Source organism: Rossellomorea sp. ABR4_012, from assembly GCF_056159545.1.
The window spans coordinates 900,335-958,005 of record NZ_JBSWVK010000001.1; the positions used below are offsets into that span (position 1 = coordinate 900,335).

Consider the following 57,671-nt stretch of genomic DNA (forward strand, 5'->3'; position numbering starts at 1 on the left):
GAACTGTTATTTACACGTTTCGACACCCGTGCTATACTCTCAAAGGTTATAACAGAGCATGCCGGGAGCACTTCCTAAGCGCCCCGGCTGCACATCTCATGAACAACAAATCAACTAAAACTAAACAGTATGAGCCAAAGGCCCGTCCCTCGCTCGATTAACGTGATAAAGCACACCACGCAGGCACACTCATTTACGAATGAGGGATGATTTACCTTGCTTGTACTCATACTATCAATACATATGCAGAAGGAGTCGTACGGAATGGGTTTGAAGCAAAGACGTCGAGAGCAGTCATTTAATCCGCGGAAAGAGAAGTTATTGGAATATTTGTTTGTGGTTATTGGGTCATCATTCGTGGCCATTGCGTTCAATGTGTTTTTACTTCCTAACGAGGTAGCATCGGGAGGAGTCAGCGGGATTTCTACTATATTAAAGGGGCTGTTTGATTGGAAGCCGGCATTTGTTCAGTGGGCATTCAATATTCCGCTCTTCATCGCAGGCCTCATCTTCCTTGGTCTTCAATTTGGTGTGAAAACAGCGATCGGGACTGTATTTTTACCTTTAGTCGTTTATCTGACAGAGGACTGGCAGCCTTGGACGGAAGATCCGCTGCTTGGGGCCCTGTTCGGAGGGATCGGAGTCGGAATGGGACTGGGAATTGTCTTCCGTGGTAAAGCCTCGACAGGAGGGACGGACCTTGCAGCCCAGATCGTGAACAAATTCACCGGACTTTCTCTAGGGACGTGTGTTGCGTTGATCGATGGGATGATCGTGCTCTCAGCTGCAATTGTTTTTGATATTGAACGAGGGCTTTACGCGTTGATCGGACTATATGTAACAAGTAAAACCATCGACCTTGTACAGGTCGGGGTCAGCCGTTCCAAGATGGCGCTCATCATCACTAACCGTCAGGAAGAAATTCGTGAAGGAATCCTGAATAAAATCGACCGCGGTGTGACAAAACTATCTGCATACGGTGGGTATACGGATGATGAACGTCCGATCCTGATGGTCGTGGTCGATCAGACAGAATTCACAAAACTGAAACAACTGGTCAAAAGCATTGATGCCTCTGCATTCGTGGTTACTATGGACGCTTCTGAGGTGTTGGGAGAAGGTTTCAAACGGGTGTAAGCTTGGTATAATTATCTATAGGAGAAAGATTTCACCACGGTCGATTTCTTACTCTAAATTTTTTTCCTAGGAGGAGAAAACATGAAGAAAAAGCTTTTAGGCATTCTTTTAGGAACTTCATTAGTCCTTGCAGCCTGCGGCGGGGACGACGGCGGAGACAGTACGGAAACGAGCTCTGGCGCTGTTGAAGCAGAGAAAATCGTTAATAACAAATGTACCAGCTGTCACGGCGGCAACTTGGAAGGCGGCATGGGGCCAGCCCTTAAAGATGTCGGCTCTCGCTTAGACGAAGCACAAATATTAGAAATTATTGAAGATGGAAAAGGCCAAATGCCTGCTGATCTTGTAAAAGGTGAAGAAGCAGAAGCAGTCGCTGAATGGCTGGCAGATAAAAAGTAAGATAGAAGAGGGGGAATCCTGTGAGAGGGTTCTTCTTTTTTATTGTGTTTTAAGTGTTTCCACTAGTAGTCTTCCAGAAATTAATATCTGATACCGGTTGTTATTCTGAAAGAATCCCACATATTACCTTCTAATTTCATCTATTGATGTAGAAATACGTACTAATCCACACTATTAATTTCTCCTTCATTAAATCTACATGACAAACAAATAAAATCGTCCAAACCTCAATAAATCCTTGCTGACTTCCTTTAAACAAAGCAGTTGAATTTATTTGCCGTCTATCTTTTTTACTTGTTGTTAGTACCTGTTACTAGTCTTAAATTACTATAATAAAATCGAATTTTAGGTACAATTGTCAATAAAAAAGGTAAAAATTTCACAAAATATGGGGTTTTGAAATGAAACTGTAATAATTTTTTTCCTTAACTTCGTAAAAAGTGATGTTATAATATTTTCGTGAGCGAAATTCGAGCAATTTCACCATTTTATGTCTAATTTGGTAGAGACGACAGAATTTTAATCACGCACATAGGATTGTACACAGCCAAGAGGGGAACTACATACTACAAATTAGGTGATTTTAAAATGATAGAAATGAAAGACGTCTATAAGCAGTATAACAACGGCGTTATGGCTGCGAATGGGTTTAACGTCCACATCAAGCAAGGCGAGTTTGTTTATGTCGTGGGTCCAAGTGGCGCAGGAAAGTCAACGTTCATCAAGATGATGTACCGTGAAGTGAAGCCTTCAAAAGGTGATATCATCGTGAATGGTATAAATTTAGCAAAAATAAGAAGCAGCAGAGTACCTCATTTACGCAGGAATATAGGAGTGGTTTTCCAAGATTTCAAACTGCTTCCTTCCTTGACGATATACGAAAACATCGCGTTTGCCCTTGAAGTAATTGAAGAGCATCCGAAACAAATCAAGAAACGTGTGATGGATGTACTTGATCTCGTAGGTCTCAAGCACAAAGCCAGAATGCTTCCCAATGAGTTATCAGGCGGAGAGCAGCAGCGTGTATCGATTGCACGATCGATCGTCAATACGCCGAAGCTGGTGATTGCGGACGAGCCTACAGGGAACCTGGATCCTGAAACGTCCTGGGATATCATGAATATCCTTGAGGAAATCGCAAACCGCGGTACAACCGTGATCATGGCTACACATAACCGGGAAATCGTAAATACTATCAAGCATCGGGTAATCGCCATCGAGAATGGCCGCATTGTCCGGGACGAACAGCGAGGTGATTACGGTTATGAAGGCTAGAACGTATGCCCGACACGTAAGGGAAAGTTTTAAGAGCATCGGCCGTAACGGCTGGATGACCTTCGCATCCGTCAGTGCAGTAACCGTCACATTATTACTTGTTGGTGTTTTCATCGTCCTGATGTTAAACATGAACAAGGTGGCAACCGATATAGAGAAAGATGTTGAAATTCGCGTGCTTCTCGAAGTTGGCACGAAAGAAGAAGAAGCTAAAGTCATTGAAGAAAAGATAAATAAAATAAGTGAAGTCGAATCCGTCGATTATTCTTCCAAAGAAGAAGAACTTCAGAATCTGGTAAAAGATCTCGGTGACGACTTTAGATTATTCGAGCAAGATAACCCGCTATATGATGTATTTATTGTAAAAGCGAAAGATCCTCGCGACACCGGGAAAATTGCCGCTCAGATTAACAAGTATGAAAATGTTAACGAAGCGTTGTACGGGGAAGCGAAGATCGAGAAGTTATTCAATATCCTTGAAATGAGTCGAAACGTCGGATTGGTACTGATCATCGGACTATTGTTTACAGCGATGTTCCTCATATCAAATACAATTAAGATAACGATTGTCGCTAGAAGAAGGGAAATCGAGATAATGAAACTCGTGGGTGCAACCAACTGGTTCGTCCGCTGGCCATTCGTGTTAGAAGGGCTATGGCTTGGTGTTTTAGGTTCTATTATCCCGATCGCTCTTGTTACAACAGGTTATTACTATGCTTACGACTTTATAAAACCAAAACTTCAAAATCATTTTATACAGATATTGGACTTTACCCCATTCATCTACCAAGTAAACGGCTTGATCCTATTAATGGGATGCTTGATCGGCGCTTGGGGAAGCTTCATGTCTGTACGTAAATTCTTGAGAGTCTAAAATTGATAGGTTGATAGAAGCTGAAAGGAGCATGCCGCTTGAACAAGAAGTATTTTATGTCATTAGCTATTGCAGCAGCATTAACAATCGGGAGTTTTCCAGCAGTGGGAACACCGGCTAACGCTACCTCTGTAGAGGATCTAAAAAAGAAACAAGATGAGGTTTCCTCTAAAAAAGATAAAATCAACGGTGAAATCGATAAGAAAGAATCAGAAATCAATGCAAACATCAGTAGACAGCAAGAAATTAAAGCGAAAATTGCAGAATTTGACGCAAAAATAAAAGATACCGAAAACAAAATCGCAGAAAAAGCGAAAGAAATTGATGAGACAAATGCAGAAATCAATAAGCTTAAAGAAGAAATCAAAGCATTGGAAGAAAAAATCAAAGAGCGTAATGAACTTTTAAAAGAACGTGCACGTGCGATTCAGGAAAAAGGCGGCTCTGCAAATTATCTTGATGTCCTTCTTGGTGCGGACAGCTTCAGCGACTTCATCAACCGGGTCACTGCAGTAAACACAATTGTGAGTGCAGATAAAAAGATCATGGACGAGCAAAAGAGAGACCAGGAAGAACTAGAGAAAAAGAAACAAGAAGTTGAAGGTAAACTAGCTCAATTAGAAAATGATAAAGCAAGTCTGGAAACATTAAAGCAAGACTTAAACAGCGAAAAAGCACAAAAAGCAGAACTATTCAAGCAGCTTGAAAAACAGCAGGCTTCCCTTAAAGTTGAGAAAGCGGACCTGGAAAAAGAATCTAATGAACTGGCTAAAATGGAACAGCAAATCGGCGGAGAAATCCAGGCAGAGCAGGCACGTTTAGCAGAACTTGCCCGCCAGCGTGAACTTGAGAAGAAGAGACAAGCTGAAGCAGAGGCTGCGAAACGCGCAGCAGCACAATCTGCAAGCAGTGGCGGAGGTTCTTCTGCACCGGCACCAAGCACACCTGTAAGCTCAGGGACTTGGACAAGTCCTGCATCAGGTACGATTACAACTGAGTATGGATGGGATACTCTTAACGGGAAAGCTCGTTACCACTATGGTATCGATGTCGCTGCCCGCGGAAGTGTGCCGATCGTTGCAGCAGCTGACGGATATGTCATCAAGAGCCAATACAGCTCCAGCTACGGTAACGTTGTGTACATCACTCACTCAATCAACGGAAAAACCTTCACTACAGTGTATGCGCATATGGCTTCTTCATCAGTAAGCAGCGGCCAGCCTGTAGATAAAGGACAGCAAATCGGTTACATGGGTAACACAGGTTATTCCTTCGGACAGCATTTACACTTTGAACTTCATGCAGGTTCTTGGAATGCATCGAAATCCAACTCTGTAAACCCACGCCAATATATTAATTTCTAATAGAATAGTATTCTATAAAAAATCCTGCCATATGTTTATGGCAGGATTTTTTTGGATAAAAGTGTAGAAAATTTTTCTTTTTCTATTCTTTAATATTCATAAAAGAATACTTCCTGACCCTTACAAATCATACGTTATAATGTATAATGAAATTAATGTCGAAAAAGAAAATATTTACACCAAAACTCTTTTAAATCCTGATAATTATTGGTACTATAGTATTATTAAGGAAATATAATATGTATCATTTGAACTATAAATCAACCTTCGATAACGGCAAACTAATTCGAAAGATTAGGACGCAAAGCCACGGATCTAACGTTTTCATAAAACTATGACCGCCGGGTTACCGAAAAGGATTGGAAGATAAATGAACGCTGTCGCCGTTTGTCAGCTTCATTTATTGCCCGCCATTCTTTTTGGCGGGCATTTTTATTGGTTTGATCCCAGCGTCACTGCAGGCAGGCAAGGTAGTTCTGAATTAAGAAAGGAGATAAGAGGATGGAACAAGTATATATTTCTGACGTCAGAAGACAATTGAGAAGTTTTTGCAGGAGAAATCGTTCCTCTTTAAAGAATTTCAGCTCCTACACAGCGGAAGAGATCAGCGATATGGTGTTAAGCAGGCTGGGCTTTGAAGAGGTTAAGAAAATCGTAGACGATATCCAGCTGATTGACCGCAGAGGCGGAAACACGGGATTTTACTTGGTGCTTATTTTAGAAGCACTAAAGGGTTCACAACAAGCCAGTTCAGATGAGAGAGCGATTATATAATAAAAACCGGATGTCTTCTTCTTTTGACTGCCGGTTTTTTGTTATTTATATAGATTCTTCGGTAAGATCAATCCTCAATTATGCAGACATTGACAGCCACTGTTCCAGGTTCTTTTCAGCTGTACGGATATCCATTGTTATGTTTGTAAGGAACTCAAAATGAGGGTCCCTTTGACCCTGGTGCTTCAATAATTGGAAGATAGTAGGCTTTTGATATTTGATCACCGTCATCACTTCCATCATTGGCAAGTAAGCTTCTTTAGGCTGAATTCGTAAAAAAGAGCGTATGAGCTGGATATACTCTCCTGCATGCTTTTGTTCATCGCTTCGTAATTCAATCAATGCATTTAACCTGCATATATGACGTTTAATCGTTTGCAGTTCTTCAAAAGTCATTATGATTTCCCCTTTATCCTTTGTTGGCGGCCCGGCTATCCTAGCGGCAGTCCATTGTCCCCCTTAGACCCGAAGCTTTGCGTCCTTCCTTTTCAGGAAGTTTGCCTTTTTCAACAGAACCCTGTCAAAAAGAAATCCACCTTACTTTCATTTCCACTACTTGTTCTATACTGTTAATCGTAAATGAAGATAAAGTAATAGTTCTAAAATACCAAATCTGATACTGCGTCAAAGTCATTCTACTTGATAGGTGGCAAGAAAAGCATCATACTTACATACATAAGAGGGTATCTTAGTACAGATACATGTAGCGACTATTGTTTAAATGGTCTATATATCAGTAAAAGTGAAGAGAATAGTTTAAAAACAATCATTCGTCGATAGTCTGCCTCAACAGACGTCGTTACTTAAAAAAACTAACCAATAAAACGGAGGGACCAACCATGCAAGGACACGGCCACCTTTTTGAACACCACAAAGCATCAAAACTGCTCGACCCAAAGCGGAAGAAAATGGTGCCGGTGGACAAAGTACTCGAGCTTCTTCAACTGAATAAAGATGACCTCGTCGCCGATCTCGGATGCGGAAACGGCTACCTGACACTTCCAATTGCAAAGTCGGTAGATACCAAGGTACATGCTGTCGACCTTCAGCAAGAGATGCTCGAATATCTGCAGCACCGTGCAAAAGAAGCGAATGTAACCAATATTGAGTATGAAAAATCCTCATTGGAATACTTAAGTTTTAACAAGAACACCCTGGACAAGATTGTATCTGCATTCGTCCTGCATGAAGTGCCGAATCTGACCAAAGTATTTCAAGATTTAAATGACATGCTGAAAGACGACGGCCTATGGCTCATCCTTGACTGGGAAGCGGTGGAATCGGAAATGGGACCTCCGCTTGAAGAACGGATTCCTTCAGAAGAGCTGGCACATCAGCTGGGGACAGCCGGTTACGAGACGACAGTAGGACATCTGCATCCGGCTGTTTATTATATTGTTGTGCGTAAGGGATGAGAGGGTTGAATTGTTGGTGCCAGGTGTTTGTGCCTGGCTCAAATCGTCCGAATTATGCCAGGCACCGTTCATGGTAGTAAAACTGTACCAGGTTCACACCACCAGAAAAAGTAAGATCAACTGTAACAGGTGCAAAAATCTGAGCCAGGCTCAATTCGGCAAAAATGAGCCTGGCTCAAAATACCGAATCGTACCAGGCACCCCAAAATCCAAAACTATCCCCATCAATACCACCCCCCAAACAAAAAATCCCCACCCCTTAACAAAAAATTAACATTCCCCCGCCATACTATTGGTATAAAGGAGTGAACAATGTATGGCAGAGGTATCAATATGGTTTGCCCTGGCTGCGGGGGCGCTGTCGTTTTTCTCGCCGTGTGTGTTTCCGCTGCTGCCGGCGTATGTAAGTCATTTGACCGGCGGGCAGGCTGAAGGCGGCCGGATCCAAGTAGATAGACGAATCGTGCTTACCCTTTCGTTTGGCTTCATTGCAGGGTTTTCGTTTATCTTTATTTTAATGGGGGCATCGGCGAGCTTTCTCGGCGGGTTGTTCTCCGAGTATCGCATGTACATAGAGCAAATCGCAGGGATTCTGATCATCGTGTTTGGTTTGCAGATGATGGGCTGGATTTCGTTTTCGTTTCTGATGAAGGGCGGAAAGCAGTTTGAAACGAAGAAGAAAGGAACAGCATTTGGGTCGGTCCTGCTTGGAATGGCCTTTGCGAGCGGGTGGTCGCCTTGTGTAGGGCTGACGCTGTCTTCGATCCTTTTACTTGCAGGTGCAAGCTCTACGCTGTCTCAGGGAATCACGCTTCTGGTGGTCTATTCCATCGGGCTTGCCATTCCGTTTCTCATCATCTCACTCATGATCACGAAAACATTCACGGTCATGAAGAGGGTAAACAGGATCCTGCCGAAGCTGGCAAAAATCAATGGAGCCGTGATGGTCGCATTGGGGCTTCTCGTTTTCAGCGGAAAAATGCAGCAAATCTCCGCTTATCTTTCCGTATTCAGTCTTTTTTCAACCTAGGAGGAAATGGCCGTGAACGTTCAGAATAAAAGCATCCTCGTCGTGGAAGACGATGCAAAGATCCGGAAACTGATCAAGATATTTCTTGAAAAAGAGGGCTATGAAGTATTTGAAGCTGCTGATGGTAAAGAAGGGAAGCGTATGTTCAGAGAGCAAGATCCCTGCTTTGCCATCCTCGATTTGATGCTGCCTGAAATTCAAGGCGAAGAGCTGTGCAGATGGATTCGAGAGGATGAAAAGAGCGACATCGGCATCATCATGGTGACCGCAAAAGCGAGTGAAAATGAACGGATCCACGGATTGAAAACGGGGGCGGATGACTATGTGACAAAGCCATTCAGTCCAACCGAGCTTGTGACCCGTGTGGAGACGGTCCTGCGAAGGACGTCCAACCGATGCCAAAAGCTCAGCCGCAGCGGACTCACCCTCAAACCTCAAAAAGGGGAGGTCACTTTTAAAGGTCATCCTGTTGAACTGACTGCATTCGAATTCCGGATTCTGCACCTGCTGATGACGCATCCCGGCCAGGTCATTTCGAGGCAGCAGATCCTTGATTCCCTATATGAATTACATGAAAAAGTGGTGTCGGAACGGACGATTGACGTTCATATCCGCCACCTCAGGCAAAAACTACAGGAAGGTACGAGCTTGAATTTCATTGAAACGGTAAGAGGAATGGGGTATAAATTCAATGGTTAACCGCAAAAAGCTCGGGAGTCTCTTGACCCAGCTCACCTTTCTCAACACTTTCATCATTGCGGCCGTGATCCTGATTGCGGGATTTACCGTCAAAAATTACGCCTGTAACTTGGTGAACCAGCAGCAGATCACCGGAGCGAGTCTTGAAAGTCTATTGAACGATTATCTTATAAAAGTCAGTGCGCTCGCGTTTCTTCTGGCTGGAGGCTTTCATTTCTTTTTTATCAAATGGCTGACAACACCGTTGAAGAAGCTGACGGAAGCGACTCAAGCATTGAAAAAGGGCGAGCAGCCCGAGAAACTGAAACAACCGCTCATCTATGAGGTGAAGGAGTTAAGTGAAGCGTTCAATGACCTTTCTGAAACGACGGCTCTTGTGAAAACCAAACAAAACCGGCTGCTCCGTGACCTGTCACATGAACTGCGCACGCCGCTCACGAACCTGACTGGCTATCTTGAAGGCCTGGAAAAAGGGATCATTGAAGGGGACAAAGATATTTACCGTTCCCTGCAGGAAGAAACCGGGCGCATCGAGCGGCTCCTGCAGCAGCTTGTACACATCAATCGATGGACGGCGGATGAAAATCTAACAGGAAATCATCAGGAAGAGATACTCATTCACGAGCTCCTGCAAAATCGAATCACTGCATTTCAATTGAAATTCAAGGAGAAAGAAATCGATGTAACGACTGAACTGGCTCCATGTTCCCTAAAGGGGAATAAAGACGGTCTGCATCAGGTTTTCAGCAATCTTCTTCAAAATATAGCAGACTATGACATCGGGAAAAAACTTTCGATAAAAAGCTTTGTGAATGACAGCCAGTATGCAGTACAATTTTCTCATGATGGAAAAGAAATTCCCGAAGCTGAAAAAGACCTCATCTTTGAACGCTTTTACCGGGTCGATTCCTCCCGGTCGTTTGTCACCGAGGGAGCAGGATTGGGCCTTGCGATATCGAAGGAAATTGTGCAGGCACATGGAGGCGCTCTGACGCTAGATACTGACGGACATCATCACACATTTGAGGTGCGGCTGCCGATCGATCAAAATGAAAAAGAGGAGAATCATGATGAATCAACAATGGTATAACATCGGCGCCTTCACATTTCCAGGCACATGGGCAGCGATCGCAGCCGCGTTCATCCTTGCGTTCTTGTTTCTCTTTTTCTGGAATAAGAAAGCGAGCGACTGGTATTCGAATGCGATCTTTTATTTTATTCTCACCTGGAAACTGAGCGTGATCATCGTCGACTTCGGGACGGTCATCAAACATCCGCTCACCATTCTATATTTTCACGGGGGCATAGCCGGATATTGGATGGGAATCGGCGCTGTCTTGGTCTATACTTTTATTAAAAAAGAAAATCCCCACCACGTGATCGCCGCTTGGGTCATGACCGTTCTTGTCTATGAAGGTGTGGTCGACCTTCTTCACGGGACGTACATCATTGGAGGGGGGCAGCTCATGTTAAACAGTGTCCTGCTTCTCTTTTTACTCAAAAAAATCGGCAGGGCTGATCAGAATGTTTGGTCCATGCAGATCTTGATCATCTTTACACTCATTCAATTGCTGATGAATTCATTCGGGGAATTTGAAATGGGGAGCCCCTTACTCACATACATTGTTTTAGCCATCGTTCTGCTTTTTCTTCTAAAAAAAGATGAACAAACGGAAATTTATGAAGCAGGGAGGAAAAACCAGTGAATAAACGTAACTTTGCTTTAGCCATCGTGGCACTCCTGATCGGGATCTTCCTGGTGAACATATTCCAGGATCAGCAGGAGAAAAAAGAAAAAGAGGAAGCTGCAAAGCTTGCTCAGGAGTCCATGGACCTGTCCAATGCAGAACAGGGACTCACTAAGGGTGACAGTGCTCCTGACTTTGAACTGACGACTCTTTCAGGTGAAAACGTAAAGCTTTCTGACTACAGAGGACAAAAAGTCATCCTTAACTTCTGGGCAACTTGGTGTCCTCCTTGTAAAGCCGAGATGCCGCATATGCAAAAATACTACGAAAAAAATGCTGACAAAGAAAATGTCGAAATCCTGGCAGTGAACCTGACCAGCATGGACGAAGGCAAAGACAAGGTCCAGGAATTCGTCGACGGCTATGAACTTACCTTCCCGATCCCGATGGATGTCGACGGGGAAATCGGTGAAGAGTATCGCGCCTTCACCATCCCGACCACCTACATGATTGACACCAAAGGCCAAATCCAGCACAAAATCGTCGGCCCCATGAACGAAGAAATGATGGCCGAAATGGTCTCTGGCATGAACTGACGCGTTAACTCATCGAGGGACGGGCCTTTAGTACGCTAAAGGCCCGTCCCTCACTACACTAAAGCGCAGACGTTTAATTACATACTCCTTAAGGTATATAGTAAGTATGCGATCAAATTTCTTGAAGACACTATAGGTTGAGAGAAGTTGAAGGAGGAGTTAGGATGTTTCATTACACAAAAGAAGTTTCGATGAGTGTGAAAGAAGCAACGGAAAAGGTGGAAGCTTCCCTTAAGGATGAAAGCTTCGGCGTTCTATGGAATCTGGATCTTGCCGGAAAGCTTCAGGAAAAAGGCCTCGATTTCAACGAGGAAGTCGTGATCCTTGAAGTGTGCAATCCTCATGAGGCAAAGAAAGTGCTGGAACAAAGCATGCTTGTCAGCTACTTCCTGCCTTGCAAAATCACCGTTTATACTGAAAACGGCACAACTAAGGTCGGGATGGCGAAGCCGAGCAAGCTGATTGAGCTAGTGGATAATGATGAACTGAAGCGAATTGCGTTGGATATTGAAGATCGATTGATCGCTTGTATGGATCGAGTATAGAACTTGAGTGGAGAAGCACCTGCTGCGTTGGCGGCGGGTGTTTTTATGTGGGGAAGGGTGTAAAATGACATCGAAATACATAAAAATAGCTGTTTTAGTAACCGACTCTGTTAATTTCTTTTGGATTGAATACAAATAACGTAAAAAATACCTTGATATACACTTCAAAAACCTGTCGGTACTGAGATACAATCCACTTTTCATGATTTACGTGCCAATTTTAAAATATATAAACCAAATTTCTGAAATACAATCCACTTTTCAAAAATACAATCCAAATTCCAAAAATACGTGCAACTTGTCGAAAAATCTTTACACCGCTAAAACCTCATCCCAAAATTCCAACCCAACCCTAAATAGCACCAGCCTCTTCATCTATCAAAAAGCCCCAACCGTGCTACAATCCCAGCCAAGCACCCCAATCCAATCCAAGCCACCCCAAACCTGCCTATAACTCAATCCACACCACCAAAACAATCCGACCTCCGAAACATTTCCCTTCCTCGCAATCTTCTGAATATGATACACTCTTCTAAATACAATCGTTAAAAGAGGAAGGATGACATACATGAAATTCACAACGAAAGTCGTACATAGCCAGTTAAAAGGTACCGAGGAGATCCGCAGCAAAACCACGCCAATCTATCAGACTTCAGCTTTTTCATTCACATCTCTGGAAGAGCTTGAAGGTTTCTATGAAGGCAAATCGCCTTACCTCTACACAAGGACGGGAAATCCGAACACGGATGAACTTGGGCAGATGGTGGCGGCCCTTGAAGGTGCTCCTGCAGGGGTGGCGACGTCTTCAGGTTTGTCGGCCATCCTTGCTGCCGTGCTTGCGGTCGTACAAACCGGCGATCATATCGTTGCAGCGGAAGACCTGTACGGAGGCACCTTCCATATGCTGAAAGAGGAACTGAAAGGCTTCGGTATCGAGACAACTTTCGTTGATTTCACCAAACGTGAGGAAATCGAGCAGGCCATCACGCCTCAGACAAAGCTGCTATACAGCGAAACGGTAACCAATCCGTTCATGAGGGTGGAGGATATTCCACTGCTGGTCGAGCTTGCGGAAAAACATAACCTCAAAACGATTATCGATAACACATTCGCTACGCCATATCTGCGCCAGCCTTATCTTGAAGGTGTCGATCTTGTTGCCCACAGCGCCACAAAATACATCGGCGGACATAGCGATATCACCGCAGGCGTCGTAACAGGGAAAGAAGAATTAGTAAGTAAGGCCAAGGAAAAAGTCGTCAACATTGGGTCCAACTTAAGTCCATTCGAGGCCTGGTTAACGGCAAGAGGGGCAAAGACGCTCGCTCTTCGAATGAGCACACAGGCTCATAATTCGAAAGTACTCTCTGAAAACTTACGAACGAACCCGCATGTGAAAAACGTGTACTATCCAAACAATCTTTCTGAAAAAGGCCATGGAGCCATCGTGACAATCGAACTTGACCCGTCCTGTGACATCAGTGCATTTTTCAAATCACTCGGTTGGATCAAGATTGTGCCGACCCTTGCCGGAGTAGAAACGACCGTCTCCTATCCGCTTGGAACCTCACATCGGGCACTGCCGAAAGAAGCTCAGGAAAAGTTGGGCATAAACACATATGTAGTGCGCATATCGTTAGGTATCGAAGACGCAGAAGACATCGTAACCCAGTTCAACGAAGCAATCACAAAATCTATTAACTAATTTTGTCTTTTAAGGAATGTGGCTCACCAACTTCCAGCAAAAAGCGAAGTCTTGCACAGAAACCAATAGCGGTATGAACAGGCTATCCTAAATGAAATTGGAACGGCCAAAAAACAAAATAATTAAAAAAATCTGAAAACACCCTTGACGTTGAGTGAAGTAGCCTTTATAATTCATCTCAACGCACTACTTAAAGACAACTAAATCGCTCTTATCCAGAGAGGCGGAGGGACTAGGCCCGATGAAGCCCGGCAACCTTCATGTTCGCGAAAGACTTGCGATTACATGAAAAGGTGCTAATTCCTGCAGGCAGACTGCCTGAAAGATAAGAGGAGGACCCCTATTAATTAGACCCTCTTCTTAGGAAGGGGGTTTTTGATTTTTCCTCTTCTTTTAAAAATTCCTAGATTGATTGCAGGCGCGGTGAATCGAGATGCATATCCAACATCTCGTATTTCGACCGACAAACCGAGCAGTAAACATCAAACATCCCAAATACTCTTACCCAGAAAGCCAAAGGCAACCAAACAAACAAAAACCAGGAGGAATTCATTATGACAAAATCATTCGATGTTGAAACGTTACTTCTACACGGCGGTCAGGAGCCGGATCCAGCAACAGGTTCACGTGCAGTGCCGATTTACCAGACGACATCTTACGTTTTTGATAACAGTGAGCACGCTGCGAAATTATTCGGCCTAGAAGAAGAGGGGAATATCTACTCCCGTATCATGAACCCGACGGTGGATGTTCTTGAGAAGCGGATCGCCCTGTTGGAAGGCGGTATCGGTGCACTTGGCGTTTCTTCCGGAATGGCTGCGATTTCGCTGTCCATCCTGAATATCGCCGGGGCAGGGGATGAAATCGTCGCAGCAACGAACCTATACGGCGGGACATACAACCTGTTCTCCACGACGCTTCCGAAGTACGGCATTAAAGTTCACTTCGTTGATCCGTCCGATCCGGAAAACTTCCGGAATGCGATCACTCCGAAAACGAAGGCTGTTTTTGCGGAAACGATCGGAAATCCGAGCCTTCACGTTCTCGATATCGAGGCTGTTGCGAAAGTCGCTCATGACAATGAAATTCCACTCATCATCGATAACACATTCGCCACTCCGTATCTTACCAAGCCGATTGAATGGGGAGCGGACATCGTCATCCATTCAGCCACGAAATGGATCGGCGGTCACGGTACAGCGATCGGCGGGCTCGTTGTCGACGGTGGTAAGTTTGATTGGAATAATAAAAAATTCCCCGGCTTTGTAGAAGAAGACCCAAGCTACAATGGAATCCGTTTTGGAATCGATGTCGGCGAAGCAGCCTTTATCACGAAACTCCGGGTGCAGCTGCTGCGTGACTTCGGTGCCTGCCTAAGTCCGCAAAATGCGTTTCTTCTTCTGCAGGGGCTCGAGACACTGCACCTGCGAATCGAAAGACATACAGAAAATGCATTGAAAATCGCCGAGCATCTCGATCAGCACAGCGGCGTTGCGTGGGTATCGTATCCGGGACTCGCCCAGCACCCGTCCCATACACTGGCGCAGAAATACCTGAAAAAAGGTGCCGGCTCGATTGTCGTATTCGGTATCAAAGGTGGAAGGGATGCCGGACGCAAGGTTGTGGATAACATCACCCTTTGGTCACATGTCGCAAACGTCGGGGATGCGAAGTCACTTATCATCCATCCGGCTTCGACGACCCATCAGCAATTGAACGAACAAGAATTGCGCACAACCGGGGTAACCGAGGAATTAGTACGATTATCAGTCGGTTTGGAGTCCAGCAAAGACCTGATTGAAGACCTGGATAGCGCCATCGAAGCGGCATTGGCAGCTTCCCCGGTTTAAACCGATCTTGATTTTGTTAACGGACGCATCAGTGTGACCGTTCACACGATGCCAGTACCACTTCAGGTTCCATCTGAAATAGAGGCTTTGGCGGGTTGAACGTCCCGCCTGCCCTCAAAAACACTTACCAAAAAAGGAGGAGACGGAATGGAGAATCCCCACACCAAAACGACCCGATACGAAGTAAACTCCATTACGATCCCATCCCTGACACTGGAATGCGGCTCCACTCTGGAGCATGTGGAGCTTGTTTATGAAAAAACCGGCAATGAAGGCGGTCCAGTCATCCTGATATGTCATGCTCTCACAGGAAATCACATTGTAAAAGGGACCCTGGCAAGCAAAGGCTGGTGGGACGGACTCATCGGACCGGGATCGTATCTTGATACTGATGAGTACACCATCCTTTCTTTTAACGTTTTAGGCGGTAATGACGGCAGCACGGGTCCGGGGTCCACCAACCTGGCAACCGGGCAGCCGTACGGAAGGGATTTTCCGAAAGTCACCGTAAGAGACATGGTCAAAGCTCAATACCTGGCTCTGAAGGAACTGTCGATTCCTCATCTTCATGGAGTGATCGGCGGTTCTTTGGGCGGGATGCAGGCACTGGAGTGGGGGATGATGTATCCTTCCTACATCGATAAAGTATTTGCACTTGCCGTCACACCGGCCCTGAGCGATTACGGCTTGGCCTTTAACCACATCGGCATCCAGGCGATCGAATCAGATCCCGATTTCCAAAACGGAAAATACGCCAGCGGCACTCTTTTAAAAGGATTGGAGATTGCAAGGATGGCAGGGATGGTCACCTACAGGACCCCCCAGCTTTTTGACGACCGTTTCAAACGTGAAGAAGCACAGTCTTGTTTTCAAGTGGAGAGCTATTTGAATTATCAGGGACAGAAGCTTGCAAAGCGATTCGATCCGAACAGCTATCTGACGCTCCTGAAAGCCATGAATTCACATGACTTAAGCAGGAACCGAGGCTGTACGCTGGATGACATTGCGGAAAATTACCCGACCGAGCTGATCACCATCAGCTACGAAGGAGACCTCATCTACTCCCCTCAATATTTGGAAAGCTTCACAAACCAGGTACGGTCAGGGAGGCATTATTTTGTCGCTACCGCTTTCGGGCACGACGGATTCTTAGTAGAATTCGAGAAATGGGGAAGCATGATCTCTTCCCATCTGAAAAAATATCAACCGAATCGTGTTGTGAACGGCTAAAGAATCATAACCCGTCCTCCTCCGGCATATAGTTAAATAAGCAAAGACACCGCACCGCGAAGAAGCGCGTTTTTGTGTGGTGTCTTTTTTGTTAAAAATGGTCCGAGCTTTTTAAAGTGTCCGGCTGCTGGTTTAAGGTACAGGTCATTCATGTGACAGGACGAGCCGTCCGTATATTACATAAAGGCGGTCAGTTGATGAGTGACTGAAACAAGGACAAACCATCTTGCAGCCACCACTTTTCTTATCAGCCATGACACCAAGTTGGAGGGGGAAATATGGAGTTGAGAGGCAGAAAGCTTATCATCACAATTGTGATCAGCATGCTGATCGGGGCAGGCGGAATGTACGGAGGAGTCACCATGTTTGAAATCACCGACTCAGGGGACGAGCTGATGGAGTACGATGGTAATGGAGAGGTGAACGACAAGCTTCACAAAGTGGAAGTAGCCTATGATTTGATCAGTGAAAAGTTTTTTCAGGACGTGAATAAAGGGGAGCTCGTGGAAGGTGCGATTCAGGGGATGCTGAAGACCTTGAACGATCCTTATTCGGTCTATATGAACGCCGAAACGGCTTCGCAATTCAACGATGCCCTCGATTCTTCATTCGAAGGGATCGGAGCAGAGGTCACGATGATGGACGGGAAATTGATCATCGTTGCTCCTTTTAAAAATTCGCCCGCAGAAGAAGCGGGGCTGAAGCCGAATGACCGCATCGTCAAAATCGATGGCAGCAGCATCGACGGCCTGGATTTATATGAAGCCACTCTTAAGATAAGAGGGAATAAAGGCACGAAAGTAAAGTTGGAATTGCTGAGGGAAGGTGTCTCGGAACCGATTGAAGTATCCGTCAAACGAGATGATATTCCGGTCGAAACCGTTCATTCCGATGTGAAAAAAGTGAATGGCACCTCCACTGGATACATCCAAATCACGACGTTCTCTGAAAATACAGCGGTTGATTTTAAAAAGCAGCTGACGGAACTTGAAAAGAAAAAGGTGGAAGGCCTGGTGATCGATGTACGCGGCAACCCTGGTGGACTATTATCGAGTGTCGAACAGATCCTTCAGGAATTTGTCACAGGGAAAAAGCCTTATATCCAGATCCAGGAACGAAATGGGGAAGTCATGAAGTCCTTCTCCAGCAACAAAGAAAAGAAAGCCTATCCGGTCGTCGTCCTGATCGACGAAGGAAGCGCATCTGCATCCGAAATTCTGGCAGGTGCCCTGAAGGAGACAGAAGGATATCCGCTCATCGGGACGAAGAGCTTCGGGAAAGGCACGGTCCAGCAGGCGGTTCCGATGGGGGACGGCAGCAACATCAAGCTGACCATGTACAAATGGCTTACACCGAACGGCAATTGGATACACAAAAAGGGAATCAGGCCTGACGTTCCAGTCAAACAACCGGCTTACTATTACGCTCACCCTCTTCAAATCGTAAAGCCGCTGAAGCTGGAAATGAATAACGAGCAAGTGAAGAATGCACAGGAAATGCTGAAAGGACTCGGCTTCATGCTCGACCGCACAGACGGCTACTACAGCAAGAAGACAGAAATGGCCGTCAAGGAGTTCCAGATCCAGCAAGGCCTGGACGTGAACGGAATCATCGACAGCAAAACAGCTGAACACCTGCAAGCGCAAATTTATCAGCAAGTGCAAAACGAAAAGAACGATTTACAGCTGCAGGCAGCGATCGAATACGTGAACCGCATTGCCAAGGCCCAGAGTTCAAACGAATAATCAGATCTGGATCGCTTCCCGATACGGGAGGCGGTCTTTTTGTTTTAGTGTGTACTGCTACACCTATCGGGAACGGGTGACCCGCGAAATGTTCCTGGCACAAAAGCAGTGATTCGTGCCAGGAACATTTATACCGTTTTGTGCCAGGAACAAAACCACCCGATTGTGCCAGGCACCGAATCTATTAATCCCAACCGTAACCCCGAGCCTGGTTCAAATAACCCGAATCGAGCCAGGCTCAAAACCATCAATCTGAGCCAGGCTCAAACACCCCGAATTGAACCTGGCTCAAACCCGCCAATCTGAGCCAGGCACCATCCACCAAGCCGCACCCCAACCCCATAAAACCCCAACCAAACCAGAAAATACGACATCATTTCCCGGGAAAATATCAGGGATGCTGTCGAAAAATCATTGATTGTCCACTGCACATGACGGAAATTTCCCCAATGTAATAGAATCAGAAAAAAATTGCAATAGGTTTTAGCCTGGTATTTTGATAAAATATAAGATAACAATCATTCGATAGATTTGAAGGGGGGGACGGATCATTGGTAGAGGTTTGGTTATTGGACGTATTGAAAGCATTGGGTAAGTTCATTCTTCACCCGGTTCTATTTTTATCCGTTTTTTTAGCGGTTCTGACAGGATATTACCGGGTTAAGAGAGAGCGGAAGGATTTTAACACAAGGTTATTGGACGGTTATCACGATACTCGTGTCCTATTATCATATGGAATCACAATAGGGCTTCTATTTTCTTTGGTCATCATCGGAGCGGGTCTCGTTATCCCGGTGATTGCCCTCACTCTGATAGGGGCGTTAAGTGTATTGTTTGCACTTACTAGAAACTTTCATCTTGTGTCTCCAGCCATCACAGTCGGATTTTCGTATTTCCTTCTTGTAACGGTCCGTTATTTCGATTGGGAAATCCCTTATGTACATAGTTATTTGGAAGATTTGAACCTTGGGCTGCTAAGTTCGGTCATGGTCCTTGCAGGGGTGCTCACTTTGATAGAAGGCATACTCATCAAATTGAACGGATGGAAATATACTTCCCCCCGCCTGATCAAAAGCGAGCGGGGATTGAAGGTCGGTGTTCATCAAAGCAAGAAGCTTTGGCTGGTTCCGATGTTTGTGCTGCTTCCAACAGGTAACCTGTCGCTGCCGTTCGACTGGTGGCCGGTGTTCACGCTTGGCACACAGAGTTACTCGCTGTTATGCGTCCCATTCCTGCTCGGATTTCAGCAGCTTGTGAAAAGCACCCTTCCGGAAATCGCAATCAAGCAATCAGGTTCCCGCGTATTCTGGCTTGGAGCTTTTATCCTGACGCTCGCAGTTACTGGCTTTTGGGCACCGATGTTTTCGGTTGCAGCTGGTGTCATCGCCATCCTTGGCCGTGCCTGGATTGTGTATCGCCACCGGTCTTCGGAAGATTCAAAGCCTTATTACTATAAGAGACAGTCCGAAGGCGTCATGATACTCGCCATCCTTCCTCATTCACCTGCTGAAAAATTATCCCTCGGGGTCGGGGAAATCATTTTGAAGGTGAACGGAACAGACGTATATACAGAAAGAGAATTCTATGAAGCTCTCCAGAAAAATGGAGCCTACTGTAAACTCGAGGTTCTCGGGACAAACGGAGAAAATCGCTTCGAACAAGGTGCCCTTTACGAAGGCGATCACCATGAATTAGGCATCCTGTTTGCCGATCAGGCTTCAGGGTGGGACCGTCATCAGGTTTCATAAAACAATATAAATACAAAAAGCTTGCAGATTTTAAATCTGCAAGCTTTTTTTACACCTTAAGAAACGTCGGATTCATTAAAATATAAGACGGAAAAATGAAGCCCGGGGTATCAAAACAGAGCGATCTAAACAGACTCGACCTCATCCTTCTCCGTCTTATCAATGATTGCGGTCCCAACTAAATCTCCTGTCACATTCAGGGCCGTTGCGCCCATTCCTACCAGAGCGTCGATGGCAGTCAATAGCGCCACAGTTTCCATCGGCAAACCGAGTTGTGCAAAAACGGTAGCAATCATGACGATCCCTGCTCCCGGTACGCCGGCAGTCCCGATTGATGCGAGCGTCCCGATTAAAACGACTACGAGCATTTCAGATATCGCCAGTGGTTCGCCGATCACATTAGCTGCGAAAACAGCTGAAACCGCAATACGGATTGCGGCGCCGTCCATGTTGATCGTCGCCCCGAGCGGAAGGCTGAAGCCATAGAGGCTTTTAGACAGTCCTAAGTTTTTCGCTGCATTCAACGTAAGGGGCAGCGTGCCTGAACTGCTTTGAGTAACAAAAGCCGTAATCATCGGGGTGCGGGCTTGTTTGAAAAATCTCCCCGGACTGATTTTAAAGAATATCATAAACAGGATATAGAGACCGATTTGAACGGCGACTGCTGCATAAAGAACCAGCACCATATTGCCAAGCGATACGAGTGTATCCATTCCCTGACTTCCGACGGTATTCGCCATGATCGCGAAAATACCGATCGGCACGTATTGCAATACGGCCTTCATGATGACAAGTGTCGCTTCGTTCAACCCCTCAGCGAGCTTGTACACCTGTTCGCCAGTCTCATGGAATTGGTCACCCGATCGTAAATATGAAATAGCAATGCCAAAGGTAAGAGCGGTAAAAATGATTCCGAGCAGATTGAACTCTGTAAAAGCAGTCACGATGTTTTCAGGAATGATACTTAATAACACACTTGTGATTCCAGGGTTTTCAGGTACTTCGAATGTTTCGTTCGTATCCAGCGTCATCCCGGTGCCCGGGTCGAATAGACTGGCGACAGTAATGCCGACAATGATGGCCATTGCAGAAGTCAGTACGTAATATAAGAACATTTTTCCGCCCATTCGCCCGAGTCTGCTAACTCTTGTTTGGTTGACTCCGACAATCAGCGTGAACAGAATCAGCGGCAGAATAAGAAATTTAAGCAGCCGGATCAAGACGTCACCAAGTGGTGTGAGTACGGAAGCATCCTTGCCTAAAACGAGCCCGGCTATGACACCCAGCACGAGTGCAACAGTGATTTTCAAAATAAGTGAAGCATCAAGATATCCCTTCCATATCGCCTTCATCTAAATTCCTCCTTTATTTGATAGTTTCCCCAATAGGTTCTATAAGAATCTTCCATATCGAAATAATAATCATATTGATTTAGTCGGGATTAATTTACGATACACTACACACTTTTGTCTGTCAAAAGACATGTCTTACATTCCGTTTTTTACGTTTTACTAATACGGAACAGGGTATACAAAAAGTATAATACACACAGCAATAAAATTGGGAGGAGATTCAATGTCACTGCAACCATTGGAAGTAAAAGACTTAGTCAAAAAAATCATTAAGAAAGAAAATGTCTTCATCCTGGATGTCCGCGGTGAAGAAGATTATGAAAGCTGGAAAATCGAAGGAGATTCGGTCGAAAGCATGAATATCCCTCTAAAAGAAATCAAAGAAGATCCGCAGAAGGCAAAGGAGAAGCTGCCGGATGATGGTCCGATTTACGTGGTTTGTGCCAGAGGGATATCATCTCAGGACGGCGTGGAAATTTTGAAAGAAGCAGGCGTCAAGGAAATTACCCATCTGGTAGACGGGATGAACGGATGGAGTGAACATCTGGAACCTGTCAAAGTCAGCAAACTCCCTGGTGATGGCGGGGCACTCTATCAATTCGTCAGACTCGGAAAGGGATGTTTATCCTATGTCATCGAATCCAATGGGGAAGCGGCGATTGTCGATCCGAACCGCATGACGCACTTTTACACGGACTTTATCGAAGAGCAGGGATTGACAATCAAAGCCGTCATGGATACCCATCTGCATGCCGACCATATTTCAGGCGGCCGTGAAATCGCGAAGCAAGAAGGAGCCGCATATTATTTTCCTGATAAAGATGATGAAGGAGTGGAGTTTGAGTATTCTCCTCTTAAGGACGGCGATGAAATCAACGTCGGGGATGTGTCGATCAAGCCATTTTATTCACCTGGTCACACGATCGGGAGCACAAGCCTCATCGTGAATGATGAATTCCTGCTGACGGGCGATATCCTGTTCGTCGAATCGATCGGACGTCCGGATCTTGCCGGCAAAGCGGATGATTGGGTTGGCGACTTGAGGGAAACGCTGTATGAACGCTATAAAAACCTTTCATCGGATTTAACCGTTCTCCCATCCCACTTCGGTGAAATGAGCGAACTGAATGATGATGGAAGTGTATCGGATAAATTGAACAGCCTCTATGAAAAAAATAAAAAGCTGAATGTGGAAAATCCGGAAGAATTCCGGCATATGGTCACCGATAACCTGCCGGACGAACCAAACAGCCACGAAGAAATCCGTGAAACGAATATGGGCAGACAGAATCCTGATGAGGATAAGAAGAAGGAAATGGAGACAGGGCCTAACAACTGTTCAGTGTAAGCAGGAAAAAATATAAAGGATCTTCGGTCAGTCAGTTTGCGAAGATTTTCTCAAATCAGGCAGGCAGCCTCAAATGGCGGCCTGCCTGATCTTTTATTTTTTCTTCCACCCACTCTATTATTTGGTATAATTTTACTTATAGTAGTGTTTTATAGGGGGCAGTCAATGAAAATTCTGCATATCTTAAAAAATTTCATTCTATCAGCGGCCGGAATCGTCTTGATGGGCGGGCTGCCGGTCCTTATATCGGGCCTTGCCAATAAAGAGGTGCAATGGGGGGCTTATTGGACCACCATTAAAGAGATCCTGCATGCGCTCATCCGCCCTTCAGAACTTACGTATAAAGTGATCGGGGGTCAGAAGGAGCGGGACTTGTTTCCATACCTTTGGGAGCCGATCCAATATTCGCTGACTGTCCTGTTTTCTTCCTTCTTCCTCGCCATTCTGATGGCGGTCATCCTCACGATTATCACCATGATGTTTTCACAGCGAATCAGACAATCCATTAAATTCGGTTTCTATCTTTTGGAGACATTACCGGATCTCCTCATCATTTTGCTTCTGCAGCTCGTTATTCTTTATTATTACAAACAATCAGGCGAGGTCCTGGTCGGAATCGCCGCCACTTACGAAGAAAAAGTATATCTCCTACCGATCCTGGTGCTCGCGATCCTTCCAACGATTCAGTTGTACCGTTTGACGATGCTGACATTTGAGAAAGAAGAGAAGAAGGATTATGTGCTGCTGGCAAAATCTATCGGGTTCGGCCGATCTTTCATACTGATTGTACATATTCTTAGAAATGCCGTCATCACGGTGTTTTTTCAGTCTAAGAAAACGACTTGGTTCATGCTGTCCAACTTATTCGTCGTCGAGCTGCTGTTCAATATTCCGGGCATCACCCGGTTTCTCATGTCCACCCCGCAGCTTACTTTATTCACTCTCGCATTATTTAGCATTTTCATTCCGCTATTCCTTTTTTATAATGCCGGAGAATTTATCTTGTCCCGAAAAGCGAATAAGGGGGAGGAATTATAATGAATCGCAGTCTTTGGAAAAACCCCTTTTTTCTGACGGGATTTCTGTATATTGCTTTATTGATTCTGGCCAGTTTCATCTATTCGATTCTGTGGGGGGATGAAATCAGAAGGCTTTATTTCATTTCTGAAAACGGGTTTCCCGTTGAGGCAGCTCCGATTTCACCGAAATGGGCATATCCGTTTGGAACGGACCCTCTAGGGCTGGATATGCTGGGCAAGATTGTGATCGGTGCCAAGTATACGCTGATCACCGCTTTTGTTATTGCGTTTTTGAGGGTGGCGGTTTCCCTGCCGATCGGTTTCGTCCTGGGTATCTATCTCGGGAAATATAGAAGATCCATTAACGGTACGATTGATTCCTTTCATTACCTGCCGTTATCCATCCTGGCATATTTCTTGCTGCAACCCGTTCTCTGGGAGCCGTTTGAAGGATTCTCAACGACGATGACGGAGAGGTTCATCTTTGAAATACTTGTGCTGACGCTTCTCATCGTCCCGATCATTTCCTCTTTGTTGGGGAATGAAATATCAATGATTTATAAGGAAGAATTTATTCTGAGCGCGAAAGTATTGGGGGCAAATAAACTGCGGATCATCCTTAAACACATCATGCCGTCTTTGAAAGAGAAGCTTGTGGTCCTGTTTGGCCAGCAAATCATGCAGACCCTGATCATTTTCATTCACCTCGGTTTGCTGCAGCTTTTTCTGGGAGGAACGGATGTGGATTATTCCGTAGTAAAGGACCCGCCCCAATCGATGACCAATGAATGGTCCGGTCTCATCGGCGACTCGTTTCGTTACCTTCAAGGCGCCCCTTGGGTACCGCTCACTCCGATCCTGTTTTTTGCGAGCGCGATGTTCGCCGTCGCCCTGATGATGGAAGGATATGTGCGTGTGACTTCGGGCCATTCTTATTTTTATAAAAAATTCAAGAAATCTTACAATGTTGAACAGAAGGATGAGAAGGCCAAAGTGAGCCGGAACGATTTTGAACGTGTTGAGTATAGTTCCAACAATCATTAATGACCACCAAAAAACGCCCGGAATCCACCATTCCGGGCGCTAGACATGTTATCTCTGCAGGCGTGCGTAACGGACCGCTGCGTATCCGAGCCCCAATACCGCTGCAGCACTCAACAAGATCCACGTTCCCTTTGAGGCCTCGATCACATTCACCACAATCAACGCTTCAAGCAAGAGAGCCGGGATTTTTCCCACAGTACTCACCACCGCAAAAGCGGCGAGGGGGATGTTGCTGAATGCCGCTGCCGCTGTTACGACCCCTGAAGGGACAAACGGGATGATACGGAAAACAAATAGCAGGAAGATCCACTCATTTCCTTTTGCATGCTTCAATTTCAAAAAATATCGATTGGTTGAAATCGTATCGAGCTTTGCAGCTGATATCCCTTTCCGGTAGAGTACGAAAGTGACGATGGCCCCAAGCGATTCACCGATGATGGATAGGAGCAACCCGGTTTCCAGGCCAAAGTAAGAAATGTTCAAAGCTGTGATGAAAAAGCTCGGAAGGATGCCGGCAATACTGATCAGAATGTTCAACAATACGCTAAAGACTGCCAGTAAGAAAGCACTCCCGCTCAAATAATCCTCTATTATTTCTTTTATCGTGAGTGCGAGCCAGTCCATTCTCTTCATTCCTTCAACGTGTCTTATTCACCCATCGTAAATTCCATCCTGTGCTAAGGAGTTTATTTCAACTGATCGATGGGTTATATTTTAACAGATCGCAAGCAACAGGTGCTATTCGATCATACCCTCATCCATGATTTCTTCCCATTCCTCACCGACATTGGCCGTACGGTAAATATCATTTTTATATGTCACAATCGTAAATTCTGAAGGGTCAGTTGGATTTTGGGTGATATGCATGATGGGATTATCCTCCTTCAAAGCGGGTGCTTGAAGAGGGGTCTCCTTGCCGCTTTCAAGATCAAATTCCACCAATGTGATTTCTCCATTTTCAATGGATGAATACATCCCTGTTTTTTCACTCAGAAAAATGCCTGTCGTTATTTCCCCTTCGGTTACTGCAGTAAAGTTGTCTCCGCCATCTTCAGATAGGAAGAGGCCGTCACGGCTAGCAATTGCCAATGTATTTTTATCTGATGGGTGGACAGCCATTCCGCCTATGCCGGTCGAATCAAATCCTGCCATTTTCTTTTTGCTCCAATTTTCTCCTTCATCCCCGGTTGAATATAGCCCGGTTTCCAAAGTCGAATTAGGCTCTTGATTTAAGACATATACGACACCCGATTCATAACCGGCAGCAAGATAATGGAAATCTGTTTCCCCGTAGAAGGCAAGTTTCTCAAGGCTTTCCCCGTAGTCGGTGCTTTTAATCAGGCCTAAAGGATTTTTTAAGTCAGACCCTTCTTCAGGATGACCGCTTGAATAAAAACCTTCGCTGTAAGGGTAAAACCCCATATAATCATGCTTTTCACTGTTGGCTTCAAGCCATTTGCCATCTTCATATTTGTATAAACCGTTATGCGTCGCAATGACAAACGCCTCTTTATCATTCGGGTAGCCTGCACCGTGAAGATGCTGGATACTGCCGCTTTCTGCTTCTATGAATGAGTATCCTTCGTCTCCGTAAGAAGAGCAGCCGGCCATGACCAACGCTGCCGCAGAAATTAATCCAATCAATTTTTTCATGTGATCTCCTGCTTTCTGTTTCATATTTTCCACTGATAGCCGATTCCCCAAACGGTCGTTAAATGACCTTCGATCGGGAAATTGGCACGTTTGAGTTTGTCCCTGAGATTCCTGATGTGAGAGTCCACCGTCCTTGCTTCGGTTGTGGCATTGGCATCCCAGACCATCACGAGCAGTTGATCACGGGTATAGACACGTTCAGGGTTTTTCATCAGGGATTCAAGCAGCTTGAATTCTTTCATGGTGAGTGAAATCTGCTGCTCTTTAAAATGGAATGTATAGGAGCTGGAATCGAGAGTGAAATCCCCCCTTGTCAATTGGTGGTTTAGTGCTGATGCGAATTCATTATTCTTTCTTCGCAATTGGGCATTAACACGTGCAAGGAGCTCCTCTTCATCAAATGGCTTTGTGATGTAATCATCCGCTCCTGCATTCAGTCCTTTTACGACATCTTCCTTTGTATCCCTGGCCGTCAGCATTATAATCGGAACATTTGAGAATGTCCGGATCCGTTCACAGGTTTCCCAGCCGGACAATTCAGGCATCATAATATCGAGAAGCATCAGGTCGATCGGCTTCTTTTTAACGGATTGAATGGCCTCGTGTCCATTATTCACTTTCATAATCGAGTAGCCGCCAGGGCTTAAATAAAGATCCAGCAGGTTCAACATACGTGCTTCATCATCTACTAGTAAAATGGTGTTCATTCTCCATCCTCCTCATTGGGTATGGTCAGCACAATCGTCGTTCCCGTCCCTTCTGTACTTTTAACGGAGATATGCCCTCCATGGGCTTCTACAAGCATTTTGACGATGGACAGCCCCAATCCTGTGCCTCCCAGCTCACGTGATCTGGATTTTTCAACCCTATAAAGACGTTCGAAAATATGAGGAAGCTCTGACTCTGGAATTCCGATTCCTTCATCTTGTACGGTAAAGACCACGGATTGATCCTCAGATATGACTTGGAGTCTGGTCGCCGAGCCTTCCTTGGAATACTTTCTTGCGTTATCCAGAAGGTTGAGGAGTATTTGTTCAAGCCTGATCGGGTCCGCATAAAGGGTCAGCTCTTCACGGCATTTGACTTCAAGCTGAATCCCTTTGCTGTTAAAAGCGGGTGTCATCTTTGTATGGATTTTACGCAATAAAGGGCTGAGTTCAACATGTTCTTTCAAAATCGTAAACGTATTTTCATCCAGCTTGGCCAATTCGAATAGATTTTCCACGAGTGCCACGATGGTGCCTGTTTCTTCCTGTATGATCCGCAAGTACTCCTGTCGGTCCTGTTCATCAATATTCTCACGCAGTGCTACATTCGTATATCCTTGTACATATGTAAGCGGCGTTCTCAATTCATGTGAGATGCTCCCCAGAAACTCGGCGCGATCTCGTTTCATCGTTTTTAAATCCTTGGATAGTTTGTTTATCGACTCACCCAATTCTCCGATTTCGTCATTTCCGAGACGGGGGAGAGTGACTTCATAATCACCCTCGCTGATTTTTTCAGTGGCTTGTTTCATCCGGATGAGCGGCCTGGTCAGGATTTTGGATAAGATGAAATGAATGATCACCAGTAAGCACAGACTGGAAATTCCAGCAATCAAAAAGTGGGCGTTCAGCTCCTTGATCAATTCACGGAGCGGCGCAGTGCTTTTAAACATGTACACATATCCCGACTCGCTGTCTGTTTTGAAGGGAGTGATGGTAGCGAGATAACGGTGATCCCGGTAATCCGCCTCCAGGATTTCTCCTTCCCTGTCGAGGGAAGAAGACGTGCGTTCATTCAGGCCATCGAGCTTGGAAGAAAGATCGGTTGAGCTGATGATCTTTCGGTGATTTCTATCTGTGATCAATACTTCCGTTTCTGTTTTTGACTCCATCAGGGAAATATGCTGGAGGGTATCCTGGGAATAGTTATCCTCTAAAACATCACGATGGCTGTTTCCTCTTAATTGAATGGACTTCAGCTCTTCTTCGATACGGTTATTGACGATTTTTTCATGAAGGTAAAACATAAGAAATGCTTCCATGATTAAAACGACAATCGTAAAATACAGAGCTAATTTTGTTGAGATTTTATTCACGGAATACCTCCATTCTCCTTCAATCATATCGTACCTGAACTTTTTGAAGAATTTTTGCAGTTTATACACGTACTTCCCCATAGCTTATTTCATTTTAGCTTTTATGCAGGGGGAAAGACAAACGAAGAAAAGGCAAGCTCCTTAATGCGCTTGCCTATCCAAGTCTCCCTCAATGTCCTCCATGTGCGTCTCCGCTGGCAGGAACGATTTCAAGAGCATCATCTAGAATACCTTGTGTCTGATAAGGAATGGCTTGTAAATCGCCGACGATGATTCCGTGATTGTACGGCCCCTCTTGAGGACTCTCCTTGAAAGCAGGCTTGATTTCGTTTAAAAAGTCAACCACAGGCTTGTTCGCTTTCCCGTTCTCCAGCCAAATGATGGGAGCATGCTTTCCGAGATGGGAAAAAGGGGCTGCCGGTATGACAAGCTGAGGTGTGGTGGTCGAGATGAAAGATACCCCATGTCCGGGGTCTGTCAATCCCCAGCCGAAGCCGGTCTCTTTATCTTTGAATTTAGCGAATTCCACACTCATGGATACGGGTTCTTTTCCTTTCATCCTCGTCACATTTCCATAGTCTTTTAATTCCTTTGCCACATCACCCGAAATGGCTTCCTTTGCTCCGAGCAGGTAAAGGTTCGCTTTGCCATTCCGTTTTTGTAAAGCTTTCTTCGTTTCTTCAGGGATGCCTTCATCATTCACGTAAAGGACGGGTTCAGGCATGTGAGCGATCCAGTTCGCTGCCAGAAGGGAATACGGCTTTGCTTTTTCTTCTGACGAAACAATGATGATGTTTTCCGGATACTTATTGTCAGTCACTTCAGCATAGGTTTGATCGATTTCAGCGGCAAACGTTTCAGGGGAGCTGCCTTTCACTTCCTGAATGGCATACCCTTGCAGTTGTTTAGCGACGGAAGCGGGTGATCTCCCATCACCATGATCTGTGTCTTGTTCACATTACCTTTAGGGTTTAACCGTTTGATTTCGTTCATCACGTTTTCTGAAATTCCATTTTCGGTATAGTACAGGACCGGCCCATTGTTTGGGTGGTGGATGAGGTCGACAGCGGCCAAACCGATTTGCCAGTTATCTTCCGGTATCAGAATCACTGTGCCGGGCTGGCTGTTTTTGTGAGTGGACGGCCAGACCATCTGGGAAGTAAGGATGGAAGCTTCAGTTGCTTCGCTTGTATTCAATCGGGTGCTGTTTTTGGTCATGAGCGTTTGCAGATTCTGGGAGGCTGAATCATTAAATGTATCGGGCATTTCAAAGGTTTGATTCCCGTCCAGTTCCCCGAAGATGTCATCGGAATGTTCGTGATCCTCATGATTATGTCCATCCCCTTGATCTACTTGTGATTGATCTGTATTTTCGTGGCCGGAATGTTCCTCGGTGTCATTGCTGCATGCAGAGAGAAGCATCAACAGGGATGTCATGATGATAATGGTTTCCTTTTTCATTAGATGTACCTTCTTTCATTAATCTATAAAAGGTAATATATCTAAAATTAATGCAAAATTTATGCATTCAATAGTAGTGTAATCAAATCGTCAAAGAAAAACAGAGCCCTACTCGCTCAGGCTCTGTTTTGACCATCCATTAAATCAATACATACTCAAATGACGATTCTTCCCTTTCAAAATCTGATAGACACCATACAGGAACAACCCAACCGCGACAACCGCAAGAATCCACTGTCCAAAAGGCTGCTGGGCGATCTTTGATAATGCCCCGTCAAGGCCTTTCGTTTTATCGGGGTCTGCGGTGATGGCTGTCTGGATGAAGAAATAGCCGATCAGCAGGAAGACGAATCCGCGTGAGTATAATCCGAGTTTTCCTGCTTTTTTTCCTAGCTGCCACTCTTTATCAGACATTTCATGGCGTTTGAAATACTTTGTATATGTTTCCTTATATGCAGAATACATTTCGTATAGTGCATAGCCGATGATGATGGCCCCGACGATCCCGACAATCCATTGTCCGAAAGGCTGTGACAGCAGCTTTGCTGACAGTGACTGTTTGGATCCAGATCCCGAACCGTTTTTTGCATGCATGGCGATCATGAAGGCATTGTAGGAAAGAGCACCATATATGATTCCGCTGATGAAATGAGTAAGCCTTCTGAATGCCGATTTCCATAAGCTGTCTGAATGTCCGGGATCCTTGAACGCTTCGATGAAGCTCCACATGACGATTCCAATGATTCCGATCCCGACGATCCATAACAGCACTTCACCGAATGGAGCCTGTGCAACCGCCCTGAACGCGCCGCTCGAATCTGACATGCTTCCGCCGACTCCCAAAGCAGCCATAAGTGCCAAGGCTCCGATCATCAAATACACGCTTCCTCTTGCGATATATCCCACCCGTGCAAATCCTCTGATCCAGGGCTTGATATCCTGAGAGGTGGTTGAGTTTTGACTGCTTGTGATTTTTGATGCAATTGAAGAAAAATCAGCCATATTCATTCGTCCCTTCTAGTACTTCGTTCGTATTACTTATGTAGGCTTTTCCCCATATAGTCGAATAGGAAACCTCCCGTGGTATGAAAAATATCTTCCATTTTTCGAGAAGGAATTTTTACAAAAAAGTTATTTACAAGAAACGGGGCGAGGAGTATGATAACTATCATCAAACAAATATTCTTTATCGCTTAATTCAATTTGAAGCGGGGGACCCGAGTTACAGGGGTGAATCCTCATCGCTGCTCAGTTCAACAGAATGAACCTCAAGGCATAGGCCGGTACACCTATTGGGATACCGATTGAAGCTTCGAGTTCATCGAAAAGTCGGCTGTGCATGTGGATGGGGTAGGGCTACTTCCATCGCCCGAATCCGTCAGCTAACCTCGTAAGCGTAATGGGAGAGGATGATACTTGTGATCAAAAAATGATGACCACAGGGTTTATTCCTTGTGGTCTTTTTGTGCTGTTTTTTTACTGGCTTAAATTGACGCTGTTGATTTCCGTGCAAGACTTCGCTTTCCGCGGGTAGCCCGTGAGCCTCCTCGTCGCTGCGCTTCTGTGGGTTGGAAAAGCGGAGGGGCTTTGCTCAGAGGCGGTTGGCATAAGGCGAATCGGCCACGAAGGCGTTATTTGCCTTCTTGGCCGAGTTGACTTATGACATGTGCCTCTAAGCCCCGTAGCTGGACACGTCTCACATTAGCTACTTTTCCCGCAGGAGTCTTCGTCTTGCACTCCAATCAACAGCTGGTTGTAGTTAAAACAACAAAAGATGTATGTTAAAGAAATACACCCTATATTACAGGGGGATTTTCTAACAAGTTTCAACTCTGGCATAAAAGCAGATATGCACAAGAAATCAATAGCGGTGTTTAATAGCACCAAATGGTTAAGCTAATAAAAAGGTTTTGGAGGGTACTCATCATGAAGAAACAATTTGCAGTCATCGGATTAGGCCGATTTGGAGGGAATCTTGTACAGGAACTTGCGGCGCTCAATGTAGAGGTGCTCGCGATCGATATCCACCACGATGTCGTTCAGAAGTTCCAGGACATCGCGACTCACGCCGTCCAGGCGAATGCGATGGACGAATCGGTATTGAAATCACTTGGTCTCCGGAACTTTGACCATGTCATCGTTTCGTTCGGTGAAAATATAGAAGCGAGTATCCTGACGACGCTGCAATTAAAGGAAATCGGCGTCAAAGAGGTGTGGGTCAAAGCATCGAATGCCTATCATCAGAAGGTGCTTGACCGGATCGGGGCGGATAAAGTCATCCATCCTGAACGTGATATGGCGAGAAGGATCGCCCACCATATTACATCGGAAAAAATCATCGATTATATAGAAGTATCAAAAGAACATAGTATCGTCGAAGTGCTTGCAACCAAAAAGGTAGCCGGCAAGAATCTGATGGAACTGGATGTGCGCGCGAAGTATGGCTGCAATATCATTGCCATTCACCGCGGTGAAGAAGTGATCGTGTCGCCGTCTGCAGATGAAGTGATTCAAAAGGAGGACCTTCTGATTGTGATCGGTCATAATCGCGATATTAATCGTTTCGAAAAAGAAGGTGTATAAACCATGAAGAATAAAGCCATTCAATGGACCCCTCCGCAGCTGCTGGTGATTACGTTTATCTTTTTCAGTACGCTCGGGATGCTCCTTTTAAAGCTGCCTTTCGCTACAGTCGAAGGCATTACGATGCTGGATGCCTTATTCACAGCGGTATCTGCGATGACGGTCACCGGCCTGATCGTCGTTGATACCGGCAGTGTGTTCACTTTGTTTGGCGAAATCGTCATTATGTGCCTGATCCAAATCGGCGGTCTCGGCATCATGTCCTTTGCAGTCCTGATCTTTATGATGATCGGCAAGAAGATAGGATTCAGGGAGCGGCTATTGATTCAGCAGTCGTTGAACCAGAAATCCGCCGGCGGCGTCATTAAACTTGTAAAGTATTTATTCATCTTTGCCTTTTCCGTCGAATCTGCCGCCTTTGTGCTGCTTGCAACAGAGTGGGTACCGGAATATGGATGGGGCAGAGGTCTGTATGTCAGCTTATTTCATTCGATATCCGCTTTTAACAACGCCGGGTTCTCTATATGGTCCGACAGTCTGATGGGGTATGTAGGGAATCCGACCGTGAATATAGTGATTTCGTCTCTATTCATTATCGGCGGGATCGGATTTACTGTACTGGTCGATCTCTATAAGACAAGATCATTCAAAAAGCTGTCACTCCATTCGAAAATCATGTTGTGGGGGACGTTGATCATCAATACGGCAGCCATGATCATCCTTTTCGTCCTGGAATTCAACAACCCTAATACGCTTGCGAATCTATCCCTGTTCGATAAACTGCAGGCTGCTTATTTTTCTGCAGTGACGCCGCGTACAGCAGGATTCAATTCACTTGATTATGCGAGCATGGAGCGGGATTCCATATTGTTGACGATTTTGCTCATGTTCATCGGAGCCGGAAGCGCGTCGACCGGCGGGGGGATCAAGCTTACTACATTCGTGGTCATATCACTCAGTGCCTTTGCGTTTTTAAAAGAAAAACGTGAAATCCGCCTGTTCCGCCGGACGATCAGCGAGTTTCATATTTTTAAAGCATTGGCTGTTTCCATGATGAGTGTTTTTCTTGTGTTTACTGCATTATTCATTATGAACATCAGTGAAAAAGGTGCCGAGTTCCTGCCGATCCTCTTTGAAGTCGTATCGGCATTCGGTACCGTCGGCCTCTCGATGGGCATCACCGGCTCCCTTACAGAAATAGGGAAAAGTGTCATCATCGTCGTCATGTTCATCGGGAAGCTAGGTCCGCTCACGCTGGCATTCTCATTATCAAGACCAGATAAAGAAAAAATCCGATATCCGAAGGAAGATATCCTTACTGGATGATCCATTCCGCAAAAAGACCTGTGCTTTTTATCAGCACAGGTCTTTTTTTGAGGGATGATTGGCTGCAAAACATTTAAGAAGGCCTCGAGTTTTCCTGAGACTGCTGCAAATCCCATTTTCCTTGATAAAATCCTCCGTCTGTGAGTTTTGGAAGAGGGCCGTATAATGCGATTCCGATATATTCGGATTGATCGAGTTTATATTGAAAGACCCCTTCGCCCGGACCGATGTTTTCCCCGGTTTCCCCGTACTGATCTTTCACTTGCTGAGGCTGCAGCTCAGGCCTGAATTGAATGGATACCTGGTATCTTTTTTCGGGATTCTCCCGTTTCATGACGATCAGAAAGGATCCGTCGTCTTCCACTTCCCCTGTCTGGGAGATCTTAGACTCATCCAATGGGTCTGCTTCCCCATTGATGACCTGCTCGACTGTCACATCTTCCGGGTATACTTTCAAACTCGCTTCAATGACGGCACCCTTGGGTAAATCCGTCACTCCGCGAAAAACCAATTTATCTTTGCTGAATTGTACACTCGATTTCAGTGAAATCGCTTCTTTCCCTTTAGCTTCAGGTTCAGCAGCCGTCTCTTTCAGAGTTTCGTCGACCAGGACAACACGGCATCCGGTCAGGAGAAGGAGAATGGCAAGCGATAAAACAGTCAGCACCCTGAATTGATTCATGATGTCTTCCTCCCTTGCACGAAATGAAAATCCTCCACACTCTGCTGAGAAAAGGCAGCAAGTGTATTATCGTTCTTTTTCTCCCGTTTTTTCTTGATCGTTTGCCCGTCGATCAGTACTTGCCTCAGAACGGAGCTGATCTGATTCACGCAATAAATGGAAACAGCGAAAAACAGTAAAGGTGCGAGTAACAGCATCGGCTTATTGAAAATCTGCTGAATGTTGATGCTCATCGTTGCTGCCCATTCATTTGTGACAGAAAAATACTGAGGGATGAACTCCATAATCCCGAAATTTTCCGTGATCAGTCCTCCCAATGTAATATGCAGGATCCCCAGCTGAACCAGGAGCAGAAGCGTCTGTGCGAGCTGCTCTGAAAACAGCACGATCGACTGGCGGCTGAAATAAGGCCACAGATGCCTGCGGATCAAATGGATGCGCCCCGCACCCATCGTCCGGGAAGCCGATACGAAATCCTGCCTCAAAAAGTCATGCATCCCCTGTCCGACGTACATTCCGAGTGAAGGAATGACAATCAATGAAATCACGATGATTTCGATGATCAGGAACCTGAAGGAGGGGAGGGAGCCCCCTGCAAATGCGAGTTGAAGGGGGAACAGAAGGATATAGACAACAATGGCAAGCGGGATGAAATTAAATGTGTCCAACAATCCTTTTGCCCCGGCCCTGAACCAGCGGGGAAGAAACGCATACAGCACCCCTGTGACGAATCCGCCGGCCATTCTCAATAAGGCGATGACAATCGCCGACAGTAGAGTGTATTTAGCACCAGCCACCAGAATGATGAATAAATTCCTTCCGAGTTTATCGCTTCCGAGCGGGGGCATCTCGGAAAGGGAATAAGGGGGTGCAGCGATCACCCTGCCTGTCTCTTCATCGGTTAAATAGGATGGACCGGACTCCTGAAAGTCAGGGTCGAGAATCGGGATCAGGCAGCTCCCGATGATCATCGACAGTAAAATCAGCAGCGGAATCCATAATCGATAAGACCTGAACACACTCATACTTCCACCTCCTCATGGATACCCGTAAATTTTGTAATGAAAAGCTGACCAAGACTGAATAAGATGAAGAAAGGTATATAGATCATGAGCATGCCGATAAAAAATGCACTTGGCTCACTGACAGCAACCGATAACATCGCCACCATGAATCCATTGATGTTAAAGAGAATTTCAATGATCAAGAGATTCGAGAGCATGAGCAGGAAGATCGGTTTCATATGATAGTAGAAGCTGATCCATACGTTTCTGAAAAGATGGACCCAAAGGGTATAAGCCTTGGAAAAACCCTTTGAGAAAGAGAACTCGACGTACGGTTTATCCCCTTCTTCACGCAGCTGAAACAAAAAGTTTTTGATTAAAAAGGCAATCGGCATAAAGGCTAAACAAATGATTGGCAGGACATAGATCCTCTCTTCTCCGAGTGCATAGATATCGAAATAAAGAATACCGGTCTTCTTAAACAGCCAAATGATAAATAACTGCAGGATCACCACAACGAGAACATCAGGGAGGGAATCAAGCAGATCAAGAATTCTCAGAAAAAGTCGATGTGCCCTGCGAGGCAGCAGCATAGACAGATAACTTAATAGAGCAGCACTCACGACAGCAATGAGGAAGGCTGTCATCAGCAGCAGGAATGAATAGCCAAATAGTTTCAACAGCATGGGGAATATCGGATAGTCCTTCCCATCCGCTTCTACACGTATAAGAATAGAACCGGGATCAAGCATATCCTTTAAAATAAGTCCTAACGTATGCAGGTATTTAGCGATATGTATGACGAGTTCATGATCGTACATAAGCAGCGATCCGGCACCGCTGAAAAGAAATAAACCGAGACATGTCAGAATGAATTGTACAGGCAGCCATAACAGTTGTTTTCTCATCTGGGTCCCTCCAAAAAAATAATGGGTATGTTGATTACAATTATATTACAAAATTTTCAAAATATTTACCTATAACACTATACCATTTCCACATAATTCCTTCAATAGAGTAATAAAGTCCCCTTTTGAAGGCCCGTCCCTCGTTGCTTTAACGCAACGAGGGACGGGCCTTCAATGAAATCTCAAAATTCATAAGAACGATACGATGGATATGCAATTTGACAAAAAAGGGGGTGATTAAGCGTTTACATGTCGGTTGAGTGATGTTGACGGAAAGGGATGTGTTCAATATAATGTGGAAAAATTCTGAACTTTTATGAGGTGGTGTTGTACATGAAAAATGTATACAATTTCTCGGCCGGCCCTGCCGTTCTGCCGAAGCCAGTGCTTGAAAAGGTGCAGCGTGAACTGCTTGATTATGAAGGCACCGGCATGTCCGTGATGGAGCTCAGCCATCGCTCTGCCCCGTTTCAACAGATCATCGATGAAGCGGAAGCTCTGCTGAGGGAACTGCTGGACATTCCGGAAAATTATCACGTCCTCTTTATGCAGGGAGGGGCTTCGCTTCAATTCTCGATGATCCCGCTGAACCTGCTCGGTCCCGGCGAAACTGCCGAGTATATCGTTACCGGCAGCTGGTCTAAAAAAGCGGTGAAAGAAGCAGACAAGGTAGGAGAAGTCCGGACGCATGCAGTTGAAACTCAAACGGCCATCCCGGCTTATTCAGCAAAGGAATTTTCCGAAAAAGCACGGTATGTACATATCACCTCGAATAATACAATAGAAGGAACGCGCTTCAATGGCTATCCCGATACCGGTGATATCCCGTTGGTCGCGGATATGTCTTCACATATTCTTTCAGAGAAACTCGACGTTTCCAGGTTCGGTCTCATTTACGCCGGTGCCCAGAAAAATCTCGGCCCTTCAGGCGTCACTATCGCGATCATTCGCAAAGACCTCGTCGGAAAGGCACCTGATCATTGTCCGGCGCTGCTCGATTACGAGACCTATGTCAAACACGGCTCTCTATTCAATACGCCGCCGACCTTTTCCATCTATGTATTGAAACTTGTGCTGGAATGGGTGAAAGTAAATGGCGGAGTGGATAGGATGGAGGAACGTAATCAGGAAAAAGCACAGCTATTATATTCCTTTATCGATCAGTCCGGACTCTTTAATAACCCTGTCTCACCAGAAAACCGGTCACTGATGAATATTCCTTTCACGGCGAACAACGATGAAGTGAACGCCAGATTTTTAAAAGAAGCAGAAGAAGCAGGACTTGAGTTTCTGAAAGGACACCGGTCGGTAGGCGGTATGCGGGCGAGCATCTATAACGCCATGCCGATCGAAGGTGTGGAGGAGCTCGTCAATTTCATGAAAACATTTGAGCAGAACTTGAGTGGAGGAGGATCATGATGCTAACAATCAATACGTACAATGCCATATCAAAAAGCGGACTTTCATTAATCGAGGACGACATCAACTATCATCTGAATGGTGAGGGAACTCCGGATGGACTTCTAGTACGGTCGAAGAATCTTCATGACTTCTCATTCCCTCCGTCCTTAAAAGCGATCGCCCGTGCCGGGGCAGGGGTCAACAATATTCCCGTGGATGACTGCACCGATAAAGGGATTGTCGTTTTCAACACACCCGGGGCAAATGCCAATGCCGTAAAAGAACTGGTACTCGCAAACCTGATCGCTTCTGCCCGCAATCTCTATTCAGCGGTAGGATGGGCAAAAACGCTTCATAACGAAGAGGATGTGTCCACTGTCGTCGAGGCCAAAAAGAAGGAGTTTGTCGGTAGTGAAATCAAAGGGAAAAAGCTCGGTGTCGTCGGACTCGGAGCCATCGGTGTCCTCGTTGCGAACGATGCCCTTGCACTCGGTATGGACGTTGTCGCCTATGATCCCTTTATTTCAGTCGACGCTGCATGGAGATTATCGCAGGACGTGAAAAGAGCTCATAATATCGAGGACGTATGGGCGCAATGTGACTTTGTCACGTTCCACATCCCGTTAACGGACAAAACGAAGCACTTCGTGAATAATGACAGTTTCAGGCGCATGAAAAAGGGCATCACCCTCCTGAATTTCTCGAGGGGCGAGCTTGTGGAAGAAAGTGCACTGGGAGAAGCTTTAAACGCCGGCATCGTCAAAAAATACGTCACGGATTTCCCTAACGAACACGTATTGAAATTGGACAATGTCGTTCCGGTTCCCCACCTGGGCGCTTCAACCGTTGAATCAGAAGAAAACTGCGCCGTCATGGCGGCAAAACAGCTGAAAACGTATCTGGAAACAGGAAACATCAAGCATGCCGTCAACCTGCCGGACGTGGAACTTCCATACAGCGGGAAGATGCGGGTGACCGTGATGCATAAAAACATACCGAATATGGTCGGCGGCATCACGACGACTTTATCCAACTATGCGGTCAACATCGCCGATATGATCAACCGCAGTAAGAATACGTGGGCCTACACGATGATCGACCTTGACCAAAAACTGACAGAAGAAGAACAAAACGATGTCAAATCGAAATTGAAAGCCATCGACGGCGTCGTTTCGGTCCGCCTAATCTAAAAATAATGACTAGAACTCCCTTAACCCGAGAAGAATGTGTAGTAGATACTCACTCGGATTAAGGGAGGTTTTCATATATGCCAAGCGTATCCTATCATGGTTCGACTTTGTATTTCGAAGATATGGGGGAAGGGACGCCGCTCGTATTTCTTCATCCGCCCGGAATGGGAAGGGTCGTCTTCTCCAAACAGCATACCCTTGCCAAGCATTTTCGGCTGATCATCCCGGATTTATCGGGACACGGGGATTCGATGTCGCTCAAGACATTCGTGAGCCTCGATTCCTTTGCGGAAGAAATCAACTTTCTTCTCGATCACTTAAAGATATCCTCATGTGTACTCATCGGCTATTCTGCCGGAGGTGTAATCGCGCAGGAGTTTGCATCTTTATATAAAAACAAACTCAGCGCCCTTATCCTGATCGGAGCGTACCCGAAAGTGATACACAACAAACTGAAGCTGATGCATTTAGCAGGGATGAAGCTGGTCCGGAACCACCCCGTCCGCCTCGCCAAAATCATTTCCAAAGCTCACACAAAAAGCAAGGTGGAACGAAAAGAACTGCTTCTTCATATGAACAAGGCTAATCCGGAGATCTGGTATCATTTTTACAAGCAGTCACTTCAATATGACGGGATTGAAAAAATGAACCGATGCAAAGTGCCGCTTCTGTTGATATATGGAGAGAAATCGGATTGGCTGAACGATCAAATGGAATGCTACAAGGATTGTCATCCTAAGAAAATCTATATCATTCCAGGGGCCTCACACCAGATTCCAACCCTCCACCATGATGCACTCAATGCCATTTTGCTCGGGGAAGTGGAGGAGCTGCTGAGAAAGGGATGAGTTGTTTCTTTTAAGCTGAAATGGGGTAAGTACATCCCTGCACCATAAAAGAGAGAGGAGAATACAATGGGAATTCATCATTATTTCAAAAGTCTTTCCGACCTGGAGACGCTCGTCCGCTGTCCGGGGCGCTTTAAATATCATGAACATAATGTAGCCAGTCATTCCTTCAAGGTGACCAAGATCGCTCAATTCCTTGGAACCGTGGAGGAACAGGATGGACAAGAGGTCGACTGGAAATCTCTCTATGAAAAAGCATTGAACCATGACTATGCCGAACTGTTTACAGGTGACATCAAAACACCTGTAAAGTATGCATCCGTCGAACTTCGTGAGCTGTTCAGCCAGGTCGAGGACGAATTGGTGAAGAAATTCATCTCGTCAGAATTTCCTCCACAATACCAAGAGGTATACAGGGGAAGGTTCAAAGAAGGAAAAGACTCATCACTGGAAGGGAAGATTCTGTCTGTGGCTGACAAGATCGACCTCTTGTATGAATCATTCGGTGAAATCCAAAAAGGCAATCCCGATCCGCTATTCATGGAAATCTACCACGGTGCATTGTCCACAATCGTCATGTTCAAAGAACTTCAATGTGTCCAGTACTTCCTGGAGTACATACTCCCTGATATGCTTTCAGAGAAATTCATTCCACACAGTGAGTTGAAAGAACAGACTGAGCGATTGATCCAGGCGGGGGAAGAATAGGGAGAAAATCCTTTCCTATGAGAAGCATTTTCGTTAAAATATGGTTATTCCCTTCATTTGAGGAGAGTGGACCGTGTCTAAAATCATACTGGGTATCTTTTTACCGGGATTGCTCGTGGTTCTGTTCACTAGGGTCACGTACAATCACTATGTCGGACTTATACTTACCGTAGCGCTGATCGCTGCATCTGTTTACAAAGGATATACGGATTCCTGGTGGCTGATCGTAATCGATGCCGCCTCGCTGACCATCGGATTCTGGTACAGCAACCAAATGATGATCAAAGCAAGAAAAAATGCCTGAACACTGTGGACGAAACGGTGCTCAGGCTTTTTTCTCTTGTGGATTGTGGATAAGTAGTTCGATTTTGTGCATAAGTGGGTTGGGAAATAATTTATTCACAATGTGAATGCGTATTCATACACAATATTCACAGGTTTTTTTATTTTTTGTGGATAAAAATGATGTTTTCCACAATCCGTGATCACTTATGCACATAGTTACTCACAATCTGTGTGTATGATTTGAAGGCCCGTCCCAGAGTGCTTTAAAGCGTGAAAGTAAATGATAATCTTGTTGGAGGGCAGAAGTTGTCTGTTTCTGTCGAATTGTCGGTAAAACACCAGAATTTGTCCGCAATTTTTCATTTTTTGTTGGTAAATCGAAAAAATTGTCCGTAAATCTAATTTTTCGTCCGATTCGCCTCTGACTAATCATCTTCCCCCTCCTTATCCACATGCTCAATCACTCCAGAACATAAGATTCCTGTCCATATCCACAATCCATCAAATATAAACGAACTTTTGTTCGCTTTTCATTGGTTATTCCTGTATGATATGTGGTAGAATGTGTATAGATGAATGGACTGTGTTTATTATGTGAATAAATAGGTAAATAACAAGGTACGGATCCTTTATTATAGGAGGTTTCACGGTGAAGGAACAATTTCAGTTGAAGTCTAAATACAAGCCTGAGGGCGATCAGCCGAAGGCGATTGACAGATTGGTTGAAGGAATTAATGAGGGAAAACGTCATCAGACGCTGCTAGGAGCAACGGGTACCGGTAAGACCTTTACCGTTTCCAATGTGATACAAAAAGTAGAGAAACCGACATTGATTATTGCCCACAACAAAACACTTGCCGGTCAGCTTTACAGCGAATTCAAAGAGTTTTTCCCCGATAATGCTGTCGAGTATTTCGTCAGCTACTACGATTATTATCAGCCTGAGGCTTATGTTCCTCAAACCGATACATTTATAGAAAAAGACGCGAGCATCAATGATGAAATCGATAAACTCCGCCATTCGGCGACATCGGCTTTATTCGAGCGGAGAGATGTCATCGTCATTGCTTCCGTCTCTTGCATATACGGGTTGGGTAACCCGGAAGAATACCGGGAGCTTGTCCTCTCCCTCCGCACAGGAATGGAGATTGAACGAAATCAGCTCCTCAGGAAGCTTGTGGATATCCAATACGAACGAAACGATATCGATTTCCAGCGCGGGACGTTCCGTGTACGCGGTGATGTTGTGGAAATTTTCCCGGCTTCGCGTGACGAACACTGCATGCGGGTGGAGTTTTTCGGGGATGAAATCGACCGGATCCGAGAGGTCGATGCCCTGACGGGTGAAATCATGGGAGACCGTGATCACGTCGCCATCTTCCCGGCATCCCACTTCGTAACCCGTGAAGAAAAGATGCAGGTCGCGATTAAAAATATCGAAAAAGAACTTGAAGAGCAATTGGCGATCATGAAAGAAGACGGAAAGCTTTTAGAAGCTCAAAGGCTCGAACAGAGAACCCGTTATGATCTTGAAATGATGAGGGAAATGGGCTTCTGTTCCGGAATCGAAAACTATTCCCGTCACCTGACGCTGAGACCTCCAGGTTCTACACCATATACGCTTCTGGATTACTTTCCGGATGATTTCATGATTGTCGTGGATGAGTCCCACGTGACATTACCCCAGGTCAGGGGAATGTTCAATGGGGACCAGGCACGTAAAAAAGTCCTGGTCGACCACGGTTTCCGTCTGCCTTCTGCGATGGATAACAGACCTCTCCGATTTGAGGAATTTGAAAAGAAAGTACAGCAGCTCCTTTATGTATCAGCTACACCTGGTCCATATGAACTTGAACACAGCCCTGAAATGGTCGAACAGATCATCCGTCCGACAGGATTACTCGATCCCATCATTGAAGTGCGTCCGATCGAAGGGCAGATTGATGACCTTCTCGGAGAAATCAATGAACGCATCGAGAAAAATGAGCGTGTCCTCGTGACGACTTTGACGAAGAAAATGTCAGAGGATCTGTCAGCGTACTTAAAAGAAATCGGAATCAAGGTACAATATTTGCATTCTGAAATCAAGACGCTCGAGCGGATTGAAATCATCCGTGATCTGCGTCTGGGGAAATTTGATGTTCTCGTCGGAATCAACCTGCTTCGTGAGGGGCTTGATATCCCTGAGGTTTCATTGGTATCGATTCTCGACGCGGACAAAGAAGGGTTCCTCCGTTCAGAACGCTCCCTCATCCAGACGATCGGCCGTGCCGCACGTAACTCGAACGGTAAGGTCATCATGTATGCCGATAAGATGACCGATTCGATGCAGAAAGCAATCGACGAAACGAAACGCCGCCGTGAAATCCAGGAAGAATACAATGAGAAACACGGCATCACTCCGACGACGATCCAAAAGGAAATCAGGGATGTCATCCGTGCGACTCATGCCGCAGAAGAAGCCGGGGTTTACGAAGGGAAAGAGACAAAAGTTTCGAATATGTCGAAACCTGAGAGACAAAAACTTATTGCTAGCTTGGAAGTGGAAATGAAAGAAGCAGCCAAGGCGCTCGACTTTGAACGTGCAGCCCAGCTTCGCGACACCATTCTTGAGCTAAAGGCGGAAGGATGAAACAGGAATGGCTAAAGACCAAATTATCGTACAAGGAGCCAGAGCTCATAATTTAAAAAATATAGATATCAAAATTCCTAGAGATAAGCTGGTCGTCCTGACCGGTTTATCCGGGTCGGGGAAATCATCCCTTGCCTTTGACACGATCTACGCAGAAGGACAGCGGCGTTATGTCGAGTCGCTGTCTGCTTATGCACGTCAATTCCTGGGACAGATGGATAAGCCGGATGTCGATTCCATCGAAGGATTATCACCGGCGATTTCGATCGACCAGAAAACGACCAGTAAAAATCCGCGTTCAACAGTTGGAACGGTCACTGAAATATATGACTATCTCCGTCTGTTATTTGCCCGTGTCGGGAAACCGATCTGTCCGAATCACGGAATTGAAATCTCATCCCAAACAATCGAGCAGATGGTGGACAGGATCCTTGAGTACCCGGAACGAACTAAGCTTCAGGTACTCGCTCCTGTCGTGTCGGGACGCAAAGGCACCCATGCAAAAACGCTTGAAGACATCAAGAAGCAAGGTTTCGTCCGTGTCCGTGTGAACGGCGAGGTGCAAGACCTAGGAGAAGAAATCAACCTAGAAAAGAATAAAAAGCATACTATCGAAGTCATCATTGACCGTATTGTTGTAAAAGATGGTGTGTCAGCCCGCTTATCCGATTCATTAGAAACGGCTCTTCGTCTTGCAGAAGGCCAGGTCGTCATCGATGTGATCGGGGAGGAAGAGCTCCTGTTCAGTGAGCATCATGCCTGCCCTTATTGCGGATTTTCGATCACTGAGCTTGAGCCGAGAATGTTCTCTTTCAACAGTCCTTTTGGAGCATGTTCAAGCTGTGACGGCCTTGGCACGAAGCTTGAGGTGGACAAAGACCTCGTCATCCCGAACTGGGACCGCACATTCAATGAGCACGCGATTGCCCCTTGGGAACCGACCAGCTCACAATACTATCCATCCCTGCTGAAAGCGGTCTGTGATCACTACAGCATCCCGATGGATGTTCCCGTCAAGGATATTCCGAAAGATAAAATGGATAAAATCCTGAAAGGCTCAGGCAAGGATGAGATCTATTTCCGTTACGAAAACGACTTCGGTCAGGTGCGTGAAAATTATCTCCGCTTTGAAGGGGTCATGAAAAATATAGAGCGCCGCTACCGTGAAACAAGCTCGGACTATATCCGTGAGCAAATGGAGAAGTACATGGCGCAGCAGGACTGTCCGACGTGTAACGGCCACCGCCTGAAAGAAGAGAGTCTTGCAGTTAAGGTGGACTCGCTCCATATCGGGGAAGTCACTGCATTCTCAATCGAAGAAGCAGACCATTTATTTGCACAGCTTGAACTTTCCGAAAAAGATATGAAAATTGCAAGACTGATCTTAAGGGAAATCCGCGAGCGTCTCGGTTTCCTTGTGAATGTAGGTCTTGATTATCTGACGTTAAGCCGTGCTGCAGGAACCCTTTCAGGAGGGGAGGCACAGCGGATCCGTCTAGCGACTCAAATCGGATCACGCCTGACAGGTGTCCTTTATATACTGGATGAGCCATCCATCGGACTTCATCAGCGAGACAATGACCGATTGATTGATACACTCAAAAATATGCGTGACATCGGAAATACGTTGATCGTCGTCGAGCATGACGAAGATACGATGCTTGCAGCCGATTATCTGATTGATATCGGACCAGGAGCAGGTGTGCACGGAGGGGAAGTCATCTCAGCCGGGTCACCTGATGAAGTCATGGATGACAAAAATTCCTTAACCGGACAATATTTATCCGGAAAGAAATTCATCCCGCTTCCTCAGGAAAGACGCAAACCGGACGGAAGATATCTTGAAGTTGTCGGCGCCAAAGAGAACAACCTGAACAACGTGAAGGCAAAATTTCCGCTCGGTGTCTTTACGGCGGTCACAGGTGTTTCCGGTTCCGGGAAAAGTACGCTGATCAATGAGATCCTTCATAAATCCCTGGCCCAAAAGCTTCACAATGCCAAAACCAAGCCTGGTGAACACAAAGAAGTGAAAGGGATTGATCATCTCGACAAAGTAATCGATATCGACCAGTCGCCGATCGGCCGTACACCACGTTCGAATCCGGCCACCTATACAGGTGTGTTCGATGATATCCGTGACGTATTCGCTACGACCAATGAAGCTAAGGTGCGCGGATACAAAAAAGGACGATTCAGCTTCAACGTGAAAGGCGGAAGATGCGAAGCCTGCCGCGGCGACGGAATCATCAAGATCGAGATGCATTTCCTGCCTGACGTCTATGTACCTTGTGAAGTATGCCACGGAAAGCGATACAACCGTGAAACGCTTGAAGTGAAATACAAGGACAAGAATATTGCGGACGTTCTTGAAATGACAGTCGAGGATGCGGTGAAGTTCTTCGAAAACATTCCGAAAATCAAACGGAAGCTTCAAACGATCTTTGATGTCGGCTTGGGCTACATCACACTCGGCCAGCCGGCGACGACTCTCTCGGGAGGGGAAGCCCAGCGTGTGAAATTGGCTTCTGAACTGCATCGCCGTTCTACAGGCCGTTCCCTTTACATCCTGGATGAACCGACAACCGGCCTTCATGTCGATGACATTTCACGTCTTCTGACCGTCCTTCAGCGCCTGGTTGAAAACGGGGATACGGTACTCGTCATCGAACACAATCTGGACGTCATCAAAGCGGCCGACTACATCGTTGACCTCGGACCTGAAGGCGGGGACAAAGGCGGTACCATCATCGCCAGCGGAACCCCTGAAAAAGTAGCAGAAGCAAAAGGATCCTATACAGGTAAATATCTGAAACCGATCCTTGAACGCGACCGCGAGCGGATGAAGAAGAAAATCCGTGAGAAGGAAGAAGTCACGAGTTGATTTATGAGGAAAGAGAGTTAGGAGAAATCCTGCTCTCTTTTTTTGTGTAATTTTTTTCTGGATATAAGCTGATTCCAGCAGTTGATTGGAGTGGGAGACGAAGACTCCTGCGGGAAAAGCGAAGTCTTCCACGGAAATTAACAGCGGTATTCAAAAGTGGATCTGAATTTATCATCAAAACACATCCCCGTACCCACAAAAACTCAGACCTCAGATGGAGTAAAACTAAGAATGTCCTATGAGAAAATGATCACAGAAGGAATTTTCAAAGAATGAAACCTTTTAAGAAACGTATCGTAAATAATAGTAAAGGAGATGATGAAGATGGAGACCAACAAGATATTATCAGCGCTTTGCTATTTTAGTATATTTTTTGCAGGATTTATTTTTCCGATCATCGTATATTTCGTAACAGATAACCCGCATGTGAAGAAGGATGCCAAGGCGGCATTGATTTCTCACATCATACCGTTGATCGCTGTACCGCTTATCTTTGCAGGCATCTTTTTAGACATCGGCATTTTTGCCACGGGATCAGGCTTTCCGGTCTTTTTCTTCCTGATGATCGGTTTGTTCATATTGATAAATATCGTGATTGTCATTTGGAATGTGTACAAAGGAATCAAAGTACTTCTGTAATGAACTCTATGATAAGGGGATGAAATATGATGAATGAAGAACGCAAACGAATTCTCGATATGGTGGAAAAAGGGACGCTCACTGCCCAGGAAGCATTGACCCTTCTGGAGGCCCTTGATAAGAAAACGGAACCATCAAAGGAAAAAGAAAAGGATTTCCTCGATGAGTTCGTGTCCATTTTTCAGGATGACAAGAAGGGTGACACCAGCAACGGGTATAAATCAGATAAAACGAAGGATAAACTTCTTGATTTCATGAACACAGCCTTTTCTAAAATAAAGAACTTCGACTTCGATTTCCAGTGGAATCAGTCGGTTGAAGTATCGCATGTGTTCCATCAGCCGAACACGGCTTTCAAAAAGGTGGACATCGATGTCGCGAATGGGAAAGTGGAATTGATCCCGTGGGACGGCGAAGAGGTAAGGGTCGAGTGTCAGGCAAAGGTCTACCGCACGGAAGATCGTGAAGAAGCACGCAAGCAATTCATGGAGAACACCTCCTTTGCGGTCGACGAAGAAACGCTCTATTTCTCGACCCAGTTGAAATGGATGAAGGTAGATTCGAAGCTCTATATACCGAAACATCAGTATGATAAGGTATCAGTTCGGTTGTTTAACGGCGGCCTGAAAGCCGACCATATCGATGCTGAGGATTTCCGTGCAAAATCGGCAAACGGAAAAATCCATATCGATCATCTGACAAGTAAAAAAGCAGAGGTCGAAACATCAAACGGGGCCATCACGATTTTGAATGCCAAAGCAGAAAAAGTCGAAGCGGAATCCATCAACGGCAAAGTTCAGGTAGAAGGGGATATTCACTATACCGATGCCCAATCTCTGAACGGAAACATCGTCTGCGCCATCACCGGTGCAAAAGCCGACACGCTGCACGCGAAAACCGTCACAGGCAATGTCGACCTCTACGTACCGGGAACCATCAACATCGCAGGCGAAGCCAAATCAAATCTCGGCGGATTCAAGGTGGAGCTTGAAGGAATCGACGTCGTCGAGGAAAAAAATGAAGTCGTACAAAAGCATATCCGCTTTAACCGCAAGACAGATGCCGAAGAAAAGCTCCATCTTTTTGCAGAAACGAAAACAGGATCCGTTCTGATTAAAAAGGCAGAGGACAGGGATGTGTCTAACGTATAATCGTATCGTTTAAGCTCGGGGTAGAAGGGAATAAATATACTAAAGTTGTCCATACCTCTTTACCGTAAAAAACGCTTCAGCCCGAGCTTCATCTTTTTGCGGGAACAAACCATTCTTTTCTCATAAAATCAGGCGTGGAGAAGAATGTTAAGAAGGACAACGCATAAGATGAGAAGGAAGTGTATTCTATATGAGAAAACAATTAGTACGCTCAAGGTCTAATCGTAAGTTTGCCGGTGTGATCGGCGGATTATCCCGATTTACAGGAATTGATGCGACCATTCTGCGAGTGATCTTCATTATTTTATTAATTCCCACGGGATTCTTTCCGCTGGTCGTCGTTTACGGTTTACTGGCCTTTGTGCTGCCGAATGAGGAGGAAGCCATCAAATAATGAAATGGATTGTTGGCATTTTGATCAACGCAGTAATTTTTGTGGCATTGGCAGGATTTTTTGACGGGTTTAATGTATCAGGTTTCGGCTCGGCGGTCATCGCAAGCTTTGTCTTATCGATACTGAACGTATTGATCCGCCCGCTCCTGATCCTGCTCACGCTGCCGGTAACCATTCTGACACTCGGATTGTTCCTGTTTGTCATCAATGCTGTCACCTTGCTGCTGACAGACGGGATTATGGGTGACGCCTTCGAATTATCAGGTTTCGGAATGGCCTTTCTGGCATCGATTATCCTGTCCCTTGCCAATCTGATCATCCAAAAAGCTGTGTTAGAACCGAGAAATGAGAAATGAACTCCAGTCGTTAAGGGCTGGAGTTTTTTCTTTTAAGGTGAAAAGAGGATTTTCTCTTCGGAGACTAGAAATAGTTGGAAAGAAGAGGGGGAGTCACATATGAAGGTAACATCATCGAGTGTCACCGGTTTCAAAAACCTCGAAGTACCTTATCGATTACTAAGTACATCGGAGAATCCAACCGGTTTAGCCATATTCTTTCCGGGAATGGGCTACACCGTTATGGGACCGCTCCTTCACTATCCGACAGGTATGTTCCTCAATGAAGGATGGGATGTTCTGCATATTAACTATCAATATGATTCGAAAGAATATAAGAACCTGACAGATGAGGAATTCGATCAAGTGTTGTTGAGAGATTGTAAAAATGTAATCGATGCAGCTCTAGGGGAGGAAACATACGAATCTTTTATTCTTATTGCCAAATCAATCGGGACCATTCCGATGAGTAACGAACTGCAAAGAGAAATATTCAAAGACGCGAATGTCATCTGGCTGACCCCTTTATTAAAAGAAGAAATCGTCTATAAGGCTATGAAGGAGAGTCAGCATACAGGAATCTGCTTCATCGGAGACCGAGATCATCACTACGTCGAAGAGCGTTTTACCGGATTAAAATCAAATCATTATCTCCAACTTCACCTCATCCCCGGCGCCAACCACAGCCTGGAACAGGATTTTCAAGTGCTAAGATCAATGGACACCCACAAAGACATCATGGCAGCGATTGAAACTTTTATAAAAGAAGTGTAGTCAACCGACTACGCTTCTTATTTAATTCCAGATGATTGAAAACATTTATGCTTCAAAGATAAAGCCCGTTCCAGCAGTTGATTGGAGTGCAAGACGAAGACTCCTAACCGAAAAGCGGAAGGGCTTTGCTCAGAGGCGGGTGGCATAAGACGAATCGGTCACGAAGGCGTTCTTTGCCTTCTTGGTCGGTTTGGCTTATGACATGTGCCTCTAAGCCCTGCAGCTAGACAGTAAATAACCCTTAAAAATTTGCTATGAGGAGGCTCACGTGCTACCCGCGGAAAGCGAAGTCTTGCACGAAAATCATAAGCGGTATTATAGGAATTTTGCCATGTTAGATCGCAGCCTCTTCCATGAGAACCGACCCGCTTGCGCTTTTCCTCATAATTGCTAAAATAGGTAAGAGTAGAAAAAGATTCGAAGAACGAACGAAAAAGGCTACAGAATCGAAGGAGGAGCTTGCTTTGGCAAAGGTTCGATCGAAAGATATACTGGAAAAATTCAACTTGGAGCTTGTGGGCGGAGAAGAAGGATTACATAGACCGATCACAACAAGTGATATATCACGCCCGGGACTGGAGATGGCAGGCTATTTTAACTATTATCCTGCAGAACGGGTTCAACTTCTGGGGAAGACGGAACTTTCATTCCTTGAACTGCTGGATCCAGCGGAACGCAAGCGGAGAATGGAGGCGCTTTGCACGGATATCACACCGGGCATCATCATTTCCCGCGACCTGGAGATCCCGGACGAACTTGTGGAAGCGGCAAACCGCACTGACGTCCCGGTCATGCGATCCTCTATGAAAACAACCCGTTTTTCTTCGAGATTGACAAATTATCTGGAAAGTAAGCTCGCTCCTACAACAGCGGTACATGGTGTGCTGGTGGATATTTATGGGGTGGGGGTGCTCATCACGGGTAAGAGCGGCGTCGGTAAAAGTGAAACCGCACTTGAATTGGTGAAACGCGGCCATCGCCTTGTGGCGGATGACTGTGTTGAAATCCGTCAGGAAGATACCGATACACTGGTCGGCACCTCGCCCGAACTCATCGAGCATCTGCTTGAAATCCGCGGAGTCGGAATCATCAACGTGATGACCCTGTTCGGTGCCGGAGCTGTACGCAACTATAAGCGCATCACTCTTTGCATCAACCTCGAGCTTTGGGATAAAACAAAGCAATATGACCGCTTAGGTCTTGAAGAAGAAAAAATGCGAATCATTGATTCCGATATCACGAAGATGACCATCCCTGTCCGCCCCGGGCGTAACTTGGCTGTCATCATCGAAGTGGCAGCGATGAATTTCCGCCTGAAGCGAATGGGTGTCAACGCAGCCGAGCAGTTTACAAACCGCCTCTCCGATGTCATTGAAGACGGCGTGAACGAAGATATCTAAGAAGAAACCCATTTCATTTCATACAGGAGGAGCGAAACCATGAACCAATCGATCACACCCATTGATCCGATCGCATTCCAGCTCGGACCCTTGCAGGTACACTGGTACGGCGTCATCATCGGAGTTGGGATTGCACTAGGATTATATTTAGCGATATCGGAAAGCAAGCGGCTGGGGCTTCACCCCGATACGTTTGTCGATTTACTCGTTTGGGCGATCCCGATCGCCATCCTTTCGGCAAGAGCCTACTATGTCATATTCGAATGGGATTACTATTCTCAGAATCCCGGCGACATCATTAAAGTATGGAATGGCGGAATCGCGATTCATGGAGCACTGATCGGATCTGTGATCACCGCAATTGTTTTTGCAAAAATAAAAGGCATTTCCTTCTGGAAGCTGGCTGATATTGCGGCGCCGAGTATCATCCTGGGCCAGGCGATCGGCCGCTGGGGGAACTTCATGAACCAGGAAGCCCACGGCGGGGAAGTGACGCGTGCCTTCTTGGAGAATCTTTATCTTCCCCCATTCATTATCGATCAGATGTACATAAATGGGACTTATTATCACCCGACGTTCCTGTATGAATCGCTGTGGAACATCGCGGGCTTTGTTCTTCTCCTCGTCTTAAGAAGAAAAGTGAACCTGCGCCGCGGTGAATTATTCTTGTCCTATGTGATCTGGTACTCGATCGGCCGTTTCTTTGTGGAAGGGATGAGAACGGACAGCCTGATGCTGACGGAGCATCTGCGGATCGCACAAGTCATTTCACTTGTGTTGATTGCGATCGCTGCTGCACTGATCATCTATCGAAGAAAGTCAGGTATGGCCCGCCATGCCTATAGCGATAAAAGCAATGAAGAAGTGAATATGTAGATAGAAGCGGGTGCTGCAAGGAAAACGGCGGCCCCCTGTTTTTCTGAAATCCCGGCATAAAATAGTTAAAGAGACAAAAGGATAAGGGGAGAAGAGAGAATGTGGATGTCATCGATAAAAAATGGCGGCCTGACAGGCTTAAAGACAACATGGTCCCTGGGAAAAGTCATTTTTCCCATTACACTGATTGTATTTGTATTGCAATACACGCCGGTCCTGCCTTGGGTGATGGAAAAAATATCGCCCTTCATGAAGCTGATCGGCTTATCGGGAGACGCCGCCATTCCTCTTGTACTCGGTAATTTCCTGAACCTGTATGCTGGAATAGCGGGTATCCTGTCGCTGGATTTGACCGTCAAGGAAGTCTTCATCATTGCAGTCATGCTGTCATTTTCACATAATCTGTTGATTGAATCGACGGTTGCCGCCAAAGTCGGCGTGAAAATCTGGCTGATTGTCACGGTCCGGATCGGATTGGCCCTCATTTCAGCAGTCGTCATCAATCTCGTATGGAGAGGCGGCTCTGAGATGGCCCAATACGGTATGATGCCTCCACAGCAGGCAGAGCCTGAAGGGTGGGGAGAAATCCTTTTACTTGGACTCGAAAAAGCGGGCTACGGTGTGCTTCAGCTGGCGTTGATCGTCATCCCGCTCATGGTCATCATTCAGATCATGAAGGACCTCGGATGGATGGAAGTCTTTTCGCGCTGGCTTGCACCTGCCACACGCGCACTCGGGATGAATGCCAACACATCGACAACGATGGTGGCGGGACTCGTGATCGGACTTGCCTACGGGGCAGGCGTCATGATCCAGGCGGTAAAAGAAGACGGAGTAAGCAAGAAGGACGTTACGATTGCCTTCATCTTCCTTGTCTCCTGTCACGCAGTCGTCGAGGACACGTTGATCTTCATCCCGCTTGGAATCCCTGTCCTGCCGCTCTTGATCATCCGACTCGTCACGGCGATTGTGTTGACGATGATCGTAGCGTATTTCTGGAACCGCGCTGATGCAAAAAAAGAAAGGAAGAATCACTATGAGCAAAATTACAACAGTATTGTTTGACCTGGACGGAACACTGATCAACACAAATGATCTGATTATCTCTTCCTTCCTTCACACTTTGAATCATTATTATCCTGATCAGTACACGGAACGGGATGTGCTCCCTTTTATGGGGCCGCCTCTCGAGGAATCATTCGGAGGGTTGAATCCGGATAAAGTCGAAGAAATGTGTGCCCACTACCGTGCATTCAACCACGAGCACCATGACGAGCTTGTAACCGAATTTGAAGGCGTTTATGAAACGGTTGAAACACTTTACAAACAGGGTTTTAAGCTCGCCATCGTCTCAACAAAGGTGCGTCATGTCGTGCTGAAAGGGCTTGATTTGATGAACCTCCGCCAATTTTTCGACGTGGTGATCACCCTGGATGAAGTGGAGAACGCGAAGCCTCATCCGGAACCAATCGAGAAAGCCTTGAAAGAATTGGACGCTTTACCTGAGGAAGCAATCATGGTCGGGGACAACCATCATGATATTCTGGCGGGAAAAAATGCAGGCGTCCTCTCGGCAGGTGTCGCATGGAGTGCGAAAGGCCGCGAGCATCTTGCACATTACGAACCGGACTTCATGCTCGAAACGATGCCTGACTTACTAAAGGCGGTCGGAGTGCCGACAGCATGAGAAAAACGACACGCTACCCGGTGACAGGTGCCAATTCACTCTGGCATGTCTATAAAACCGTGCCATTCTGGAAAGTCGTCAGAAACTTCATCGTCATCCAGGCGGCGCGCTACACCCCGTTTCTCGGCATGAAGAACTGGCTGTATAAAACATTTCTGAGAATGAACATCGGTGAACAGACATCCTTCGCCCTCATGGTCATGCTCGACGTCATGTTCCCTGAAAAAATTTCCGTCGGCAAAAACACCGTCATCGGCTACAACACCACGATCCTTGCACACGAGTATTTGATCAAAGAATACCGCCTCGGTGATGTGGAAATTGGCTCGGAAGTCATGATCGGGGCGAACACGACGATCTTGCCGGGGGTGAAGATTGGCGACGGAGCCATCGTATCGGCCGGCACCCTTGTCCATAAAGACGTGCCGCCGGGAGCATTCGTCGGAGGAAACCCCATGCGTGTCATCTACACCAAAGAGCAACTCGCCGAACGCTGGCATGACGATGAAATTTATGGGTTGAAAACTGAAGATTAGATTGAAAAGCAAAGAAGGATTCCATGGAATCTGTCTTTGCTTTTTTTACTTAGGAGACAATCTTAATGATTGTGGGCGATTTTAGCTGGTTCCAGCGGTTGATTGGAGTGCAAGACGTAGACTCCTGCGGGAAGAGTAGCTTATGTGAGACTTGTCTAGCTCTGGGGCTTAGAGGCACATGCCATAAGTCAACTCGTCCAAGAAGGCAAAAAACGCCTTCGTGGACGATTCGCCTTATGCCAACCGCCTCTAGGCAAAGCCCCTCCGCTTTTCTACCCGCAGGCTTACCGAGGAGGCTCACGGGCTACCCGCGGAAAGCGAAGTATTGCACGGAAATCAATAGCGTTGTTTAACAGGCCATTACAATAAATTAACTATTCCCCCTCACCTCAATCTGTTATAAAGTAAGAACAGAGACAAACTGGGGGGCATGGGATATGAATTGGAATGATTGCATCGAGAGAACAAATACTCACTCTGTGAAATGGTCGTTTCCTGAAGAAGATGTCATACCGATGTGTATTGCCGACATGGATTTTCAGGTAGCGCCGGCCATCGTTGAGGCACTCAATCAAAAAGCCAGCCATGGCATTTATGGATATACAACTTTCAGCGACCGGTATTTTGATTCAATCGTATCATGGTGGAAAAAGCGGTTCGACATGGAGATAAACAAAGATTGGATTTGCTTCAGTCCGGGGATCATACCTGGGATCAACGTATTATTGTCAGTGCTGACGGAACCGGGAGACGGTGTCATCATCCAGGATCCTGTCTATTATCCTTTTTATAGTACGATTGAAAACCACGGCTGTTCAGTCATAAAGAATACATTGATGTACCAGGACGGTACCTATTTGATAGATTTTGACGATCTGGAAAAAAAGGCCAGTCAGCCAGAAACAAAACTACTCATTCTTTGCAGCCCTCATAATCCGGTCGGCAGAGTGTGGTCACATGAAGAATTAAAGAGAATCGGCGAGATCGCCAAACGGAATGATCTATGGATCATCTCAGATGAAATGCATGGAGACCTCGTCTACGGGGGGCATGAACATATGCCTTTATTTAAAGCGGAGGAAAGCTTGAGAGAGAACAGCATCCTTTGTGCAGCACCGAGTAAAACCTTTAATATAGCTGGCCTTCAAACATCCATTCTCCTCATTCCCAACAAGGAGCTCAGGGAACAGTACAATGAAAAGCTGACAGGTTTCGGCCTCATGAGACCGAATGTGTTCGGAATCGAAGGAACCATTGCAGCTTATGAGGAAGGAGAGCCTTGGCTAAAAGAGCTGTTGATGGTGCTTGAGGATAATAAGCAGTACGTCCTCAATTATCTGGATCAGCATCTGCCCGAGTTGAAAGCGATCGTGCCGCAGGCAACCCATCTGATATGGATCGACTGCAGGGAACTGGGGATGTCCGGTGAAGAACTGTGCGCCTTCTTCCTTGAAAAAGCCCGGGTCAAATTCGACGAAGGTTTCAAGTTCGGGGAAAGCGGACAATCTTTTGTCCGGATGAATATCGCTTGTCCGAAAGAGCGGATTGACATGGCGCTCAGAAGGATGAACCATGCCGTACTGGAGCATCGGAAGAATCGGCAATTAGTGAAATGATCTCGCTGGCAAAGTTTTACGTATAAGAATCGGATTGAAAATCGAATATTACGGGAAAAGGCAAAGATAGATTGAGAAAATCTGTTTTTGTCTTTTTGTTTTGTTAAAAAGCTTGGCAGTTCGATCAGCAAATGGCCATTTCTACGTTCGTAAATACTACAAAGCAGTTGTGGGAAGGTGAAAATGGGTTTGAAGAAGATTTTTCTACTGTGTCAGTTAGAAAAATTCACTGCTTCTATTGATAATTGCGCCGGTTTTTCAGGAATTGCGCCAGAAAAAAATGAATTGCGCCAGAATTTTTGTAATTGCGCTGCTTTTGGACTTATTGCGCAAGAATCCCATTTATTGCGCAACTTGTCGAAGATTCGTTGAACGCATGCACCCACGTACACATTTCACCACCTGTCGAATTTTCTCTAAGTCCCATACCCACCCAGCTCTTCTTCTCAACCCATTCCCCGCCAAAAAATCACCCCATAACGGTTGACGAATAAAACAAGAAAAGCTAAACTAACTAATAACTTTATTTTATTAGCACATTAGCGAACTAAAGGATTTCGGAATAATCAACTATTAGTAACAGCCCTTGTGATAGGGGAGAATAATCAATATTCAATTTGCCGAAGGTGGTTCTTATGACGAAGCTATTCATGTTCGAGAAGCCGTTGGGAATGAGAGACACATTTCCTGATTTATATGAGATAAAAGATGGTACGAAAAAGAAAATGGAAGGTGCGATGAAGCGCTGGGGCTACAAATTCATCGAGACGCCATCGCTTGAATACTACGAAACTGTGGGGGACGCGTCTGCCATCCTCGATCAGCAGCTTTTCAAACTGCTGGATCAGCAGGGGCACACGCTCGTACTGCGGCCGGATATGACGGCTCCCATCGCCCGCATTGCTGCATCAAAACTCCTGAAGGACAGGACGCCGCTCAGGCTTGCATACTCAAACAGCGTATTCCGCGCACAGCAGCGGGAAGGAGGACGCCCGGCGGAATTTGAACAGGTGGGCATCGAATGCATCGGGGATGACTCCGTCAGTGCAGACGCTGAAGTGATTGCGCTTATGGTGTCTGTGTTAAAGGAAGCGGGCCTCGACAATTTTAAAATATCGATCGGCCATATCGGTTTTGTTCAGGAACTATTCACTCAGATTGTCGGAACCGAAGAAAGAGCCAATACGTTAAGAAGATTTCTATACGAGAAAAACTATGTTGGATACCGTCAGCATGTGAACGAACTGACGCTTTCCTCCATCGATAAACAGCGTTTGTTCAGCTTTTTGAAACTGAGAGGGTCTGACAATGTATTCGGTGAAGCCCACTCCCTTTTAGAAGGCGAAAAAGGACTGCAGGCACTGGAACAGTTAAAAGAACTATGGAGCATCTTAAAAGATTACGGAGTCGAACGGTATATCAAATTCGATCTCAGTCTTGTCAGTCACATGAGTTACTACTCCGGCATCCTGTTTGAAGTGTACGGTGAAAATGTCGGGTTCGCGATCGGGAATGGCGGCCGCTATGACAAGCTACTCGAGAAGTTCGGCAAAACTTCCGGGGCGACCGGGTTTGGACTGCGCCTTGATTATGTACTTGAAGCGATGAGGGTCGAATTAACCTCATCCGAGCAGGAATGCGTGCTGTTCAGTGACGAACGCAGAAAAGAAGCGATCACGCTTGCATCAGAGCTTAGGAGCGAAGGGAAAGAAGTTGTCCTTCAGAACTGGAAGGGTGTCGGTGACGTGGATGAATTTACAAAAGGGTTCAGCAATGTTCAC

General features: G+C 45.8%; 53 protein-coding genes, 1 pseudogene and 4 riboswitches (1 of these 58 cut by a window edge). Of the genes and pseudogenes, 43 read left to right on the forward strand and 11 right to left on the reverse strand.

What is annotated here, in order from left to right; translation table 11 throughout:
- Nucleotides 1–264: 264 nt before the first annotated feature.
- The 6 genes from ACXAFV_RS04440 (at nucleotide 265) to ACXAFV_RS04465 (ending at nucleotide 5,823) form a co-directional block, all read left to right on the forward strand.
- The gene (locus tag ACXAFV_RS04440; RefSeq protein WP_475124701.1) at nucleotides 265–1,137 is read left to right on the forward strand and encodes a YitT family protein; all 873 of its coding nucleotides are present in this window, start codon (nucleotides 265–267) and stop codon (nucleotides 1,135–1,137) included.
- A gap of 81 nt (nucleotides 1,138–1,218) precedes the next feature.
- Nucleotides 1,219–1,536 (forward strand): cytochrome c551, encoded by a 318-nt coding sequence (cccB, locus tag ACXAFV_RS04445; RefSeq protein WP_475124702.1) that lies wholly within the window; start codon nucleotides 1,219–1,221, stop codon nucleotides 1,534–1,536.
- 588 nt (nucleotides 1,537–2,124) lie between these two features.
- Entirely contained in the window at nucleotides 2,125–2,811 is a 687-nt protein-coding gene (gene ftsE / locus ACXAFV_RS04450; protein ID WP_475124703.1) for a cell division ATP-binding protein FtsE, read from the forward strand.
- Nucleotides 2,801–3,685: a permease-like cell division protein FtsX gene (gene ftsX / locus ACXAFV_RS04455; protein ID WP_475124704.1), complete on the forward strand. Its 885-nt coding sequence runs from the start codon at nucleotides 2,801–2,803 to the stop codon at nucleotides 3,683–3,685. The genes ftsE and ftsX overlap by 11 nt, the downstream gene beginning before the upstream one ends.
- Before the next feature lie 38 nt (nucleotides 3,686–3,723).
- On the forward strand, nucleotides 3,724–5,049 hold the full coding sequence (locus ACXAFV_RS04460; protein WP_475124706.1) for a murein hydrolase activator EnvC family protein: 1,326 nt from the start codon (nucleotides 3,724–3,726) through the stop codon (nucleotides 5,047–5,049).
- A gap of 265 nt (nucleotides 5,050–5,314) precedes the next feature.
- A riboswitch (cyclic di-GMP riboswitch) is annotated at nucleotides 5,315–5,403 on the forward strand.
- Between the two features lie 147 nt (nucleotides 5,404–5,550).
- Nucleotides 5,551–5,823, forward strand: a complete 273-nt coding sequence (locus tag ACXAFV_RS04465) for a hypothetical protein (protein ID WP_475124708.1) — start codon at nucleotides 5,551–5,553, stop codon at nucleotides 5,821–5,823.
- 78 nt (nucleotides 5,824–5,901) lie between these two features.
- Here ACXAFV_RS04465 and ACXAFV_RS04470 read toward each other — a convergent pair whose 3' ends face one another.
- Nucleotides 5,902–6,219 (reverse strand): hypothetical protein, encoded by a 318-nt coding sequence (locus tag ACXAFV_RS04470; RefSeq protein ID WP_475124709.1) that lies wholly within the window; start codon nucleotides 6,217–6,219, stop codon nucleotides 5,902–5,904.
- 22 nt (nucleotides 6,220–6,241) lie between these two features.
- Nucleotides 6,242–6,335, reverse strand: a riboswitch (cyclic di-GMP riboswitch).
- A 327-nt stretch (nucleotides 6,336–6,662) separates the two neighbouring features.
- Here ACXAFV_RS04470 and ACXAFV_RS04475 point away from each other — a divergent pair.
- From ACXAFV_RS04475 to ACXAFV_RS04530, 12 genes are all read left to right on the forward strand, one after another.
- A complete protein-coding gene (locus tag ACXAFV_RS04475) occupies nucleotides 6,663–7,238 on the forward strand; it encodes a class I SAM-dependent methyltransferase (RefSeq protein ID WP_475124711.1) in 576 nt (191 codons plus the stop codon).
- Between the two features lie 316 nt (nucleotides 7,239–7,554).
- A complete protein-coding gene (locus tag ACXAFV_RS04480; protein ID WP_475124713.1) occupies nucleotides 7,555–8,268 on the forward strand; it encodes a cytochrome c biogenesis CcdA family protein in 714 nt (237 codons plus the stop codon).
- A 12-nt stretch (nucleotides 8,269–8,280) separates the two neighbouring features.
- Nucleotides 8,281–8,967, forward strand: coding sequence for a response regulator transcription factor (locus tag ACXAFV_RS04485; RefSeq protein WP_475124714.1), 687 nt, complete (start codon nucleotides 8,281–8,283; stop codon nucleotides 8,965–8,967).
- Entirely contained in the window at nucleotides 8,960–10,057 is a 1,098-nt protein-coding gene (locus ACXAFV_RS04490; protein WP_475124716.1) for a sensor histidine kinase, read from the forward strand. The genes ACXAFV_RS04485 and ACXAFV_RS04490 overlap by 8 nt, the downstream gene beginning before the upstream one ends.
- Complete coding sequence (locus ACXAFV_RS04495) at nucleotides 10,038–10,673, forward strand: hypothetical protein (protein WP_475124718.1); 636 nt, start codon at nucleotides 10,038–10,040, stop codon at nucleotides 10,671–10,673. The genes ACXAFV_RS04490 and ACXAFV_RS04495 overlap by 20 nt, the downstream gene beginning before the upstream one ends.
- Entirely contained in the window at nucleotides 10,670–11,251 is a 582-nt protein-coding gene (locus ACXAFV_RS04500) for a peroxiredoxin family protein (protein ID WP_475124720.1), read from the forward strand. Before ACXAFV_RS04495 ends, ACXAFV_RS04500 begins: the two co-directional genes overlap by 4 nt.
- A 164-nt stretch (nucleotides 11,252–11,415) precedes the next feature.
- On the forward strand, nucleotides 11,416–11,796 hold the full coding sequence (locus ACXAFV_RS04505; protein ID WP_475124721.1) for a DUF302 domain-containing protein: 381 nt from the start codon (nucleotides 11,416–11,418) through the stop codon (nucleotides 11,794–11,796).
- 568 nt (nucleotides 11,797–12,364) lie between these two features.
- The gene (locus ACXAFV_RS04510) at nucleotides 12,365–13,501 is read left to right on the forward strand and encodes a trans-sulfuration enzyme family protein (RefSeq protein ID WP_475124723.1); all 1,137 of its coding nucleotides are present in this window, start codon (nucleotides 12,365–12,367) and stop codon (nucleotides 13,499–13,501) included.
- A gap of 208 nt (nucleotides 13,502–13,709) precedes the next feature.
- Nucleotides 13,710–13,833: riboswitch (SAM riboswitch) on the forward strand.
- A gap of 222 nt (nucleotides 13,834–14,055) precedes the next feature.
- Complete coding sequence (locus ACXAFV_RS04515; protein WP_475124725.1) at nucleotides 14,056–15,351, forward strand: O-acetylhomoserine aminocarboxypropyltransferase/cysteine synthase family protein; 1,296 nt, start codon at nucleotides 14,056–14,058, stop codon at nucleotides 15,349–15,351.
- A 147-nt stretch (nucleotides 15,352–15,498) separates the two neighbouring features.
- On the forward strand, nucleotides 15,499–16,581 hold the full coding sequence (gene metX / locus ACXAFV_RS04520) for a homoserine O-acetyltransferase MetX (protein ID WP_475124727.1): 1,083 nt from the start codon (nucleotides 15,499–15,501) through the stop codon (nucleotides 16,579–16,581).
- Between the two features lie 278 nt (nucleotides 16,582–16,859).
- Nucleotides 16,860–18,326, forward strand: a complete 1,467-nt coding sequence (locus tag ACXAFV_RS04525) for a S41 family peptidase (RefSeq protein ID WP_475124729.1) — start codon at nucleotides 16,860–16,862, stop codon at nucleotides 18,324–18,326.
- Nucleotides 18,327–18,877: 551 nt separating this feature from the next.
- Nucleotides 18,878–20,074, forward strand: coding sequence for a PDZ domain-containing protein (locus tag ACXAFV_RS04530; RefSeq protein WP_475124731.1), 1,197 nt, complete (start codon nucleotides 18,878–18,880; stop codon nucleotides 20,072–20,074).
- 125 nt (nucleotides 20,075–20,199) lie between these two features.
- Here ACXAFV_RS04530 and ACXAFV_RS04535 read toward each other — a convergent pair whose 3' ends face one another.
- Complete coding sequence (locus ACXAFV_RS04535) at nucleotides 20,200–21,426, reverse strand: dicarboxylate/amino acid:cation symporter (RefSeq protein ID WP_475124733.1); 1,227 nt, start codon at nucleotides 21,424–21,426, stop codon at nucleotides 20,200–20,202.
- 223 nt (nucleotides 21,427–21,649) lie between these two features.
- On the opposite strand from ACXAFV_RS04535, the gene ACXAFV_RS04540 reads away from it, so the two are divergent.
- The 3 genes from ACXAFV_RS04540 (at nucleotide 21,650) to ACXAFV_RS04550 (ending at nucleotide 24,837) form a co-directional block, all read left to right on the forward strand.
- The gene (locus ACXAFV_RS04540) at nucleotides 21,650–22,774 is read left to right on the forward strand and encodes an MBL fold metallo-hydrolase (RefSeq protein WP_475124735.1); all 1,125 of its coding nucleotides are present in this window, start codon (nucleotides 21,650–21,652) and stop codon (nucleotides 22,772–22,774) included.
- 165 nt (nucleotides 22,775–22,939) lie between these two features.
- Entirely contained in the window at nucleotides 22,940–23,812 is an 873-nt protein-coding gene (locus ACXAFV_RS04545; RefSeq protein WP_475124737.1) for an ABC transporter permease subunit, read from the forward strand.
- Complete coding sequence (locus ACXAFV_RS04550) at nucleotides 23,812–24,837, forward strand: ABC transporter permease (protein ID WP_475124738.1); 1,026 nt, start codon at nucleotides 23,812–23,814, stop codon at nucleotides 24,835–24,837. The genes ACXAFV_RS04545 and ACXAFV_RS04550 overlap by 1 nt, the downstream gene beginning before the upstream one ends.
- 48 nt (nucleotides 24,838–24,885) lie before the next feature.
- Here ACXAFV_RS04550 and ACXAFV_RS04555 read toward each other — a convergent pair whose 3' ends face one another.
- From ACXAFV_RS04555 to ACXAFV_RS04580, 6 genes and pseudogenes are all read right to left on the reverse strand, one after another.
- Nucleotides 24,886–25,461: a TVP38/TMEM64 family protein gene (locus ACXAFV_RS04555; RefSeq protein ID WP_475124740.1), complete on the reverse strand. Its 576-nt coding sequence runs from the start codon at nucleotides 25,459–25,461 to the stop codon at nucleotides 24,886–24,888.
- A gap of 114 nt (nucleotides 25,462–25,575) precedes the next feature.
- Nucleotides 25,576–26,490 (reverse strand): F510_1955 family glycosylhydrolase, encoded by a 915-nt coding sequence (locus tag ACXAFV_RS04560; RefSeq protein WP_475124741.1) that lies wholly within the window; start codon nucleotides 26,488–26,490, stop codon nucleotides 25,576–25,578.
- Nucleotides 26,491–26,510: 20 nt separating this feature from the next.
- Complete coding sequence (locus ACXAFV_RS04565; RefSeq protein ID WP_475124743.1) at nucleotides 26,511–27,197, reverse strand: response regulator transcription factor; 687 nt, start codon at nucleotides 27,195–27,197, stop codon at nucleotides 26,511–26,513.
- Nucleotides 27,194–28,573, reverse strand: a complete 1,380-nt coding sequence (locus ACXAFV_RS04570; RefSeq protein ID WP_475124745.1) for an ATP-binding protein — start codon at nucleotides 28,571–28,573, stop codon at nucleotides 27,194–27,196. The genes ACXAFV_RS04565 and ACXAFV_RS04570 overlap by 4 nt, the downstream gene beginning before the upstream one ends.
- A gap of 169 nt (nucleotides 28,574–28,742) precedes the next feature.
- Nucleotides 28,743–30,034 (reverse strand): annotated as a pseudogene (locus ACXAFV_RS04575) (cell wall-binding repeat-containing protein).
- A 144-nt stretch (nucleotides 30,035–30,178) separates the two neighbouring features.
- Nucleotides 30,179–31,042 carry a DUF1206 domain-containing protein gene (locus ACXAFV_RS04580; RefSeq protein ID WP_475124747.1) on the reverse strand — a complete coding sequence of 288 codons (864 nt, stop codon included), beginning with the start codon at nucleotides 31,040–31,042 and terminating at the stop codon, nucleotides 30,179–30,181.
- Between the two features lie 172 nt (nucleotides 31,043–31,214).
- Nucleotides 31,215–31,447: riboswitch (cyclic di-AMP (ydaO/yuaA leader) on the forward strand.
- A gap of 513 nt (nucleotides 31,448–31,960) precedes the next feature.
- Between ACXAFV_RS04580 and ACXAFV_RS04585 the strand changes: the two genes are divergently transcribed.
- Both ACXAFV_RS04585 and ACXAFV_RS04590 read left to right on the forward strand, forming a co-directional pair.
- Nucleotides 31,961–32,617 carry a potassium channel family protein gene (locus ACXAFV_RS04585; RefSeq protein ID WP_475124748.1) on the forward strand — a complete coding sequence of 219 codons (657 nt, stop codon included), beginning with the start codon at nucleotides 31,961–31,963 and terminating at the stop codon, nucleotides 32,615–32,617.
- Nucleotides 32,618–32,620: 3 nt separating this feature from the next.
- Nucleotides 32,621–33,943 carry a TrkH family potassium uptake protein gene (locus tag ACXAFV_RS04590; RefSeq protein ID WP_475124750.1) on the forward strand — a complete coding sequence of 441 codons (1,323 nt, stop codon included), beginning with the start codon at nucleotides 32,621–32,623 and terminating at the stop codon, nucleotides 33,941–33,943.
- A 73-nt stretch (nucleotides 33,944–34,016) separates the two neighbouring features.
- Here the strand turns inward: ACXAFV_RS04590 and ACXAFV_RS04595 are convergent, their stop codons facing one another.
- Genes ACXAFV_RS04595 through ACXAFV_RS04605 form a run of 3 tightly spaced genes read right to left on the reverse strand, consistent with a single transcriptional unit; the run spans nucleotide 34,017 to nucleotide 36,537 of the window.
- Entirely contained in the window at nucleotides 34,017–34,625 is a 609-nt protein-coding gene (locus ACXAFV_RS04595) for a hypothetical protein (RefSeq protein WP_475124751.1), read from the reverse strand.
- Nucleotides 34,622–35,650: an ABC transporter permease subunit gene (locus ACXAFV_RS04600; RefSeq protein ID WP_475124753.1), complete on the reverse strand. Its 1,029-nt coding sequence runs from the start codon at nucleotides 35,648–35,650 to the stop codon at nucleotides 34,622–34,624. The genes ACXAFV_RS04595 and ACXAFV_RS04600 overlap by 4 nt, the downstream gene beginning before the upstream one ends.
- A complete protein-coding gene (locus ACXAFV_RS04605; RefSeq protein ID WP_475124754.1) occupies nucleotides 35,647–36,537 on the reverse strand; it encodes an ABC transporter permease subunit in 891 nt (296 codons plus the stop codon). Before ACXAFV_RS04605 ends, ACXAFV_RS04600 begins: the two co-directional genes overlap by 4 nt.
- 333 nt (nucleotides 36,538–36,870) lie before the next feature.
- Between ACXAFV_RS04605 and serC the strand changes: the two genes are divergently transcribed.
- The 20 genes from serC to ACXAFV_RS04705 form a co-directional block, all read left to right on the forward strand.
- Nucleotides 36,871–37,956, forward strand: coding sequence for a 3-phosphoserine/phosphohydroxythreonine transaminase (gene serC / locus ACXAFV_RS04610; RefSeq protein WP_475124756.1), 1,086 nt, complete (start codon nucleotides 36,871–36,873; stop codon nucleotides 37,954–37,956).
- On the forward strand, nucleotides 37,956–39,128 hold the full coding sequence (locus ACXAFV_RS04615; RefSeq protein WP_475124758.1) for a phosphoglycerate dehydrogenase: 1,173 nt from the start codon (nucleotides 37,956–37,958) through the stop codon (nucleotides 39,126–39,128). Before serC ends, ACXAFV_RS04615 begins: the two co-directional genes overlap by 1 nt.
- Before the next feature lie 77 nt (nucleotides 39,129–39,205).
- Entirely contained in the window at nucleotides 39,206–39,976 is a 771-nt protein-coding gene (locus ACXAFV_RS04620) for an alpha/beta fold hydrolase (protein ID WP_475124759.1), read from the forward strand.
- 66 nt (nucleotides 39,977–40,042) lie between these two features.
- Nucleotides 40,043–40,684: an HD domain-containing protein gene (locus ACXAFV_RS04625; RefSeq protein ID WP_475124761.1), complete on the forward strand. Its 642-nt coding sequence runs from the start codon at nucleotides 40,043–40,045 to the stop codon at nucleotides 40,682–40,684.
- Nucleotides 40,685–40,757: 73 nt separating this feature from the next.
- Nucleotides 40,758–40,988 (forward strand): CsbA family protein, encoded by a 231-nt coding sequence (locus ACXAFV_RS04630; protein ID WP_475124763.1) that lies wholly within the window; start codon nucleotides 40,758–40,760, stop codon nucleotides 40,986–40,988.
- 630 nt (nucleotides 40,989–41,618) lie between these two features.
- Nucleotides 41,619–43,601, forward strand: coding sequence for an excinuclease ABC subunit UvrB (gene uvrB / locus ACXAFV_RS04635; RefSeq protein ID WP_475124765.1), 1,983 nt, complete (start codon nucleotides 41,619–41,621; stop codon nucleotides 43,599–43,601).
- A gap of 7 nt (nucleotides 43,602–43,608) precedes the next feature.
- A complete protein-coding gene (gene uvrA / locus ACXAFV_RS04640) occupies nucleotides 43,609–46,482 on the forward strand; it encodes an excinuclease ABC subunit UvrA (protein WP_475124766.1) in 2,874 nt (957 codons plus the stop codon).
- Nucleotides 46,483–46,806: 324 nt separating this feature from the next.
- The gene (locus tag ACXAFV_RS04645; protein ID WP_475124768.1) at nucleotides 46,807–47,121 is read left to right on the forward strand and encodes a magnetosome magnetite crystal formation protein family; all 315 of its coding nucleotides are present in this window, start codon (nucleotides 46,807–46,809) and stop codon (nucleotides 47,119–47,121) included.
- A gap of 26 nt (nucleotides 47,122–47,147) precedes the next feature.
- Nucleotides 47,148–48,272 carry a DUF4097 family beta strand repeat-containing protein gene (locus tag ACXAFV_RS04650; RefSeq protein WP_475124770.1) on the forward strand — a complete coding sequence of 375 codons (1,125 nt, stop codon included), beginning with the start codon at nucleotides 47,148–47,150 and terminating at the stop codon, nucleotides 48,270–48,272.
- A 190-nt stretch (nucleotides 48,273–48,462) separates the two neighbouring features.
- Entirely contained in the window at nucleotides 48,463–48,666 is a 204-nt protein-coding gene (locus tag ACXAFV_RS04655) for a PspC domain-containing protein (RefSeq protein WP_475124771.1), read from the forward strand.
- Nucleotides 48,666–49,022 carry a phage holin family protein gene (locus ACXAFV_RS04660; protein WP_475124773.1) on the forward strand — a complete coding sequence of 119 codons (357 nt, stop codon included), beginning with the start codon at nucleotides 48,666–48,668 and terminating at the stop codon, nucleotides 49,020–49,022. Before ACXAFV_RS04655 ends, ACXAFV_RS04660 begins: the two co-directional genes overlap by 1 nt.
- A gap of 99 nt (nucleotides 49,023–49,121) precedes the next feature.
- Entirely contained in the window at nucleotides 49,122–49,775 is a 654-nt protein-coding gene (locus ACXAFV_RS04665; RefSeq protein WP_475124775.1) for an alpha/beta hydrolase, read from the forward strand.
- A 464-nt stretch (nucleotides 49,776–50,239) separates the two neighbouring features.
- Nucleotides 50,240–51,175, forward strand: a complete 936-nt coding sequence (gene hprK / locus ACXAFV_RS04670) for an HPr(Ser) kinase/phosphatase (protein ID WP_475124777.1) — start codon at nucleotides 50,240–50,242, stop codon at nucleotides 51,173–51,175.
- Between the two features lie 39 nt (nucleotides 51,176–51,214).
- Nucleotides 51,215–52,051: a prolipoprotein diacylglyceryl transferase gene (gene lgt, locus ACXAFV_RS04675; RefSeq protein WP_475124778.1), complete on the forward strand. Its 837-nt coding sequence runs from the start codon at nucleotides 51,215–51,217 to the stop codon at nucleotides 52,049–52,051.
- Between the two features lie 99 nt (nucleotides 52,052–52,150).
- On the forward strand, nucleotides 52,151–53,116 hold the full coding sequence (locus ACXAFV_RS04680) for a nucleoside recognition domain-containing protein (protein ID WP_475124779.1): 966 nt from the start codon (nucleotides 52,151–52,153) through the stop codon (nucleotides 53,114–53,116).
- Nucleotides 53,088–53,738 (forward strand): pyrophosphatase PpaX, encoded by a 651-nt coding sequence (gene ppaX / locus ACXAFV_RS04685; RefSeq protein WP_475124780.1) that lies wholly within the window; start codon nucleotides 53,088–53,090, stop codon nucleotides 53,736–53,738. Before ACXAFV_RS04680 ends, ppaX begins: the two co-directional genes overlap by 29 nt.
- On the forward strand, nucleotides 53,735–54,274 hold the full coding sequence (locus ACXAFV_RS04690; protein ID WP_475124782.1) for an acyltransferase: 540 nt from the start codon (nucleotides 53,735–53,737) through the stop codon (nucleotides 54,272–54,274). The genes ppaX and ACXAFV_RS04690 overlap by 4 nt, the downstream gene beginning before the upstream one ends.
- A gap of 437 nt (nucleotides 54,275–54,711) precedes the next feature.
- Nucleotides 54,712–55,890, forward strand: a complete 1,179-nt coding sequence (locus ACXAFV_RS04695) for a MalY/PatB family protein (protein ID WP_475124784.1) — start codon at nucleotides 54,712–54,714, stop codon at nucleotides 55,888–55,890.
- Between the two features lie 189 nt (nucleotides 55,891–56,079).
- Nucleotides 56,080–56,262, forward strand: coding sequence for a hypothetical protein (locus ACXAFV_RS04700; RefSeq protein WP_475124786.1), 183 nt, complete (start codon nucleotides 56,080–56,082; stop codon nucleotides 56,260–56,262).
- A 263-nt stretch (nucleotides 56,263–56,525) separates the two neighbouring features.
- On the forward strand, nucleotides 56,526–57,671 hold the 5' portion of the coding sequence (locus tag ACXAFV_RS04705; RefSeq protein ID WP_475124788.1) for an ATP phosphoribosyltransferase regulatory subunit. It continues 48 nt past the right edge of the window; 1,146 of the gene's 1,194 nt are visible here — the first part of the coding sequence; it begins with the start codon at nucleotides 56,526–56,528; the stop codon falls past the right edge of the window.

Bases quoted from the DNA above. Each gene is read 5' to 3' on its own strand.
- ACXAFV_RS04440 (WP_475124701.1), top strand. From the start codon at position 265: ATGGGTTTGAAGCAAAGACGTCGAGAGCAGTCATTTAATCCGCGGAAA.
- cccB (WP_475124702.1), top strand. From the start codon at position 1,219: ATGAAGAAAAAGCTTTTAGGCATTCTTTTAGGAACTTCATTAGTCCTT.
- ftsE (WP_475124703.1), top strand. From the start codon at position 2,125: ATGATAGAAATGAAAGACGTCTATAAGCAGTATAACAACGGCGTTATG.
- ftsX (WP_475124704.1), top strand. From the start codon at position 2,801: ATGAAGGCTAGAACGTATGCCCGACACGTAAGGGAAAGTTTTAAGAGC.
- ACXAFV_RS04465 (WP_475124708.1), top strand. From the start codon at position 5,551: ATGGAACAAGTATATATTTCTGACGTCAGAAGACAATTGAGAAGTTTT.
- ACXAFV_RS04470 (WP_475124709.1), bottom strand. From the start codon at position 6,219: ATGACTTTTGAAGAACTGCAAACGATTAAACGTCATATATGCAGGTTA.
- ACXAFV_RS04475 (WP_475124711.1), top strand. From the start codon at position 6,663: ATGCAAGGACACGGCCACCTTTTTGAACACCACAAAGCATCAAAACTG.
- ACXAFV_RS04480 (WP_475124713.1), top strand. From the start codon at position 7,555: ATGGCAGAGGTATCAATATGGTTTGCCCTGGCTGCGGGGGCGCTGTCG.
- ACXAFV_RS04490 (WP_475124716.1), top strand. From the start codon at position 8,960: ATGGTTAACCGCAAAAAGCTCGGGAGTCTCTTGACCCAGCTCACCTTT.
- ACXAFV_RS04495 (WP_475124718.1), top strand. From the start codon at position 10,038: ATGAATCAACAATGGTATAACATCGGCGCCTTCACATTTCCAGGCACA.
- ACXAFV_RS04505 (WP_475124721.1), top strand. From the start codon at position 11,416: ATGTTTCATTACACAAAAGAAGTTTCGATGAGTGTGAAAGAAGCAACG.
- ACXAFV_RS04510 (WP_475124723.1), top strand. From the start codon at position 12,365: ATGAAATTCACAACGAAAGTCGTACATAGCCAGTTAAAAGGTACCGAG.
- ACXAFV_RS04515 (WP_475124725.1), top strand. From the start codon at position 14,056: ATGACAAAATCATTCGATGTTGAAACGTTACTTCTACACGGCGGTCAG.
- metX (WP_475124727.1), top strand. From the start codon at position 15,499: ATGGAGAATCCCCACACCAAAACGACCCGATACGAAGTAAACTCCATT.
- ACXAFV_RS04525 (WP_475124729.1), top strand. From the start codon at position 16,860: ATGGAGTTGAGAGGCAGAAAGCTTATCATCACAATTGTGATCAGCATG.
- ACXAFV_RS04535 (WP_475124733.1), bottom strand. From the start codon at position 21,426: ATGAAGGCGATATGGAAGGGATATCTTGATGCTTCACTTATTTTGAAA.
- ACXAFV_RS04540 (WP_475124735.1), top strand. From the start codon at position 21,650: ATGTCACTGCAACCATTGGAAGTAAAAGACTTAGTCAAAAAAATCATT.
- ACXAFV_RS04545 (WP_475124737.1), top strand. From the start codon at position 22,940: ATGAAAATTCTGCATATCTTAAAAAATTTCATTCTATCAGCGGCCGGA.
- ACXAFV_RS04550 (WP_475124738.1), top strand. From the start codon at position 23,812: ATGAATCGCAGTCTTTGGAAAAACCCCTTTTTTCTGACGGGATTTCTG.
- ACXAFV_RS04555 (WP_475124740.1), bottom strand. From the start codon at position 25,461: ATGGACTGGCTCGCACTCACGATAAAAGAAATAATAGAGGATTATTTG.
- ACXAFV_RS04560 (WP_475124741.1), bottom strand. From the start codon at position 26,490: ATGAAAAAATTGATTGGATTAATTTCTGCGGCAGCGTTGGTCATGGCC.
- ACXAFV_RS04565 (WP_475124743.1), bottom strand. From the start codon at position 27,197: ATGAACACCATTTTACTAGTAGATGATGAAGCACGTATGTTGAACCTG.
- ACXAFV_RS04580 (WP_475124747.1), bottom strand. From the start codon at position 31,042: ATGAATATGGCTGATTTTTCTTCAATTGCATCAAAAATCACAAGCAGT.
- ACXAFV_RS04585 (WP_475124748.1), top strand. From the start codon at position 31,961: ATGAAGAAACAATTTGCAGTCATCGGATTAGGCCGATTTGGAGGGAAT.
- ACXAFV_RS04590 (WP_475124750.1), top strand. From the start codon at position 32,621: ATGAAGAATAAAGCCATTCAATGGACCCCTCCGCAGCTGCTGGTGATT.
- ACXAFV_RS04595 (WP_475124751.1), bottom strand. From the start codon at position 34,625: ATGAATCAATTCAGGGTGCTGACTGTTTTATCGCTTGCCATTCTCCTT.
- ACXAFV_RS04600 (WP_475124753.1), bottom strand. From the start codon at position 35,650: ATGAGTGTGTTCAGGTCTTATCGATTATGGATTCCGCTGCTGATTTTA.
- ACXAFV_RS04605 (WP_475124754.1), bottom strand. From the start codon at position 36,537: ATGAGAAAACAACTGTTATGGCTGCCTGTACAATTCATTCTGACATGT.
- serC (WP_475124756.1), top strand. From the start codon at position 36,871: ATGAAAAATGTATACAATTTCTCGGCCGGCCCTGCCGTTCTGCCGAAG.
- ACXAFV_RS04615 (WP_475124758.1), top strand. From the start codon at position 37,956: ATGCTAACAATCAATACGTACAATGCCATATCAAAAAGCGGACTTTCA.
- ACXAFV_RS04620 (WP_475124759.1), top strand. From the start codon at position 39,206: ATGCCAAGCGTATCCTATCATGGTTCGACTTTGTATTTCGAAGATATG.
- ACXAFV_RS04625 (WP_475124761.1), top strand. From the start codon at position 40,043: ATGGGAATTCATCATTATTTCAAAAGTCTTTCCGACCTGGAGACGCTC.
- uvrA (WP_475124766.1), top strand. From the start codon at position 43,609: ATGGCTAAAGACCAAATTATCGTACAAGGAGCCAGAGCTCATAATTTA.
- ACXAFV_RS04645 (WP_475124768.1), top strand. From the start codon at position 46,807: ATGGAGACCAACAAGATATTATCAGCGCTTTGCTATTTTAGTATATTT.
- ACXAFV_RS04650 (WP_475124770.1), top strand. From the start codon at position 47,148: ATGATGAATGAAGAACGCAAACGAATTCTCGATATGGTGGAAAAAGGG.
- ACXAFV_RS04655 (WP_475124771.1), top strand. From the start codon at position 48,463: ATGAGAAAACAATTAGTACGCTCAAGGTCTAATCGTAAGTTTGCCGGT.
- ACXAFV_RS04660 (WP_475124773.1), top strand. From the start codon at position 48,666: ATGAAATGGATTGTTGGCATTTTGATCAACGCAGTAATTTTTGTGGCA.
- ACXAFV_RS04665 (WP_475124775.1), top strand. From the start codon at position 49,122: ATGAAGGTAACATCATCGAGTGTCACCGGTTTCAAAAACCTCGAAGTA.
- lgt (WP_475124778.1), top strand. From the start codon at position 51,215: ATGAACCAATCGATCACACCCATTGATCCGATCGCATTCCAGCTCGGA.
- ACXAFV_RS04680 (WP_475124779.1), top strand. From the start codon at position 52,151: ATGTGGATGTCATCGATAAAAAATGGCGGCCTGACAGGCTTAAAGACA.
- ppaX (WP_475124780.1), top strand. From the start codon at position 53,088: ATGAGCAAAATTACAACAGTATTGTTTGACCTGGACGGAACACTGATC.
- ACXAFV_RS04690 (WP_475124782.1), top strand. From the start codon at position 53,735: ATGAGAAAAACGACACGCTACCCGGTGACAGGTGCCAATTCACTCTGG.
- ACXAFV_RS04695 (WP_475124784.1), top strand. From the start codon at position 54,712: ATGAATTGGAATGATTGCATCGAGAGAACAAATACTCACTCTGTGAAA.